We start from the raw sequence: 57,671 nt of genomic DNA, 5'->3' as shown, positions 1-57,671 counted from the left end.
ACCGAATGGTTCGCCCCGTATATAACACATCATCCACTAAAATAACTAATTTCCCCGTTGTATCTATTGTAAACGGCGGTCCTTCTTTCCCTTTAGTCGAACGATCATCACGATACATAGCTACATTAATGGTGGCTACTTCAATATGCACGCCTTCAATGGCTTCAATTTGAGCCTGCAACCGCTGAGCTAAATAAATCCCACGCCGCTCAATACCCAAAATCAACGCATTCTCTAACCCTTTATTTCGTTCTAATATTTCATGACTAATGCGACGAATGGCACGCATCATAGCTTGCTCATCCATAAGAATCCGTTTTTCTTCCATAGCTAGCTCCTTATACATTATGAGTTTTGGCATACTCAAGACAAGCTAAAAAGTCTTCTGGCAAAGGTGCCTCAAAATGTAAAGCCTTACCCGTAATAGGATGTTTTACATCTAAACTATAAGAATGCAAAGCTTGTCCTTCAATAGGAAACTCCATTTTACGATACCCATAAAATGGATCATTTACCACAGGATGACCAATATGAGCAAAATGAACACGAATTTGATGCGTTCGCCCTGTTTCAAGCACACATTCTACTAAAGTATGTTTGCCATACCGTTCTAGCACTTTGAAATGAGTGACCGCTTCTTTACTATTTTCAAATACAACGGCCATCTTCATCCGGTCTTTCGGATGACGCCCAATAGGTGCTTTAATCGTGCCCCGTTCTTCTACGATATTCCCCTGTACTAACGCATAATATGTACGTGTAGCCGAATGCACTTTTACTTGTTCAGCAAGACCAATATGAGCCAAATCATTCTTAGCAGCCATCATAACACCCGACGTATCCTTATCTAAGCGGTGTACAATGCCTGGTCGGATTTCACCATTAATTCCCGATAAATCCTTACAGTGAAATAATAAAGCATTAACCAAAGTGCCCGTATAATTTCCTACCGCAGGGTGTACCACCATGCCACGAGGTTTGTTAACAATAATAATATCATGATCTTCAAATAAAATATCCAAAGGAATATCTTCTGGCTTTACTTCCACAGCCTGTGGTTTAGGCACAGCAACCGTAATATTAGCGCCACCGGTTAATTTTAAATTGCTTTTCCCTACTTTATGATTAACAGTAACAGCACCACTTTTAATTAATTGCTGTACATAGCTACGAGAACCTTCCATAAGGGCAGTTAAAAATATATCTAACCGTTCTCCTTCTTTTTCTGCCGGTACCACCACGGTAATGGTCTTACCTGGTTCAAAATGAACATTTGTCATTGTTTCATTATCCATTGTGCTTCCCTCCCTGTGGTGAACGCCATACATGTATTGCTAATAAAGCAACACCTACACAAATACCAATATCTGCCACATTAAAAATAGGCCAAATTCTAAAATCAAAGAAATCAACTACCGCCCCTATGTGATAGCGGTCCCACGCATTGCCTAAGGCTCCACTAACAAGTAAGGTAGTGCCTAACTTAGTAAACACATCTCCAGTGCGAATGTATTGTCTAAAATACCACAGTACAGCCAATAATACCATGACTATACATAAAAAAAATAGCCGTTGATTAGCCAATATGCCAAAAGCAGCGCCCTTATTCAATATATACGTCAAATGAAATACATTAGGAATCAAAGGAATCGATTGACCTAAGGTCATCCCTTCCTGCACCCAAAGTTTGGTCACTTGATCAATTACTAGCCATATAATTCCAATCACTACATATACAATTGCCATCTATTATTCTCATCCTTTTTTATAGTTTATTATTTTATTATAAGGCTAAACAGGGAAACAAGGCAAATAAAAAAAGCCCTCTACTAGAGGGCTTTGGCATCCGTTGATTATTCAGCTGGATGAATAGTACCTACTGGGCATACGGATTCGCAAGAACCGCAGTCGATGCAAGTTTCGTTAATTTCGTATTTAAGTTCGCCTTCGCTAATAGCGCCTACTGGGCATACAGAAGCACAAGAACCACATTTAATACATTCGTCACCGATAATTCTCATTATTGGACACCTCCGCAAAAATATACTAGATAATTTCTTGATTATCAATTCCTTAAGGAACTTACCTTAACTTTATATTCTCATTATGGCACGATTTTTCCGTCTTGTCAAACTTATGGATAATGATTTCTTATTATTTTTCTGCAAGTTTAAATGATTAATTTACATAGTAACTACGCCATTCTTCAGGTATTTGATATATATTTTCAATATACTTTTAGCAGTAAAATGTATAAGCCTTTATAAAACTTGCATTCTCATTTAACCGCAAAAAGAGGTAAAATAACAAATGACTTTTATTCTCAATAAATCCTATAGTATTTTGCTTTTACTTTTTGTCTTTACTTCTTCTTTTACCGTTTGTTTTACCTTTTATTTTTGCTTCTTGTTTTATCACTCGTTTTTAATTCTTACTATTATTTCTTCTCTTTACTTTTTACTATTATGTCTTACCTTTACTTCTTACCTTTACGTGCTTTAGGTAATTTAATCTTAGGAAATGGAAGTCCTAGCTCTTGTGATACTTCCTTTAATTCCTCATTGATCTCCCCTACTAATTCCTGTAATTTATTGATTTTCTTGCGTCGATTGTCAATTGTTACTTTACTATTAAAAAATACACCAACCCCAACCAACATTAAAATAACAGCAATTAAAAATTGTGGATCATAAATAGAAGGTGTTTCTGTTAAAAACGACAGTACTGTTGCCGCCCCAATCAATACAAAGGCGCTTAACATGGACGTAGTAGACGGATTGTCTGGCAATTTAGCTAGTGCTTGCCATTCATTTACACAGACGGCTCGCTGTTCAATGAGTTCACTACGTTTCTGCGTCAATTCTTTTCTATCCATTTACACATCACGCTCCTTTTGTGTATGTTCACTTTCTTCTTCTGGATCACCAGCAAAGGACTTAAAATACTCTTCTACGGTTTCCCCATGCATAATCGCGTCACGGCGCGCATACGCATAGAGAACTACATCGCCTTGAGGGGCGCAAATACGATTAGGTATAAAGCGTTCTAATGCTTCAAAGAATGGTTTATCAGCCTTAATTAAAACGCGAGCATTTTTAACTTTTTTGCCATTCACAATCGAATAAATCAAAGCCCAGGTTGGCCGATTATCCGTAGTCGAACTCTTCCGATATTTATAGCGTAATTTAAATTTACTAATAAACTCGGTTTTATGTGCATATACACCATCAATCATGGCATATGGGATTTCCATTTTATTCGTGTAAAATAAAATCTTTTCTACGATAACCAATTTATCATCGGTCACAATATAAGTATATTGAGCAATAGCAGACTTCAATATCACTAAAATAGCAACGATTTCAACAAAATATTCATCTAAAATAATAGCCCCTTTGTCGATACTACGTAATGTAGTCCATACAACAGCAACTAACAAGAGGATTACAAAAATAGCAATAATAATACTTGCACCAGTACTTCGTTTAGAACGTTCTTTATAAATTACATTCATTATAAACTCCCAGTAAAAGAACTATAGCGTATATAAAAGTCGCTAAAAAAATAAATGTTGAAGCAGTACCTTCAGTACCACCTCAACATTTATTATAAAATATCAACTGATATTAACTCAACCAGATTTTATTTACCTGGGAAGAAAGGCCATACCATTGGAATGATTAAGATACTTACGATGAAGCAAACAACAATCAATGGTACCCCAGCTTTTACATAGTCCATAAATTTGTATTGGCCAGGACCAAGTACTAATGTATTTGGAGGTGTACCTACAGGTGTACCGAATGCACAAGATGCAGCAACACCGATAGCCATCAATACAGCATGAGGGTCAGCGCCCATACCTTTTGCAATGGCAATACCAATTGGTGCTAACAATGCACAAGATGCTGTGTTAGACATAAATTGAGTCATTACGCAAGATAATAAGAATAATACGCCTGTTGCAAAGTAAGGGCTAGGGTCAGAACCCATAACGCCAAGCACAGCATCAGCGATTAATTGACCAGCACCGGATTTGTCCATAGCACCAGCTACAGGCATCATACCAGCAAATAAGAAAATTGTTACCCAGTCAATGGAAGTGTACGCTTGTTTTTCTTTTAAGCAACCAGTTAATACGCAAGCAATAGCACCCATAACAGCTACTAAGCTCAATGGTAAATTAATACCAAAGTATGTTTTTAAAGGATCGCCTAAAATCATTAACAAGATAACCGCACCAAGAATTAAACCAGAGTACATCTGTTTCTTAGGATCGTTAGAAACATCTTCAGCAGATACTTCTTGTTCTACTTCGCCTGCATCTGTAATTTCATGTTTAGGTAAGAAATATTTACCAACAAACATCATGAAAGCGATAGTAGCAATTGTCAAAGGAATACCAATCCAAGCAAATTCAAAGAAACCAAATGGTTCAATACCAGCTTTAGATAAAGCACCATTAACGATGATGTTTGGAGGTGTACCAACCATTGTAATGATACCACCGATACCAGCAGCAAATGCTAATGGCATTAACTGACGGCTTGCAGGAATCTTAGCAACGGCACAAATACCAACAACTACTGGTAATAAAGCAGCTGCTGTACCAGTGTTAGATAAGAACGCAGACATACTAGCTGTAACAGCCATGATAGCGAACATTAAGCCATTTTCACTAGTACCAGCTTTAGATACTACTGTTTCCCCAATTTTTTGAGCTAAACCAGTGTAGAATAAAGCACCGCCTACTACGAACATGCCAGCAAATAATACTACAGTACTGTCGGATAAACCAGAGAAAGCTTCTTTAGTACTAATAATTCCCATCAATGCTAAAGCAATAGCACCACCTAAGGAGGTAATTGCGAGAGGAATAATTTCAGTTACAAAGAAAACCGCCATAATAGCGAGTACGATTAACGTTTGTACTGCTACATCCATATTTGTCATCTCCTTTTAATACACAATATTCACATTTTGTATTATTGAATTCTTATTTTATAGACTATTATCTACGATCTATAATAGCCTCCAAGCATAGCTCGAACCTATCTTATACTAAGGATTATAAGAGATATAAAATATAGGCAACTACAGCAATTGCGAGTGCCATACCTGTCGTTAAAAAAATACCTTCCTTAGTATTAGGATAGCCATAAAACAATAATTCACTAATGACGCCACGTCGATTAAAGAAGGAATACTTATCACGACGTTTGAACCATAACGCTTTTCGTTCTGGCCCAATAATTAATGCTACAATAAAAAAAACAACAAGAGCCCACACGAAACAAATCAAAATTTTCAATTCTAAGGAGAACAAACCAAAATCACCTCTACATTACGAAAATATAAATGTAATACGATTTATCGATACAAGTTTTGCAATATCCCCAAAGAATACTTCGAGCAGAACCTTATTGTCAAAGTATCTCTTCACATTACTGTAAATCGACAAGAAATAAACTATAGGGGGAGGGAGTCCCCTCCCCACCGTAGTTTTATAAAATTTTATTTGCCGCCACCTAACATAGCAAGCATAGTACCAGCTGCTACAGCTGTACCGATAACGCCGGCTACGTTTGGACCCATAGCATGCATCAATAAGAAGTTACCAGGGTTAGCTTTAGCCCCTACTACCTGAGATACACGGGCTGCCATTGGAACAGCGGATACACCAGCGGAACCAATGAGTGGGTTTGTTTTACCGCCATCAAGGATGTACATAACTTTACCAAACAATACACCACAAGCAGTACCGAAGATGAATGCGATTAAACCTAAGATGATAATCTTAATAGTTTCCAATGTTAAGAAATGTTCAGCATTCATTGTAAGACCAGTACCAGTTGCTAAGAAGATAGTAACTGTATTGATTAACGCATTCTGAGATGTATCGGATAAACGATCAGTTACACCAGATTCACGGAACAAGTTACCTAACATCAACATACCTAACAAGGAAGTAATGGATGGTAACAATAAGGAAATGAAAATTGTGGAAAGAATTGGGAACGCGATTTTTTCAAAACGTGTTACTTCGCGAAGCTGTTCCATAACTACTTCACGTTCTTTCTGCGTTGTACACAATTTCATAATTGGTGGTTGAATCAATGGTACCAAGGACATATAGGAATAGGCCGCTACGGCGATGGCACCCAATAATTCAGGTGCTAATTTAGTAGCAAGGTAAATCGATGTAGGACCATCGGCACCACCAATAATACCAATTGCAGCTGCTTGAGGAGCGGTAAAACCGATCATCATAGCGCCAGCAAGAGCAACGAATACACCAATCTGTGCTGCTGCCCCTAAGAATAAGGTTTTAGGGTTCGCAATTAACGGACCGAAGTCAGTCATCGCACCTACACCTAAGAAAATAAGTGGAGGGAAGATTTCATTAGCAACCCCGGCACTAATAAGAGCCATAACCCCTTCTTCAAAACCGTTGCGAGGGATGTTGGCGAGAATACAACCAAAAGCGATTGGAGAGAGTAATAATGGTTCAAATTCTTTTGCGAATGCCATATACAATAGTAGTAAACCTACTAAAATCATAATAGCATTACCCCAGTTAAAGTTTACGAACCCACTGTCTGTCCAAACTGAAGTGACCGCCACGATAAATGCATCCATGTGTGATCCCCTTTCATATCGAGAACAAAAATAATGATTCAATCAACATTTCACTACAAATTAGCTATTAGCCAAATACAACCATGTCTTCGCCAGTGGATACTGTTTGGTTAGCTGCTACGCGTACTTCAGCGATAGTACCATCTTGTGGAGCAGCGATTTCGTTCTGCATTTTCATAGCTTCAAGAACTAACAAAGTATCGCCTTTTTTAACGGCCTGACCAGCAGATACGTTAACGGATAAAATTTTACCTGGCATTGGAGCTTTAACAGTAAGCGCGCCAGCTGCTACTGGAGCTGCTGCTGCTTTAGGTGCTGGAGCTGCTGCAGGTGCTGGAGCTGCTTTAGGAGCAGGAGCTGCTGCAGGTGCTGGAGCTGCCGCTGCACCAGTTGCTTTTACTTCATTAACTTCAACATCATATACAGTACCATTTACAGTAACGTTAAATTTTTTCATTTTATAATCCTCCAAACTTAAAATTTAATGTAATATGTTCCTTCTTCTTACCATATTACAATTAACGACTCATGCGCAAACGACCGTCCAATTTCCAATTGTGGTTATTAATACTTGGACGAATACTAGCGATCTGATCAACCGAGTAGCCCATAGCGCTAATGGCACTGGCAATGACAGCAACTAACTCATCATTTAATTTGCTGTTACCGGCGTTCTTCTCTGCCTTGCTCATGTTTACACCTCCTAGATTTGACTAAATTCTACCACTTAGTCTGCCATCTAGTCTCCAATTGCGACTTGTTTCGCTTGGACGAATGGATGCAATTTGATCTGATGAGTAACCCATAGCTACGATGGCTCCTGTAATAGCTGCTACTACAGGTTCATCATTGGCTACCACTGGCGCTGCTGCAGTCACAGGAGCAGCGGCTGGTGCTACGTTCACTGGCTCTTTAGATTTTTTTTTTGTAGGGTCTAATTTATGAGTAATGACCATAATTAAACCTAAGATAGCCAACACGGCAAATACGACAACCATGTTAATTGTCATAAATAGCCACGGGTTCATAGTACCTTCGTTTCCTCCCATAATAAATTCCTCTTTCTAATTAATACAAAGAATAAGAATTGTGATACTCCAAATCAAAACTAAGTTTTACTTACTAAAAATTATAATGGAATATTACCGTGTTTTTTAGGTGCCCGAGCTTCACGTTTGCTTGCAAGCATAGCGAGTGCATTAATAACTGCTGGGCGAGTAGCTTTTGGTTCGATTACAGCATCAACGAAGCCACGTTCTGCTGCTTTGTATGGTGTAGCAAATTCTTCTACATATTTTGCAGTTTTTTCTTCTTTATCTTCGTCTTTTCTGAAGATAATGTTAGCAGCCCCTGCTGGGCCCATTACTGCGATTTCAGAAGTAGGCCATGCATATACTTGGTCAGCACCGAGGTCTTGAGAACACATAGCGAGATAAGAACCACCGTATGCTTTACGAGTAATAACCGTAATCTTAGGCACAGTTGCTTCAGAGTACGCATATAGCATTTTAGCACCATGACGAATGATGCCGCCCCATTCTTGGTTAGTACCAGGCAAGAAGCCAGGAACGTCTACAAAGTTAACGATTGGGATATTGAATGCATCACAGAAACGGATAAAACGAGAAGATTTATCGGATGCATTAATATCAAGACAACCAGCCATAACTTTTGGTTGGTTAGCGATAATACCAACGCTTTGGCCATCAAAACGTGCGAAGCAAGTGATGATGTTAGTTGCGTAGAATGGTTGTACTTCATAGTATTCACCATTATCTACAACAGCGGAGATAACATCTAACATATCATAAGGCATGTTACTGTTATCTGGTAACAAGGTATTAAGTTCTTCAGATTCACGAGCTGGATCATCACCAGTGTCAACAAGAGGAACATCTTCCATATTGTTGCTTGGTAAGAAGCTTAACAAGTAACGAATTTGTTGCAAGCAATCATCTTCGTCTTCAGCAGCAAAATGAGCTACACCAGATACGCTGTTGTGAGCCATTGCACCACCAAGAGCTTCAGCTGTAACATCTTCTGCTGTTACAGATTTGATTACTGCAGGACCAGTAATGAACATCTGGGAAGTATTTTTTACCATGTAGATAAAGTCTGTTAATGCAGGGGAATATACTGCACCACCAGCACAAGGTCCCATGATAACGGAAATCTGAGGAATTACACCAGAAGCATTGGTATTTTCAAAGAAGATTTTACCATAACCTGCTAATGCATCAACAGCTTCCTGAATACGAGCCCCGCCCGAATCATTGATACCAATGATAGGCGCACCCATTTTCATTGCTAGGCGTTGTACTTTTACGATTTTAGCAGCGTGCATTTCACCAAGGGAACCACCTTCTACAGTGAAGTCCTGAGCGAATGCATACACTAAGCGACCATCGATAGTACCGAAACCAGTTACTACACCTTCACCAGGAAGTTCTTTTTTCTCCTGGCCGAAGTTTACACAACGATGTTTTACAAATTGATCTAATTCAACGAAACTGTTTTCGTCAAACAACTTAGCGATACGTTCGCGAGCCGTCATTTTGCCTTTGCTATGTTGCGAAGCAATACGTTTTTCGCCACCGCCGAGTTTCACAACTTCTAACTTCTTGTGTAACAACTCAATCTTTTCTTGGACTGTTGCCATTACTACACCTCCATAAAATTTTTATATAAATAAATTATATATATTTTATATTACTTCATTCTCTGACAAAGTTCAAGAAGAACACCGCCAGTTGCTTTAGGATGAATGAAAGCAATAGCAGATCCACCTGCACCATAACGAGGTTTTTCATCGATCATACGAATGCCTTTAGCCATTAAGTCAGCAATTGCATTTTCAATGTTGTCTACACGAAGAGCAACGTGTTGAATACCATTACGGCCGCCATTTTTTTCAATGAATTTGCCGATAGGGCCATCTGGAGTTGTAGATTCTAAGAATTCTAATTCAGCGTCACCACATGGGAAGAAGCTTACTTTTACTTTTTGTTCTTCAACTACTTCATCTTCTGGAAGATGTTCAATACCTAATGCATTTTTGTAAAATTCTTTTGTTGATGCTAAATCAGTAACACCGATACCGATATGATCTACGTTTAATACTTTAAATGCCATAATAAAATCTCCTTTTTTTCAACTGATACACCACATAGGTTTGTAATCAATTAAATTTTTAACACATCTGCCAATACTTTATTCACCACTGTGTATGGATCATTTTCACGCTGGTTAACAGCGTTAACTTGGCTTGTAAAATCGTCGCTCTTAACGACTACATCTGCAACACGTCGACCAATTTGTTCATTAATCATTGCAATGATTTCATCACGAGTTCTATCTTTACGACGAACAGCTAATTCTTCGCTGTCTTCTAAGAACTCAAAATGTTCATCAAGTGCTTCTACTAACTCATCTACGCCAACGTCTTTACTTGCAATTGTACGTTTAATTGGCGGACGCCATTTTAACTCACGAGAGTCTAAGTCTAACATCATTTCAATTTCAACATTTAGTTTGTCACAGCCATCACGGTCGGCTTTATTAATGGCGAATACATCACCAATTTCTAAAATACCAGCTTTGATAGCTTGAATGTCATCACCTAAACCTGGTACTAGTACAACAAGCGTACTGTCGGCATTTTTAACAATGTCAACTTCCGATTGCCCTACCCCTACGGTTTCAATGATAACAAGGTCCATGCCAAATGCATCCATCAATTTAACAACATCAGACGTTTTTTTGGACAAACCGCCTAAGCTGCCACGAGTACCCATACTACGAATAAATACATTTTCATTTAAGGTCAAATCATTCATTCGAATACGGTCACCCAAGATGGCACCACCGGAAAACGGACTGGTCGGATCCACCGCTACGATACCGATTTTTTTACCTTGCTGTAAGTATTGTTTTACAACCTTATCAGTCAACGTACTCTTACCAGCACCAGGAGCACCAGTAATCCCTAAGATACGAGCACGGCCCGTTTTAGGATAAATCGCTTTCATAATGTCGATTGCGTCATCATATTCGCTTTCAACTGCAGTGATGGCTCTCGCCAAGGCCAGTCGGGAACCATTTAACAGTTCTTTGACTAAATCCATTGGTTACACCGCCTTCTTTAGTATAGTACAGGCTCAGACCAAATGAATCCGAGCCTGTCTTTTAATACATCTTATTTAACGTTAGCTTTAATAAATTCAACTACGTCGCCAGTTGGGGTGCCTGGTGTAAATACAGCTGCTACGCCAGCTTCTTTAAGACCTGGGATATCAGCATCAGGAATTACGCCGCCGCCAACTACAAGAACGTCGCCCATACCTTTTTCTCTTAACATGTTAACAATTTTAGGGAACAATGTGTTGTGAGCGCCAGAGAGAAGGCTTAATGCAACTACATTAACGTCTTCAGACAAAGCAGCTTCAACAATCTGTTCTGGAGTCTGACGAAGACCAGTATAAATTACTTCAAAACCTGCATCGCGAAGTGCGCGAGCTACAACTTTGGCACCACGGTCATGACCATCAAGACCTGGTTTTGCTACTAATACACGAATACGTTTTTCTGCCATGATATATTACCTCCGAACTAATCGTTACGCTATCTTTACCTAGAAATTATAACGTGGAATGAGCTTGGTATTCACCAAATACGTCACGTAATACGTTACAAATTTCACCCAATGTTGCATATGTACGAACTGCATCAAGAATTAATGGCATAAGGTTAACATTTTCATCTTTTGCCCCTTCTTTAAGTGCTGCCAATGCTTTTTCTACTGCAGCGTTATCGCGTTCTTCACGAACTTTCTGAGTTTTCTTAGCTTGGTTAACACCTACGGAAGCATCTACACGAAGAAGACCTTCAACTGGTTTTTCTTCAACCTGGAATTTGTTAACCCCTACGATTGTACGGAGACCAGATTCAACTTCCATCTGCCATTTGTATGCAGATTCTTGAATTTCTTTCTGGATGTAACCTTTTTCAATAGCTACTACAGCGCCGCCCATTTCGTCGATTTTGCGAATGTATTCAGCAGCTTCATCATAGATTGCATTAGTCATAGCTTCTACATAGTAGGAACCGCCCAATGGGTCGATTACGTCAGCTAAACCAGATTCGTAAGCAACGATTTGTTGTGTACGAAGAGCTACCTGTACGGAAGCTTCTGTAGGAAGTGCTAACGCTTCGTCACGGGAGTTTGTATGTAAGGATTGAGTACCACCCATTACAGCAGCAGCAGTCTGCAATGCTACACGAACGATGTTGTTATCAACTTGTTGTGCAGTAAGCATGGAACCAGCTGTTTGAGTATGTACACGAAGCATCATGGATTTAGCTTTTTTAGCACCAAAGCGTTCTTTCATGATAGTAGCCCATAAACGACGGGATGCACGGAATTTAGCAACTTCTTCAAGTACGTTGTTGTGAGCGTTCCAGAAGAAGGATAAACGACCAGCGAAAGCATCAACGTCTAAGCCAGCTTTTAAAGCAGCTTCTACGTAAGCAATACCATCAGCAATAGTAAATGCGATTTCCTGAGCAGCTGTAGAACCAGCTTCACGGATATGGTAACCGGAAATGGAGATTGTGTTCCATTTTGGTACGTTCTGAGAGCAATATTCGAAGATGTTAGTGATCAAACGCATGGATGGTTTTGGAGGGAAAATGTAAGTCCCACGAGCAGCATATTCTTTAAGAATATCGTTCTGAATAGTACCCATCAATGCGGATGCAGGTACACCTTGTTTTTCAGCTACTGCAATGTACATAGCAAGAAGTACAGATGCAGGAGCATTGATAGTCATAGAAGTGGAAACTTTACCAAGGTCAATACCGTCGAAAAGAATTTCCATATCTTTTAAGGAGTCAATTGCTACCCCTACTTTACCAACTTCGCCTTCTGCCATAGCATCATCGGAGTCATAACCAATCTGAGTTGGTAAGTCGAATGCACAGCTAAGACCAGTTGCACCAGATTCGATAAGGTAACGATAACGTTTGTTGGATTCTTCAGCAGTAGCGAAACCAGCATACATACGCATTGTCCAGAAACGACCACGGTACATTGTAGGTTGTACACCACGAGTGTAAGGGAATTCACCAGGGAACCCTAAATCTTTTTCATAGTCAAAACCTTCAATATCAAGTGGAGTATATAAACGGTTATACTTTAAATTTTTGCGTTCTGGGAATTTCGCAATTTTTTCATTAACTTCTGCCTCATATTTGGCAAGATTAGCTTTTAGAGCTTCGTTAGCCATAGTTTTCATCATCCTCCTAAAAATACCTTACTTCTTCATGCTTCCTGTTTCTAGGAAACGTTTATGCCAAGAAAGAGCTTCATCAAGCAAAATTGGTGTATGGGCGTGTTTCGTTGCCACCAAAGCTCTTTCGAGGTAGTCTTCTAACATTGGTTTATATTCTGGATTAGCGCAGTTTTTAATAATTAAACGAGCGCGTTCTTCCGGAGCTAAACCACGGCAGTCAGCAATACCTTGTTCAGTACAGAATACCATTACATCATGTTCTGTATGGTCAATGTGAGAACACATTGGAACGATAGAGCTAATTGCACCATCTTTGGCTACAGAGTTTGTACAGAAGATGGAGATATATGCGTTTCTAGCGAAGTCGCCAGAACCACCAATACCGTTCATCATCTTGCTACCCATGATATGAGTAGAGTTTACATTACCAAAGATATCAAATTCAATCGCTGTATTCATAGCAATAACGCCAAGGCGTCGAGCTAATTCAGGACTGTTCGAAAGTTCTTGCGGACGAAGAATAATTTTCTTCGAGTACAAATCAACGTTGTCATAAAAACGTTTTAAACCATCTGGGGATGGTGAAAGGGCGGTACCAGAACATACTTCTACTTTACCAGCATCAATAAGGTCAAACATGCCGTCTTGAATTACTTCAGTAAAGATAGATAAGTTTGTAAATGGACCTTGAGCCAAGCCAGTAATTACAGCATTTGCTACAGAACCTACACCAGATTGTAATGGTAATAAATTCTTAGGCAAACGACCATGTTTAATTTCATTTTCGAAGAATTCGATTAAATGTTGGCTCATTTTCTTAGCATCATCATCGATTGGTGCTAATGGACGAGTCTTATCAGTAATATCACATGGTACAATTGCTACAATTTTTTCTGGATCACATGGGATGTATGGAGTCCCTACGCGATTGCCAGCTGCTGTAATTGGTAGCGGTTGACGATATGGTGGATCCAATGGTTCATAAATATCATGCATACCTACTAAACTCATTGGTTGACTTACGTTAACTTCAACAATAACTTTCTTTGCTTGGCTAACATAAGTTGGTGTGTTACCTACTGAAGTAGAAGGAACAATCCCACCATCTTCACGAATGCACACAGCTTCTACAATAGCGATGTCGCAATCACCATAGAAACCATAGCGCACGTTTTGAGCTGTTTGACTAAGATGCATATCGCTGTAACGAACTTTACCTGCATTAAGCGCTTTACGCATATCGCCATTCGTCTGATATGGGAATCGACGAGCAATACCGTCAACACGAGTTAATGCACCATCAGCTTCATCACCAACGGAGGCACCAGTCCACAAGTCAATTTTGAATGGATCGCTTTCCATTCGTTTTGCCAATGCCAAAGGAACTGCTTTTGGATAACCAGATGGGGTAAAACCACTAATCCCAACATGGTCACCAGGGTTGATCAACAAAGCGGCTTCTTCTGCTGTTGTAATTTTTGCTTGAAGAGCTTCACCTTGTACGCGATCGAGGATGTTAATCATCACTACCATCTCCTTTTAAAAGTTTGAATGACATTAAATTGTACTTCCGCATTCCAACACTTATATATATTCGACAAAAGTTTAAAATATCCTCTTTTTTTGTGAATATTTTTTTATTTTTACCAACATTTTACTGTATCGAAAAACTTCCCTTTTATCGACATATTTAGATATTGATAAGAAAGTTATACTTCAAACTATGGCTAATATTAGAAGAATTAAATGCCTTTGTCAACCAATATGCATAAACGGCATTTCATACGCAAAGAAAATAGGTATCATGACATTAATTCATGATACCTACTAAATTTCATATTCATTTGTTAACTTTTATACTTAATAAAAGGTTTTCAAATCCCCATTTTATCACGTTTTACGAAGTCGTTTAGTTGTTTTTCTTATAGGTATATAACACCGCCGAAGCCCAACCTAATAGTTGCCAAAATATAACCGATACTTGGTGACTGAATAAATCATGATCAAAAAGACCACTTATTGTGACACCTACGACTACAGCACCCATACCATATTTTACAATATTACTAATCGTTGCCTTCGGCAAGCGCAACGCATACACAGCATGACCGTAAATAGCACTAAAGTAAAACAAGGCGCCAGGAATCCCAATTTCGGCAAGCACATTTAAAAACATATTATGAGCATGATAAATGATGACATCTGGTGCTTGAATAAAGTAATTATAATGAGGATATACAAACCAAAATGCATCCCAACCAATACCTAATACAGGATGTTCCACAATCATATAAGTCGTACTATCCCACAACGCCCAGCGCAACACAGCAGAGGTATCATTGCCATCAAACAATGACCAAAGGCGCGAGGCCACTTCTCCATGATAGAAGAATAAAATAGCAGGAATCGCTAATAGACTCAACAACAAACGTCGATCAACTACTATCCCCCAGTACACGACGATACAGGCAAAGCTAATCCAAATCGCCCGCGAATAGGTTAATGTCATGCACACTAAGAAAAATAGAGCTGACGGCACCATCCAGGCCAATAAACGCCACCGTTTTTCCTTTAAGCCTTGGAAAATTCCAGTTCCCGCCATGGCTAATACAATCAATAAATACTCGCCAAATAGATTCGGATTTTGTAAAGTTGCAAACATCCGTCGCTTTAGCAATGGAAAATGCTTAGCATCTACCCATTGTTGCAAATGATCCATAGACATGCTCATATATTGGTATACCCCAACTAAGCACACCAATAAAGCAGAACATACAAACATGCGTAAAAAGATGCGCCATTGCTCAGGTTCCCTTAAATAGCGATACGTAAGGAAATAAATGGCTCCATACATGCCTACATTATATAACCAACTATAAAAGGTAAAAAGTGGCCTAGTAGAGCTCAAAGCAGAGAGCAAACTCCACCCCATGAAGCCCAATACACACCATTGTAACCAAGACGCCGGTCTTGATAAAGGACTATATTTTACGGTATCCCACACGCTTAAAATAAGCGCTAGCACTACTAAAATATCCCCTAGCAATTGGTGTAAGGGCATGACTAAGACAATCGCATATAGGAGTCTAGTAATATATTGTTTCAAATCTTGGCCCCTATCGAGGCAAATTGTGCCCGGCATATTACAATACCTTTACTGAGCAGCTAACCACTGCTCAGCTTCCCCTAAAATATACAATGAACCAGCAACTGCAATGATATCCCCCGGTTTGGTAGTTGCTAAAGCTCTCTCTAGACCCTCAGTTACAGACGTAGCGGTTGTCACTTGACTACCAATGTGACTGGCTAATTCTTCTGGCGTACAAGACCGTGGTGTTGGTGCTGGTACAGTAATTACTGTATCCTTAAGGCCCACTAATTGATCCACAACGGCTTGCACTTCTTTATCGGCTAATACGGCCAATACCATCGTTTTAGGCTTATCTTTAAATAATTCTTCATAAGTCAAATGAAACGCTTCTGCCCCATTTGCATTATGAGCACCATCAAAGATAAAAATGCGGTCCAATCGTTTCATAATTTCAAAACGACCCGCCCATTTTGCGCGCGCTAACCCTTCGCGTAATGTTTCTTCACTAATAGCCGTATCCGCTTTCATAAGCACTCTAAGAGCTTCAGCAGCACATGCTAAATTAACCGCTTGATGCACTCCAGCTAGCGTAGTAAAGAGCATATCCTTGTGTCCCGCTTTATCCTCTAACGTAATCATTTGCCCTTCAGGCATAGCACTGCGACTCTTAATGGAAAAATCTTCATTAAAAACAAAAATAGGTGCTTTTAACTCTTTCGCTTGCTGCTTAATCACTTCAAGTGCACCACGTTGGGCCGCCGTTACTACGGGCACTTTCGGCTTAATAATCCCTGCTTTATGGGTAGCAATTTCCTCAACGGTATTACCACAATAAGCTTGATGATCAATGGTAACATTAGTAATCACAGATACTTCAGGCGTTATTACATTAGTGGAGTCCAGTAAACCCCCTAGGCCCACCTCAATAACTGCATAATCGACCGCTTGTTCACGGAAAAATAGGAAAGCCGCCGCCGTTAATACTTCAAATTGAGTGGGTGGTTCTAAACCAGCCGCTACTAATTTAGCTACTACCTCCGCCACCTTAGCAATCAATTCGCCAAAAGCTTCTTCCGTAATTGAACGACCATTCACACAAATGCGTTCTGTATAACTAATCAAATGAGGCGAGGTAAAACGACCTACTCGCCGGCCACTATGAGTGAGTACAGAATCTACCAACGCAGTAACTGATCCTTTACCATTAGTCCCTGTAATATGAATTGTTTTATATGCGGTTTCTGGATTATCCATGGCCTGTAAGAGCGCTTTAATGCGCTCTAAACCAGGCTTAATTCCAAAGGCTACACAACTATCTAAATAGGCCACTGCCTCTGCATATGTCATGCTTTCCTCCTATAAGGTTTTAAGAAATTCTTCGCGTTCGATAACGGCTTGCTGTTTTTGTTTATATTCAGCCAATTTAGCTTCTTCTTTAGCCACTACCTCAGCTGGAGCTTTCGCTACGAAGCCAGGATTACCTAACTTACCTTCCAAGCGAGCGATTTCTTTTTTCAATGTTTCTTTTTCTTTAGTCAAACGTTCCCGTTCTTTCGTTACGTCGATTAAATCTTTAAGCAATAAGTAAACTTCAAGACCATTAACTACCGTAACGGTAGCATTTTCAGGTTTTGCCTCAGCAGCGCCTAAGACAGTAACAGTTTCTGCCCAACCAAGAGTTTTGAAATAATCTTGATGTTCGTTAACTACATCCCGTAGACTTTCATCGGTAAGTGCTAAAATAACAGCACTTCGTTTGCCCATTGGTACATTCATTTCAGCACGCATATTACGAATGCCTTTAATAGCATCCATCATAATACTCATCTGCCCTGCACTAGCACTTTGATCCCCAAATGGCAACGCCGTAGGCCATGGAGCCACTACAATGCTATCCCCTTCATGAGGTAAATGCTGCCAAATATGTTCAGTAACAAACGGCATAAATGGATGTAATAATTCAAGCATATGACGCAAAATCGTAACTAATAAATATTGTACCACAGCACGGTCACGGCCACCGTCTTTATTGTAAAGACGAGGTTTCGCTAATTCGATGAACCAGTCACAATAGCTGTTCCAAATAAAGTCATACACAGCCGATGCCGCTTCACCTAATTCAAATTTATCTAAGTTAGCGGTAATCGTTTCAACGGCTTTATTGTAAGTATCAATAATCCAACGATCCGCCAAAGTGAAATCATCATCAGTAGGCACAAAGTTTGGATCATAATTATCTAAATTCATAAGTACGAATTTAGCGGCATTCCAAATCTTATTGGCAAAGTTACGGTTAGCTTCTACTCGTTCCATATAGAAACGCATATCATTACCTGGGGTATTACCGGTTACTAAGGTAAAACGCAACGCATCAGCGCCATATTCATTGATTACGTCTAATGGATTAATGCCATTACCCAAGGATTTACTCATTTTACGACCTTGGCTGTCCCGTACTAAACCATGAATAAATACATGTTTGAATGGAATTTCCTTTTCAAATTCAAGGCCCATAAAAATCATACGCGCTACCCAGAAGAAGATAATATCATAGCCAGTTACTAATACGCTAGTTGGATACCAATGTTCCAATTCTTTAGTTTCTTCTGGCCAACCCATAGTAGCAAATGGCCACATAGCAGAACTAAACCAAGTATCCAATACGTCTTCGTCTTGATGTACATGGCCACCGCATTTTGGACATACTTCAATATCTTCACGAGATACGGTAATTTCACCACAATCATCGCAATACCAAGCAGGAATGCGATGCCCCCACCACAATTGGCGGGAAATACACCAGTCGCGAATGCCTTCTAACCAGTTTGTATAAGTCTTAGTAAAGCGTTCTGGCACAAATTCAATCTCTTTATCTTGTACGACTTTAAGCGCTGGTTCCGCAATAGGTCCCATTTTTACAAACCACTGTTTAGATACTAATGGTTCTACAATAGTATTACAACGGGAACAATGGCCTACACTATGATCATGTTCTTCAATCTTAGTCAACAAACCTTGTTCTTTTAATTCAGCCACTACTTGTTTACGAGCCGCTTCACGAGTTAGCCCTTCAAAATGACCAGCTTCGCTATTCATCGTACCATCAAGGTTCATTACGATAATGGTCTGTAAGTTATGGCGTTGGCCCATTTCAAAGTCATTAGGGTCATGAGCTGGTGTAATTTTTACACAGCCAGTACCGAAGCTAGGATCAACATAATCATCAGCAATAACTGGAATTTCACGGTTAACAAATGGCAATAATAAAGTTTTGCCAATAATATCTTTATAACGATCATCCTCAGGATTAACCGCTACAGCCACGTCACCAAACATCGTTTCAGGACGAGTGGTTGCTACGGTTACATAACGATCAGCTTCACCGACTACGGGATACTTAACAAACCATAAATGGCCTGCTTCGTCACTATGTTCTACTTCAATATCACTGAGGGCTGTATGACAGCTTGGACACCAATTGGTAATGCGTTCCCCTTGATAAATTAAGCCTTTTTCATATAAGCTTACAAATACTTCACGGACTGCTCGATAATAACCATCATCTAAGGTAAAACGTTCACGCGTCCAATCACAGGAAGCCCCTAAGCTACGAATCTGTTTAACAATGGTGCTACCATATTCTTTTTTCCAATCCCATACGCGTTTTACAAATTCTTCACGGCCTAAATCATAACGACTTTTGCCTTCTTCTTTCATGAGGTTTTGTTCTACTTTAACCTGAGTAGCAATCCCTGCATGGTCAGTTCCAGGCATCCAAAGTACATTATAGCCTTGCATGCGTTTAAAACGAATTAAAATGTCCTGTAATGTATTATCAAGGGCATGCCCCATATGTAATTGCCCTGTAACATTTGGTGGTGGCAATACAATGCTATACGGCTTTTTGCTTTTGTCTACTTCTTCATGGAAATAACCTTGTTTTTCCCAGAATTCATACCAATTTTGTTCAATCTCGCCAGGGTTGTAAGTTGTCAAATTTTTAAACTCACTCATCTCAAATTCCTCCTACATCGTATATAAAAAAAGCCCTCTCGTCCATTAGGACGAAAGGGCTTAACTTCCGCGGTACCACCTAGATTATTGCCGTAGCAATCACTCATTACCGTTAACGGGGTTAACCGGATAAAACTACGCATTACAATACCACCTCGGCTTACTACCGATGTAGTAATACCGACAGACTCCATTGTAAGTTCATCTCATCAGCTCCAAGGCTACCCTCTTCTATTCACGTACGTTGCTCCCACCTTATCAACGCTCTCTGCCACGCTAGGAGAAGATTTTTCCTCTTCAACGCCTGCTCTCTTTATAAGAGTATTTCTACTACTCATGATAACTAAAAAATGAAAGTCTGTCAATTTACTTTTCACAAGCAAGCTAACAGACTTTCATAAGGTGTGTATATATTATTTTTTCATAACCTTCGCCACTAACCATAGACTTACTTCATAAAGAATAATCATAGGCATCGCTATCATTGTTTGCGAAAACATATCTGGCGTAGGTGAAATCAAACCACCTATTACGAAGGCTAAAAATAAAAAGATTTTTCGTTTAGACCGCAAAAAGGCGGACGTAATTAGATTTAATTTTGCCATAATAATCATCACAATAGGCAATTCGAAAATTAACCCAAAAGGCAATACAAAGGCAATTACAAAATCTATGTATTGACCAATCGAGAACAAAGGCTGCAGTTCATCAGTAGCAAAGCCAATAAAAAATTGAATAGCTACTGGCAACACCAAAGCATACGAGAACAGGATACCCATGATAAATAGTATAATAGCAAATGGCAAAAACCAATTCGTTAACTGCTTCTCCTGTTTAGTTAGGGCCGGAATGACAAAGGCCCACACCTCGTATAACCATATAGGTGAAGCTGCAATAATGCCTGCTACAAGCGCCACCTTCATATAGGTAAAAAACGCTTCCGTAGGACGCATATAATATAGCTTCCCTGCTGGTGCAATAATAATGGCCAATAAATCATCTACATAATAATAGGCTACACAAAAGCCCACCAAAATAGCGATAGCAGAAATTATAATTCGTTTACGAAGTTCGCCTAAATGGCCTACCAAAGACATGGCCTTATTTTCAGCCATAATTTGTTCTTCCAAAGGGGTATATTGAGGTTCCACCGCTTCTAAGTCTACATTGGCTAACGCATTAGTCTCCGCAGTATCTTTAGTTTCCCCACGACGAATCCGCTCTGCTGCTTTTAGGCGTTCTTTTTGCGCCAACACACTATTCAAGGAAGGCTTTCGTTTCGGGTCATTAAATTCTCGTACCTGAAACGATTCCATAACTTACACCTTTCTATGAGCCAACGAATCTAATACTTCATATAACACTGATTTGCCTGCAAATTCTGGGAGCGCCGTCAATGCATTGTGTGCCTGTTCCCGATAAGTGGCTTCAAGCTCCTCAGCTTTAGTTACGCCACCTTGAGCCGTCACATACTCGATGAGCTCATCCGCACTTTGCCCTTTCGCAATAGCATGCACTGTATCAGTAATATATTGTTCATTCTCTTTCGTTACGATTGACAATAAAGGATAGGTAATCAGACCTTCCCGTAAATCTTTACCTACTGGCTTGCCCGTCGTTTCAGACGTAGCACAGTAGTCCATAATATCATCCGTAATTTGGAACGCCATACCAAGGCCATGACCATATTGTTTCAACAAGGTCGTCTGCGCTTCGGTCCAGTCGCCCAAAATACCACCTAATTCTAAACAAGCTTCAATAAAATCAGCCGTTTTTTTCTGCGTCTTTGTTAAATAACGCTCTGTCCCTTGGTTGATGCAGAACACATCTTCCATTTGCATAAATTCCCCTTCCACGAGGGCCGAAATTATAAAGGAAAATACGCGGAGACATTCCACAGACTTAATCTGCGCAACCACATCAAAGGCTTTCGCAAATAAATAGTCACCACTTAAAATAGCAACTTTATTGCCTTTACTGCAATGAATGGCCGGTGCGCCACGACGTACAGCGGCTTGATCCAATACATCATCGTGAATTAAGGTCGCTAAATGCAACATTTCTACCGCCGCTGCAATAGGAATACGCGTAGCTTCAGGCGCATTGCCAGCACCAGCAATTAACAAGCAAAGGCGGGCGCGTAAACGCTTACCACCAGCTGCTGATATGGGGCGAATTAATTGGTTGAAATCTTCTGAGCCTGTATGTAAGGAGTCCGCTAAATAGGCTTCCACCTTAATGAGGTCAGCTTTTACTTGTTCAATTAACGCCATCTCTTTCATCAAACTCATTCTTCCCCCCCCACAATTACTTGATTAATACGGCTCAACAACAATTCACGGCCCGTATGTTTTAAGGAACTATACGGAATAGCCGGCGTTTCACAAGGGAAATTCTCCTTGATAAACCGTAGATTTTGCTGTCGTTCTTTACTGTTTAATTTATCAATTTTAGTCACTACAATCTGCAAAGGCACACCGGCTTGCTGTAACCAATTAAAAGCCTCTTGGTCAATAGGTAGCTCTGGATGGCGGCCATCTACAAGCAGACATAATAACATTAATCGCTCTGAATTCAAAATATAGTCAGCAATAAAAGATGACCAAATATTGCGATTACTTTTATCCGTCTTAGCATAACCATAGCCAGGTAAATCCACTAAAAACCATTCATAGCGACGTTCTTCTGTTTCACTAATATCTTCTTTTGAAGTAATGGTAAAGAAGTTAATCGTCTTAGTTTTACCAGGTTGACCACTGACTAAGGCTAATCCTCGATGATTACACAAGGAATTAATCAAGGACGATTTTCCCACATTGGAGCGCCCTAAAAAAGCGACTTCCACCGTATCCCCTTCTGGATATTGATCAGGTCGCACCGCGGACGCCACGTAATTAGATGCAATAATACGTGGCCCCTTTGGTTCCTTGCGCGTATATACAGGTTGCGGTTTTCTAATTGATTGTTTCTTCTGTTTCATCATTTCACAAATGCTCTAGCTAATACTTCATCCATTGTTTTAACTGGTGTAATCGTTAACCCTTCAATCACCGAAGCAGGCATTTCTTCTAAATCCTTAATATTGCCATGAGGAATTAATACTTCTTTAATGCCATAGCGCAAAGCAGCTAACAATTTTTCTTTTAAACCACCAATTGGTAACACACGGCCACGCAAGGTGATTTCACCAGTCATAGCCAAATCAGAACGTACCTTACGACCGGTTAACGCCGATACAATGGCCAAGGTCATGGTAATGCCCGCTGATGGACCATCTTTAGGCGTAGCACCTTCTGGCAAATGCACATGTAAATCCATCGTTTTATGGAAATCTTCTGGAATTTTTAAAGTCTTCGCATTATGGCGAATGTACGATAAAGCCGCTTGACCAGATTCTTGCATAACTTTGCCTAAACTACCTGTTAAAGATAATTTGCCAGTCCCTGCCATAGTAGTCGCTTCACAAGGCAATACTACACCACCTACAGAAGTCCAGGCTAAACCGCACACAAGACCAACTTGCGCTGTTTTTTCCCGCTCTTGTTCCAAATAAATAGGCGCACCTAAATAATTAGATAAGTTTTTAACCGTTACTTTAGGAGCTACCCCTGAACCATTAATAATCTCAAAAGCTAATTTACGGAATACTTTAGCAATCGTCTTCTCTAAACGACGAACACCAGCTTCACGCGTATACTCGCTAATGATTTTGCGTAAAACAGCATCCGATAATTTAACGGAATGACCAGACAGACCATTTTTCTTAATCTGTTTTGGCACCAAATAACGCTTAGCAATTTCTAATTTTTCATCTTCCATGTAACTAGTCAATTCAATTACTTCCATGCGATCCATAAGTGGGGCTGGAATATTACCAGGTACATTGGCCGTTGTAATCCAGAATACATCAGAAAAATCGAAAGGAATTTCAATAAAATGATCGCTAAACGTCGAGTTTTGCTCTGGATCAAGCACTTCTAATAAAGCAGACGATGGATCGCCTTTATAATCAGAAGCCAATTTATCAATTTCGTCTAACAAGAACACAGGATTACGAGTCCCTGCATTTTTAAGGCCTTGGATCATACGACCTGGCAAAGCCCCAATATAGGTACGGCGATGACCACGAATTTCAGCTTCATCGCGAACGCCCCCTAAAGAAGCACGGATAAACTTACGATTCATCGCTTTCGCAATAGACGTAGCTAAGGATGTCTTACCTACCCCTGGCGGGCCTACTAAGCAAAGGATAGAGCCACTTTGTGCATCAGATAATTTGCGAACAGCCAAGAATTCTAAAATGCGTTCTTTTACTTTTTTAAGACCATAATGATCTTCATCAAGAATCTTAGCCGCTTCGCTAATATCAAGACGGTCTTCACTTTCTTTATCCCATGGCAAGGACAATACCCAATCTAAATAATTACGTAAAATATTAGCTTCAGGCATCATAGCAGGCATACGGCTATAACGGCTAATTTCTTTTTCAATGCGCTCACGCACTTCATCAGATACTTTTAATTTCTTAAGCTGTTCCCGTAATTCTTCAGCTTCTTCATCAGGATCCGATTTGTCGCCTAATTCATTATGAATGACACGGATTTTTTCACGTAAGAAATATTCTTTTTGTGCCTTTTCCATTTGTTGGCGAACCTGACTATTAATGGAATTCTCTAAGTCAGAGATTTGCAATTCCATATTTAAAGCCCCTACAACCATATTTAAACGGCGTAAGACGTTTAATTCACTCAAGAAACTCTGACGGGTTACTAATTCAGTCTGAAGAAACTGAACGATTTGGTCCGCTGTTTCAGAAGGCTCACTGCGCTCCATAACGCGACGAATCTCGTCTTCCGTAACTAATTTCGTTTCTTCCGCCCATTTCATAAAATTAGACTGTGCTAAACGACGATAGGCTTCAATTTCTACCTGATCATCATACTGTGAAACCAAGGTTTCCATAGTAGCACGATAATAGGTACCGGTTTCATCAACAGATACAACTTTAGCACGGGTAATCCCTTCCACTAAAATGCGAACTAAACCGCCTGGTAAGCGAAGCATTTGTTTAATTTTAACAATAGTCCCTACTTCAGCAATATCTTGCTGAGTTGGATTTTCCACTTCATCATCTAATTGCGCCGATACAGCCAATAAGCGTTCATTGGCCATAGCTTCTTCAACAGCGCGAATGGATTTATCACGACCAATATCGAGTCGTACTTCAACTTTAGGAAATACTACCATGCCCCGTAGTGGCACTAAGGGCAACGAAAAATTCGTTTCACTCATATAGGCTCCTTTTCAAGTTTATATTTATAAAAAGAAACTCATTCCAAAGGAAATGAGTTTCTTAGACTTACAATTAATTCTTACCTGTAACGGTAGACTCATTCTTGAGTATAGGTTCTGCTGTGCCTTTCACAGCATCACTTGTAATAGTGCAGTCTGTAACCCCTTCCTGTGACGGAATATCATACATAACTTGCTTCATTACCTTTTCAATGATGGATCGTAATCCACGAGCTCCCGTATTTCGTTTCATAGCTTCAGATGCTATTTCCTCTAACGCTTCTTTCTCAAATGTTAATGTTACATCTTCTAAAGATAACATCTTTTCATATTGTTTTGTCAAAGCATTGCGAGGTTCTGTTAAGATGCGAATTAACCCTTCCTTGTCCAATGGATCTAAGGTTACCATAACTGGCAAACGACCAATAAACTCAGGAATGAGGCCAAATTTTTGTAAATCTTCAGGCACAACTTCCTTCAAAATAGCAGACACATCTTTTTCTTCTTGCTTTTGAATATCCGCCCCGAAGCCCAATGTTTTCTTTGCTGTACGCTTGGAAATCACTTTTTCTAGGCCATCAAAGGCACCGCCACAAATAAACAAAATATTGGTTGTATCAATTTGAATTAATTCTTGATGTGGGTGTTTACGTCCCCCTTGTGGAGGCACGGAGGCCACAGTGCCTTCTAATATTTTAAGCAAAGCCTGCTGTACCCCTTCACCAGATACATCACGAGTAATAGACGGATTTTCCGATTTACGGGCAATCTTGTCAATTTCGTCAATGTATACAATACCACGTTCTGCTTTAGTTACATCATAATCGGCAGCTTGAATTAATTTGAGCAAAATGTTTTCCACATCTTCCCCTACATAACCAGCTTCCGTTAAACTTGTAGCATCAGCAATCGCAAATGGCACTTCTAGCATTTTCGCCAAGGTTTGCGCTAATAAGGTCTTACCACTACCAGTAGGACCAATAAATAACACATTCGCTTTCTGTAATTCTACATCATCCACGGTGTTATTCACTTGCAAACGCTTATAGTGATTATATACCGCAACGGCCAAGGAGACTTTCGCCTCCTCTTGACCAATTACGTATTCATCTAAATATTCCTTAATTTCGTGAGGTGTAGGTACATGCTTTAAGGCAAAACCTACTTCATTACTTTGACCAAGTTCCTCATCAATAATATTCTGACAAACTTCTACACATTCATCACAAATATATACATTAGGACCTGCCACTAGCTTGCGGACTTCCTCACCGGTGCGTCCACAAAAACTACAACGCAACGTTTCTTTCTCGTCTTTCTTCAAGCTTAGTCCTCCTAATTATTTACTAGTTACTACAGGTCGAGTCAATACCTCATCAATTAAGCCATAAGTAACAGCATCCTGTGCACTCATGAAATTGTCACGATCAGTATCGCGAGCGATAACATCAATCGGTTGACCACTATGAGAAGCCAGTAAGCCATTTAATTCTTCACGCATGCGTAAGATTTCACGAGCATGAATTTCAATTTCAGAAGCCTGACCTTGTACACCACCTAATGGTTGGTGAATCATAACCCGAGCATGTGGTAACGCATAGCGTTTCCCTTTCGCCCCAGCTGTAAGGAGCACAGCCCCCATACTAGCTGCCGAACCTACACAAATGGTAGACACATCAGGTTTGATATATTGCATCGTATCATAAATCGCCATACCAGCGGTTACTACCCCACCAGGGCTATTAATATACAAATGAATATCTTTATCAGGGTCCTCTGCTTCTAAGAATAATAATTGTGCAATAACAAGATTTGCCACATCATCATTGATAGGGCCACCTAAAAAGACAATTCTATCCTTTAACAAACGAGAGTAAATATCATACGAACGCTCACCGCGTCCACTTTGCTCTACTACTACCGGTACATACATAAACTACACCTCATGTCCATGTACCTATATAGCCCGTGGATTATTTTTCCTGGGATTCTGCGCCTTTAGCCTGCTCAATAACAAAACGAGCTGCTTTTTTACGAGCTACAGAATTTCTCAACATAGCTACACGGCCTTCTTTAACAATAATATTCATAACTTCTTTTGGATCGGCACCAAATTGCTGAGCCATCGTGTAAATTTCGATGTTCATATCTTCTGGAGTTACTTCGATGTTTTCAGCTTTAGCAATCGCTTCTAATACCAAGTCAGCGCGTACATTTTCAGCCGCATTCGCATGGTGTTCTTCTTTTAAACCGTCCATTGTTTTGTTGGAGAATTTCAAGTAATCTTCTAATTTCAAGCCACGGCTTTCTAAGTTCATAGCCATTTCTTGAATCATCTGTTCTACACGATCTTCTACCATAACTTCAGGAATATCTACCGTTGCATTTTTAACGGCTGTTTCAATAAGTGCCGCATTGTATGCATCAATAGCACGACGCGTAGCATCTTCTTCCATTTGTTTACGAAGATCTGCTTTTAATTCTTCAATTGTTTCATAAGAGCTAGCTTCTTTAGCGAATTCATCATTCAATTCAGGCAATTCTTTACGTTTAATGTCATGAATATGAGTTTTGAAAACAGCTTCTTTATTAGCTAATTCTTTTACAAAGTAATCTTCAGGGAAAGTTACTTTAACTTCTACATCATCACCAGCGGCATGACCAATTAATTGATCTTCAAAGCCAGGGATGAAGCTACCGGAACCAATTTGAAGTGGATAGGATTTACCTTCGCCACCATCAAATGGCTTACCATCGATAGAACCAGCGAAATCGATAACAGCAAAGTCATCTTTTTGTAATTTCGCATCTTTGTCAGCTACTACCATTTTAGCTTGCTGATTACGAATATTGTCTAACTGTTCCTGAATCTGTTCATCAGTTACCTTAGCTTCTTGTTTTTCAGCTTCTAAGCCTTTATAGTCGCCAAGCGTTACTTCTGGGCGTTTTGTAAGGGTTGCTTTGAACACTAAATCTTTACCTTCTTCGAAAGTTACACGTTCGATTTCTGGTTCACTTACAGGTACGATTTCATTAGCTACTAATGCTTCTTGATACGCACGGCCAGCGATAGTGTCAAACGCTTCTTCTAAAATAGCTTCCTTGCCGAAGTTCATTTCTAAAATACGGCGAGGTGCTTTACCTTTACGGAAACCAGGAATGTTAACCTGACCAGCAATGCGTTTTACAGCTTGCTGAATACCTTTCGTTACGTCTTTAGCTGGAACTTCAATAGTTAAGGTTACCTTATGTTGATCAACAGGGGTTACAGTTGCATTCATGAAAATATGTCCTCCTTGAGGGCTAAATGCCCAAAATTTCTGTTTTTTAATATTGCATTCCTTATCTTATCATAAAATTTGAATGTATGCAATTTTATGTGATAAAGTAAGTCATTTTATTCTAGATTTTTTTGATAAATTATGTTATTAGCTTTCTTTAGCAATTAATTCCACTACATCACGGCGGCTAAAGACACCGATTACAACGCCATTTTCATCTAAGACAGGCATAGTTTTTAAATGTTTTTCTAACATCGTCGCCACTACTGGTTCTACTTCTTCTTTAGGGCCACAAGTAATGACTTCGCGAGTCATTAGCTCTTCTACATGAACGGCTAACAACTTCTTAAATTGCGCATTATACTCGCCAATGCCACTATAGTAAATACTAGCCCCTAATACATTCACATAGTGAGGCGCATGAGGGCGTACTTTCTTATACAATAAATCGCCTTCCGTAATTATCCCCACTAATTTGTTATCCTCATCGACTACAATAAGAGCGGCCACTTTGTATTTTACAAGCAATTTTGCAGCTTCATTAATCGACGTATCTTTCGTAACAGTTACAGGATATTTGTTCATAGCTTCAGCAATTAACATAGGATTACCTCCTTTGAAACGTCACTTACATTAACGTTCCTACTACACTTCTTACTTCATCCTTGACAGTTATAGCTAGCCACTGCTAACAGCGTAACAGTGCACTTATAAAAACGACTAAATAGCTAGCCATACTAATCATAAAATCTACTGTGTTATATAGTATATGTTAGACAAAGGTTTCTAAAACTCCTGCTTAATTTGCAGTTTTTCTTACCCTTTCATTACAAAATAAGTGATAATAGCAATCACAATAATCGCACTTACAATGACGACTTGCCAACCGCGACGATTGCCGCCTTGGCCTCCTTCCTCAATGCCGATTAAATTACCCGCTTCATCATAACGATGGCGATATTGTCCTTCCAAATCATCATAATCGGTTACGTCTTCTACCTTCGCTTTATAACGACGCGCGGCCACTTGGCGCGCTCTTTCTTGCACATCTTGTTCCATTTTATGAACCTGTAACGTCGTTAAATCTTTGCGCAAGGACTCTAATAAACCACTGATGAAAACTAAACGAGCTTCCAATAATTTATTGACCGCAAAGCTTCGTTCTAACCACGATTGATACAAAGCCATCAATACACCATGATTCACATCGGCTACAGTTTCTTTAGCAGCTAATCGCTGTGCTGTCTTCGTTTCATTATTCAGTGCATCCAACAGGGTTTGCGCATAACGACTAAACTCTATTAACAACGTATTTACCTCTTTATTTTGTGTGCCCAGTTCTTCTTTGCGATGTACTATATACTCTTGTGTAAAGCCACCTTTTTCTAACGTTTGTACCATCTTAGCGGCATCACCATAAGCACCTAAAGTCGAATTAACAATGCGAGTAGTATTACTAATTTCATCCAATGTTTTTTGTAAAAACTCTCGGCGCTCTTGCCATTGTGTCACTTGATCGGTTTCTTCAGACAAAGCTTCACTACCAGCCTGTAACTGACTAAATTGGGCCTTCAATAAATCCAAATTGCCTTGAATAATAGTCTGTGCTGTATCAGTGGCTTCCCCATATACAGCATAAAAACCATCACTGCCTTGCTGTTGTTGCACCTGCCACAATGCCTCAAGGCTCGGCAAACCAGTAAAATTGGCTGCATTTGTTGTCACGCTATTACCTCCATCTACTCCTCATACACTATAAAATAAATGCATTAACATTACCTATATAGTCAAAACTCCCTATTACCAATGGTAGGGTTCATGACGATTAATTTTACAAGCTCGATAAATTTGCTCCACTAATAATAGCCGTACCATTTGATGGGTAAATGTCATAGGGCTAAAAGATAATCTTACATCAGCACGCCGTCGAAGTTCTTCAGAAACACCAAAAGCACCACCAATGATAAACGTCATTTCACTAATGCCTTGTACCTCTAAATCAGCAATTTTTGCTGCTAGTTCTTCTGAGGCTAATAGTTTACCCTTTACGTCTAAAAGCACAACATAGCTTTTAGGATTCACTTGTTTCAATAAGCGCTCCCCTTCTTCTACCACGATAGCTTGACGCTTACTATCATCAGCGCTGGGCAGTTTACTTTCATTGAGCTCAGTAATTGTCACGCCCCCATATACGGTAAGACGTTTCACAAATTCTGCCACCCCCTCACGGAGATAGGTGGTCTTTAATTTGCCAATGGCAAGAATCGTAAATTTCATACTAGGCTACATCTACCTCCTAATCATTGTAAATATTCATCGCTTAATTAGTCGCCTCTGGCATTGTGCCAAGCACAATCGTTACAGTCCGTTCAGCCCCATTACTTAATACTGTCAGTTCTAACGATTCACCAGGTTTATGACTATCTAAAATTTGTTTTAATTCCATTAAGTTAGTCATTGATTTTTCACCAACGGCTACGATTAAATCGCCTTCACTAATATCACTATTAGCCGCTGGGCCATCACTATATACACGGGCTACTAACAACCCATCTTTCTTAAGTTGTAAACCATATTTAGCAGCCGTTGATTTATCTAATAAACCAAGACCTAAGTATGGGCGAACCACTTTGCCTTTTTCAATTAATTCTTTCACAATAGGCTTTACTTCATTAATCGGAATGGAGAAACCCATGCCTTCTACGCCAGTATGAGCAATTTTTTCACTATTAATACCGACTACATCACCATCAGCATTCACTAGTGCACCACCAGAGTTACCAGGATTAATCGCTGCATCGGTTTGAATTAAAGGAAACCGTTGCGATTCCATATCTACCGTACGATGAAGGGCGCTAATAACACCAGCTGTAACGGAGCCTTGGAATTCTAAACCCAAAGGATTCCCAATGGCAATAGCTGGTTCGCCAACTTGTAATTGATCAGAATCGCCAAGAGTTGCTACAGGCATATTATCCGGTGGCGCAATTTTAACAACCGCCAAATCAGTTAATGGGTCAACCCCTACTATGGCCCCTTCTTGAGAGGAACCATCACTTAAGGACACCGTTACTTTTTTATTATTAGCCTGTGCCACTACGTGATAATTTGTCACTATATAGCCCGCTTTATCAATAATAACCCCTGACCCTACGCCTTCACCAACCAATACTTGTTGGTCAAATACATTACGGTCATATACTTTAGTAGTAATCCCTACCACAGCAGGGCCTGCCTTTTTAACAGCTTCTACGATAGGTGTGTTACGATTATCTGATAAAGGCACATTTTTCTTAGGACCATCACCAGTAAGCGCCGTTGTTTCTGTAATCGTTCGTTTCGTGTTACTGTAAAAGTCATTCGTTAAATAACCACCTACAGCCCCTACGATAATCAAGACAATAGCTAATATAATAAATAAACCACGTTTTTTACTATCCATGTTAAAACCTCCTAACTTCCGAATAGTTTATGCGTGAATGGACACTTTTTCCTTAGGCTGTCCATGATATAAACGAACATCTTTATTCACTTCCAAGCCCTCTGCTTGTAACGCAGTCATCACCGTGTCAGCCACTACGGGCTGGGCATTATTTTTTTCAGATCGATGCGCCAAAATAACCTGTAAATCGGCAGGGCGTTTCATCATCAACAAAGCTTGCGCGGCATGTTCATTACTCAAATGACCATAAGGACTCGCTACGCGACGTTTCAAATCATAGGGATAAGGCCCATATTTTAACATTTGTGGATCATAATTGGCCTCTAATACCAACAAATCACTATCATCCATGTGCTTAAGCATGGTATCATCCACAAGGCCCGTATCCGTCATGAAAGTAATCTTATGAGCACCACCATAACAACAAAGCCCCATAGGATCCGCCGCATCATGGCTGGTGCGAAATGTATCCACTTGCAAATCACCAAGGGTAAAGCTACTTTTAGTAATCACTGAAAAGGCCTTACTAGTAAGACCTTTACGATTTACAATCTCCCGCATAGTTCCTTCGCGAGTATAAACAGGCACATCACATTGTTTCAGCAATTGAGGAAGGCCTGCCATGTGATCCGTATGCTCATGCGTAATACAGATACCGGCTAATTGATTTAAACTTAAGCCAAGCTCTTTTAAACCTTGTGTAATCCGTCGTGCACTAATACCAGCATCCACTAAAATGCAAGTATCTTTATAGGTAATCAACGTCGCATTGCCTTGACTGCCACTGGCAAGTACATGAGCGGCTAAAGACGACCCCTCTTCGCTCCCAGGCAATGCTTCCTTCAGTGCCATCGACGTAGTATTCATTTGTAATTTATTCACAGCTTCTTCTATGGCACGTTGTCTCAACAAAAACTCCTTCTATTTCACTTCTCGGTTCAAATTACCGCTTTTAAAACTCTGTAAATCAACACTTACATAGGTAAAACCAAATTCTTCAAACGCTTTACAAATCATGGCTCGACGTTTTGCTTCAGCAAAGATTTGAAAATCAGCTTCACTCACCTCAATGCGAGCCATACCTTCATGGTAACGCACGCGCAAAGGGCCGTCAATGAATTGGTGTAAATATTTCTCACCTTTTTCAATCATCGCCAACGCTTCACCGGTAATCACATGATTATACGGTACACGCGTAGCTAAACATGGCGAACTTGGTTTATCCCATACTTCAAGCCCCCACGCTTTAGCCACCGTCCGAATATCATCTTTGGTAAACCCATTTTCTAATAAGGGACTCTGCACTGTACCTAGCTCTTCTAAGGCACGCATACCGGGGCGATAATCCTTTTTGTCATCTAAATTACCTCCATCAAGTACGCCATTAATCCCCTTGACGGCGGCCCAATCAATTAATTTTTGAAAGCGATTTTTCTTACAATAATAACAACGGTCTGGGTCATTACGTGTAAAATCTTCCATTTCTAATTCATTAATTTCTACAATCGTATGCGTAATACCAATCGCCTTGGCAAAGCGTTTGGCATCTTCAATTTCTTCCGCTGGCAAAGTTGGTGAACTGACTGTAAAAGCTTGTGCCTTATTGCCCAGTACTTTATGAGCCACAGCGGCTAAAAAGGTACTGTCAACTCCACCAGAAAAAGCTACAACAGCACTCCCCATTTGCTGCAAAGTAGCTTCCAAATTTGTTAATTTTGTTTGTAATTCAGTATTTAACATACAATCCGTCTCTTTTCTCTATTATTAATTATTCATTTATAGTATCCCTATTAGCCATGTTGCTTCGCAATATCGACAAATACTTTCATATTAGCGGCTAAATCAGGACCACGGCGAAACATATCACCACCAACCAAAAACATGGTATCTTTGCCATATAAATCAAGCAATTCTGGCAAACGAAGCTCCGTCACGCCACCACCTGGTGAAGGACAGGTCTCCTTAATCCCTGCTACCGGCTTTGTACAATAGTGATGAATGCGCTTGCATTGATCGGCCGTAAAGGTAAAACGACCACCATAAGATACAAAAATAGGCATATCCGCCCCAAATAGACGAGGCAAGAAGCCCATCCATAAATAATCTGCAATCCCAGATACCCCAGGCAACGCAAAGCCACCCATCATGGCTGGATGAGATATAATTGGCAAACCTAAATCAGCCTCTTTAGCCAACCGATTAAGCCAACCATAACCCACTAAAGCAGGGGCCACCATAAGAGCAGTAGCACCCGCTTCTTTAGCTAAATAGGCTCGTTCTAATAAGGCTTCCCCATCAGCCGATACATTAGCGGCATACAGCGTATGATGACCAGATTGTGCATTCGCTTCTGCCACCGCTTCGGCACAGCGTTTTACCCGTTCGACAAAGGGTGAAAATGCTTGGTTCGTTATACCATGGTCATCTTTAATAACATCAGCCCCACCTAACACATAGGCACGGCACATATGAGCCAACGTAGTTACAGGCGTCCCCATTGGTTTAATGACAGCTTGAATAAACGCTCGATTGGCGGTTCCCGTAAGCTGGCGTAAACCGTCTAAGCCAAAGCGAGGCCCTTTAAAGGCCTTCACTAAGGCTGGAGCTAATTCAATATCCACAACCCAAATATGTGGCTGAAGAGATGAATTTCCAAACACAACATTTAAAAATTGAGTCGCCTCTAACGCCGTACATTCCACGCCATAAGAAATACGTGCTAGAAAATGCGCGCCATCACCAACTGGTTCTAAGGATTCTAAACGACCTACTACATCTCGTTTAATATCTTCATCTTGCAAAAAATCATAAGGAAATTCAATGGTCTGTTCCACTTGAACCCCCCATGCAATAGCTTTCGCCTCTTCATACGTAGGCGCTTCTATTTGATAGGTCACTACGAACCGTTCACTACATAAGTTCTTCATCAGTGCCTCCTTTTAAATATATCTCTAATTCTTTATTTTACTATAAATCGAATATTAATTGTATACACTTAATACGTTTTCCCCAAAAATTATTAAGATTTACCTAAAAGTTAGTAATTTACTCCTAACCCTTATTAAGTTACGCCAAAAAGTTATTACGTTATACCAGAAACTTATTAAGTTTCTAAATGCACTACTAGTGTTCTCTAATTTGTGATACACTAATAGCTAGGATAAAGAGAGAGCCAAGAATGCCTTAAGAAGCACTACTTGGTATGAAGGAGGATTCAACATGAACTGGAACAATTACATTTCAAAAACATCACAAGAGCTCCCTGCTTCAGGGATTCGTAAAATTTGGGAAATGGCCTTAGCCATGGATAATGTCTTATCCCTCGGCGTAGGTGAGCCTGATTATGCGCCCCCTGAAAAAGTATTGCAAGCAGCCATTAAGAGCCTTGAAAACAAAGAAACAAACTACACAAGTAACGCCGGTTTATTACCTTTGCGTACAGCCATTCGCCAATGGTATAACAAACGTTATGGCGTAGACTATACAGAAGATCAAATGATGCTCACCGTCGGTGCCAGCGAAGCTATTGACCTAGCTATGCGCGTGCTCCTTAATGAAGGGGATGAAGTCCTCATTCCAGACCCTTCCTATGTAGCCTATGCAGCTGAAGTCAAACTAAATCGCGGTACTCCTATTATGGTCCCTACCCAACTAGAAGAAGGTTTTAAAATTACCCCGGCGGAACTTGAAAAAGCGGTTACCCCTAAGACCAAAGTATTACTTATGGGCTATCCTAGCAATCCAACCGGTGCTATTTTAAACCAAGAGGATTTAAAGGACATTGCTGAATTTGCTATTAAACATGATCTCATTGTAGTGAGTGATGAAATTTATTCAGAATTAACTTATGGGCAAACGCATACAAGTATTGCTTCTTTACCGGGTATGAAAGAACGGACCCTTATCTTAAACGGCTTCTCCAAAGCCTATGCTATGACGGGCCTTCGTATTGGTTTCCTCTTAGCGCCAGAAGAAGTCATTGCGCAAGCCATTAAAATTCATCAATACAGCATTGTAGCCCCAGCTACCCCTATTCAACATGCCGCTATTGTCGCCCTTAATGAATGTGATGAAAGCGTTATTAATATGCGTGAGGAATACCAAGCCCGTCGTGACCTTATCGTTGCGGGTTTCCAAAAAATGGGATTACCAATTGCTGTACCAGAAGGGGCCTTCTATGTATTCCCTGATATTTCCAGCTGTGGCTTAAATGACTTTGACTTTGCTGTACAATTATTACAACAAGAGCATGTAGCCGTCGTACCCGGTTCTGCCTTTGGTGAATGTGGCAAAGGTCGTATCCGTTGCTCCTACGCCTCTTCTCGTGAAACAATCCAAGAAGCCTTAGTGCGCATTGAACGGTTTATTAATGGATTGAAAAAATAACCCTTATCTTATTACAACTAACCAATTCTATACTATAACAAAAAGGGACGGAAGCCCACACACTTCACCATGTGGGCTTCCGTCCCTTTATTATTTGTTATGTATTATTATCGTATGTATTAAGCTTCAGCCAATGCTTTGCCGCGCGCTTCACAATCAGCCAAAGCTGCATCATCAGGCGCACCAAATACAGGAAGGTTATCAGCCACGATGTTAGCACCAGCGCCTTTTACGCGTTCTGCCCAATCATCAAGCCAAGTACCGCCCCAACCATAAGAGCCGAAAAGAATTACTTGTTTACCAGATAATTTGCCTTCTAAAGCAGTATAAAATGGTTCAAATTCCATTTCTTCTAACTGTTCTGCACCCATGTCAGCACAGCCTAATGCTAATTTATCAAAAGCAGCTGCTTCATCAGCGGAAATTTCAGAAACGGATTTTACTACTACTTCTTGACCAGCATCAGCGATGCCTTTACCGATAGCTTCTGCCATTGCTGCTGTATTACCTGTACCAGACCAATAAATTACACCAATCATGTGATTACCTCCTACTAGCATGCCGTTACGGCTACTAAAGACTCTAATTGTTTACCATTTAAAAGCTGGGTATGACAGTAATTTCTGCATGCCCGAAAACAGTGAAACGAATGCATGGCGGACATAGGATTGCCATAAACTTTCCATTCACCACATAGTTTATACCCGCTTCCTTTCAACCGAATGAAAGAGCATACATCGTGGAGTGGATAGCCTAAAAACAGACCTATTTCATGAGGAAAATCCTGTCGTTCTTCTAAACGACGTTTCAAGCGTTCAAACCATACCTCTAAGGATTCTGTTGGCAAATAGCCATACATTTTTAAAAATCCTAGGTGCTCTGGTCGCCGTAAATATTCCTCTAACATCCGTTTGCGAAACACTAACAACAATCTTCGTTGGTCGCAGTGACATAGTTCATAAAAGAACAAGCCACGTTCATTAAACATTTCATTATACGCCGACAAAGCCGTTGTCAAATGTATATCCTTATCTCGTGGAATTGCCACAAGATTCGCCACCTTGATGCCCCGTATTGCCGGCGCACAATGATAACCGATAATAGAATCTATCTCGCTTACCATAGTTCACCCTGCCTCTCAATGTTTTCAGGAGAACACTTGCTCTCAAGGCTGTCATACTAGTAAATCCGGATTTAATAAATAGTAGCTTCCTACCAAGCTACTATCTACTTGGCGAAAAATAATTAAGCTAACTATCTTCTTCATTCATCATACAATCAAAGTAGTTATCTGTCAATATAAATGACATTTATTTTCATTTATGATATTTTTACAAATTCTATATACCACCTACTTAAACGATACTTTTCGATATCCTTGATACATCAATATTCTCATATAATACAAAGAGGATGGGGTATATTTATTGTATACCTCATCCTCTAAAAAAATGGTAGCCTCAGATACAAATAGCTCCATTCGGATAAATATTTTTGAGAAAATTACTCATTTAATAATTTGTATCTATTTACGCACTTATCTATTTACTTACTTTTACTTCAACTTACTCATAAATTTTTCGTTATTAATTACAAAGCGCTCATGTGTTCCCTGACCAATACAAACTTCTCCTTCATAGGCGGCTACACGATACGAAATTTTACGACCTTCCACAGCCGTTACATCCGCCTCAGCTCGAATTGTAGCACCTACAGGCGATGGTTTATCATGGGTAATATGCAAGGAAATCCCTACCGTACCTTCACCGTCTGCCAAGTAATTACTCAAAGCAGCAACCGCCGCTTCTTCCATTAACGCACACATAGCAGGTGTAGCAAATACGGGCAAAGCACCACTTTTCATAGTTTTAGCTATATTTGCCTCTGTTACTTTTACAACGGCTTCGCCTCGCAAGCCAACTTGAATACTCATATACGCCTCCTAGGGTAAATACGACTTATAAAATGACTTTCTTATAATTAGTATACTATATTCAAGTTAACCTTAAAACAAAAAACATCACCTATCTTATTTAATAAAGCTTACATGTTTATAAATTTCTTCCAAGGCCTTTTCTTTATTTTCGTTATATTCTACTTTTTTCTGTTCAAACCAGTTGTTACCATAGGTATCAATAGACACAATTAAAGGGCCAAATTCTTTAACACGACAAGTCCATAATGTTTCAGGCATACCTAGTTCTTTCCAGTTAGCCTGTTCAATTTCTTCTACTTCAGTGGCTGCTAACACGGCATTGCCCGCAGGAAATACTAAATGTAACGCTTTAAATTCTTGACAAGCCTTTTGTGTACCAGGCCCCATGCCACCTTTACCAACAATAAGGCGTACCCCTGTATGTTTTACAAAATCGTATTCGAATTTTTCCATACGCATACTTGTTGTTGGGCCTACAGAAATCATTTCATATTTGTCATTCGCTTCATCAACCGCTTTGACAATTGGGCCAGCATGTAAAATAGCCCCATCTCGTACATCAACAGGAAGTTCACGACCATATTCAATCAAACGGCGATGTGCCACATCACGACAAGTCGTAATATGACCTGTTAAGTAAATAATATCGCCTGCTTTAATGCCTTCAAGATCTTTAGCTGAAATTGGTGTTGTTAAAATTTTCTTTTCCATTAGTATGCCACCCCACTATGAGATAATACAGTACATTTACCATCTTTAGTAAATACTAAATGACCACGACGATGATTCCAACAGCCTACGTTAACGGCTACGCTCAATACAGACGGATGGCGGGTACCATTTTCAATGTTTACCCCCATAACAGATTTGTCGCCACCCATACCTTGTGGTCCTAAGTGAAGCGAGTTAATACCATCCTCTAATAATTGTTCCATATAAGCTGCTTTTTCATTTGGATTTTTTGAACTTACAGGGCGCATAAGAGCTTTTTTAGAATAGAGTGCCGCTGTATCAATGGACGTAGCAATACCAACACCAACCAACAATGGTGGGCATGCATTTAAACCATAGGAAGTCATCAAATCAAGGACAAATTTAGCAACCCCTTCATACCCTTCACCAGGCATTAAGGTTTTACCACTACCAGGCAAGGAGCAACCGCCACCAGCCATGTATGGGAAAATCTCTACATCATCACGATTGGGAACAATATCCCAAAATACATACGGTGCTGTTAAACCAATATTCTTTTTTGTATTAAATTCGTCAAATGTTTCAACACTATTGTGACGTAATGGAGTTTCTTGTGTTGCTGTCAAGGTCGCTTCTCGTAAAATGCTTTCCAATTCACCAATCAATGGGAAGTTAGCCCCACATTTTACCCAATATTGTAATACCCCTGTATCTTGGCAAGAAGGACGACTCAATTCTTTAGCCAGCTCCATATTTGTGTGCATAGTATCATAAATAGTTTTAGCTAATGGGTTCTTTTCATCAGCAGCTAATTCCTTAATTTTAGCATCCACATCATCTGGCAATACTTTAGACATATAGCCTACAAAATCTGCAATAATGCGAGTCATTTCCTGACTCTGAGTAACCTTTTCCATAATGGCCTCCTTAAAAATAAACTGTACTTACGGATAAAATGGGAAGAAAATTGGTAATAAAATCAATGAAGTAATAGCAGCGAGAATTAAATACGGGCCGCCTACTTTTACATAATCCATAAAGCTGTAACCAGCCACATTATAAACCATTGTATTTGGTGGACAGCCAATCGGCGTAGCAAACGCTACAGAACCCCCAATTACGGTCGCCATAAGCACCGCCTTCGGATCTGCCCCAACTTGCTGTGCCAAAGCTAGCCCAATAGGTACTAATAAAGCGGTTGTAGCTGTATTTGACATAAACTGTGTTAACACGGCCGCAATGATAAATACTACAGCGAGCAATACAAACGGTGATGGATTATCGCCTAAACTCTTAATAATGGTATCTGCAATCATCACCCCAGCCCCTGTTTTTACAAGCGCTTGTGCCAATGCCAAGGAACCGACAAACAATAGAATTGTTTTCATATCAATAGCATTAACAGCTACTTTTTCTGAAATCGTACGCGTCGCTACTAGAATAAGTGCACCAATCCAAGCAATAACATGTAACTTAATACCTAATTGAGATTCAAATATCATGCCTAGTACCGTGCCTACCAAGGTGGCAGCGGCAATCACTTTACGCCATTTAGCAACCTTACTATAATCAGCTTCTGTATTATATTCCGTATCTACTTGATGTGTTGGCTCTTCGGGTAGTAATTTGTGGCCAATTAAAGCAAAATAGGCAATCCCTACTAAGAGCACCGGCAAACCAACTAAGGCATAATCGAAGAAAGCAAAGGCTAAATTCTGTTGCGCCAAGCCAGACTGAGCAATCATATTCCCTGGGGACCCAATTAAACTTACATTACCACCAGCGGAAGCAGCAATGGCTAAGGGCATTAATAACTTAGTCGCTTTAATCCCTGTCCGTTGAACTAAGCCCATGGCTACGGGAATTAGTACCGCCGTTGTACCTGTATTGGATAAAAAGGTCGACATGGTGCCAGTAATTACCATGACAGCAATAATTACATGCCGTTCTGTCTTAGCAAAGCGATTCACTAAGCCCCCTACGGCATGCGCTACACCAGTTTCAAAAAAGGCGGCCCCTACAATGAACATAGCCATAAATAATAACACATTAGAATCGACAAAACCTAAAAAGGCTTCTTTTGGGGTTAATACCCCCGTCAAGGTTAAACACACCGCTACGGTCATAGCCGTAATCGATAAGGGAATTTTTTCCCATACAAACATAATAATGGCAAAAACTAATAAAACTAACGTTACAATAACACCATCCATAAAGAACTCCTCTCGTTAACTTATACACGTTGGTGATACTGTGAATGCATTCGATAATTTCATTATACGCATATATCCAAAATCAGCTATCCAATTTATGCTATGAAAATAATTTTCATTTAGCTTCTTTTTTAGTACTTTTAATGAAACTTCGTATAAATGTATATAAAAAAACGACTAGCCTTATAGTCTCTAAAGCTAGCCATTTTATGGATATTCTTATATTCAAGGTATAGTATGGGCGCTCTTTTCATCTACAAAAACGCCCTATTCTCTTTTTATTAGATAGTATCAAAAATCTACATTTTATCCAGTGGACATACCTTTGCTAAGGTTGTCAGTGCATCTTCTAATTGGCTTTTAATCTGTTGCACTGTTGCAAGAGATAAAGACTGTTCATGCACCTGGTCACCTTTCAAGGTCGCCACATCTGCCACATAGGCCTTCAAACGTTGACCAATAGTCTCATCATCAACAGCAATATACTCCTTCCAATTATCCATCATCGTTTGACGCTCTACTTGCGTAGCAATTCGTCGATACTCTGAGGGCGTAGTATGAAAATGCTTTCGAAAAGCCGTATTAAAGGCCTTCACATCGGAAAAACCGCACTGATTAGCTATATCCACCACTTGTTGCTTCGTATTCACTAATTGCACGGCCGCTTCACGAAGTCGCATCCGCAATACATACGTTTTAAAGGATATACCCAATTGTCGTTTAAAAAATTGGGAAGCATAGCTCTCAGTATAGCCTCCAATAGTGGCTATATCCCCTAAGGCAATAGCTTCTTTATAATGTTTATCTATATAGGTAATCATCTTTTCAAATGTCGCCTCCTGCTGCAAAGCCACTGGATTGCCTTGTGGTTCATGAGTATGAGGCAGTAAAATTGTGGTCAAAGTTTCTAATACTTGTAAAAATAAATGCTCAATTCTTAAATTAGGCCTATCAATCCATGCATTACTAGGATTGCAACGAGCTTGCCCCTTCCCCAAATTATCACGGCTAGACTTATCTCTTTCCATCGTCGCTAAGGCTAAAATCAAACAACCTAATTGTTCACGTAAAGCTACATATATAGGTAAATCCCGTGTAGCTGTATCGGTAGCCAGAAAGAATGTGGACTGGCGAAACACCGCTTCATATTGGGCCAACATAGTAGGATGTAGATGCAAAACCATGGCTATCGTATCGGGCTCTAAAGCCAAGGTAGCATGACCACATTGCGGTGGCAACATAATAATATCATTCACCCCTAAATTCGTATATTCACTGTCGTGACATACTTCAACAGCCCCTTGTAAGACAACAAGAATTTCAATTTCAGGATGCCAATTATAATGATATGTGCCAATACGATAGATATACTGACTAAACTGAATATGTCCATGGTCATAAGCATAATTAAAATACTCCATACTACCTCCTAACCTTTGAAATAACTCTCTCTAACGGCTTACGCCAAGCCTTTACCAAACCTTTACCAACCTATATATTAGCTTCCGTATTAGCTACTAAGCACTTATAAACAGGGCAAGTTACGATATGATCATTAACTATACCAATAGCCTGTAAAAATGAATATATAATAGTAGGCCCTACAAAAGTAAAACCTCGCTTTTTCAAATCCTTACTAATTGTTTCCGCTAACGGTATACTAGCTGGTACCTCTGCTTGATTTTGCCAATGACCGATTATAGTCTTCCCCTCTGTAAAATGCCAAATATACGCGTCGAAAGAACCAAACTCAGCTTGTACACGCTGAAAAGCCACTGCATTTTTACGTAACGCTGCTACTTTTAAACGATGGCGAATAATATTCGGATTTTGCAACAATGCCGCTTCCTTTTCAGGTGTATATTGTGCTAACGTAGCCACATCAAACCCATCAAAGGCTTCACGCATAGCTTCACGGCGCTTAATTACAATAGTCCAACTCAAACCAGCTTGCATGCCCTCTAAAATTAGCATTTCAAATAATTTATCATCCTCATGAACCGGTACACCCCACTCGGTATCATGATATAGTTGCTCTAATTCACTGCGTCCAGCCCAGGTGCACTGTCCCTCCATAGTGCTCATAATTCGCTCCTTTTTATAAAAAAATCATATAGTATGTGAAATTGATATAATTAAAATTATAATTTTACATAATTTCATAGTATTTTTTCTGATTTTCATCTATATTAGTATTATACCATGTTATATAGTAAGCGGTTTTTATTTTCAAGGAGGTATTTACCTATGATGCAACTATTAGGCGGAGTCATCGTTATCGTCGCCTTTGCCGCCATCATTCGGAAGTATGAAACACGTACAGTTTTACTCATCGCAGGTGCTTTGATGTGCTTGATTGGTGGTGTGATGGGCCAATTTATGGATGCTTTTGTGAAAACCATGGTTCATGGCACATTAGTTCCTACCATTTGTGCTGTTATGGGCTTTGCCTTCGTTATGAAACACACGGAATGTGATCAGCATTTAGTTCATGCGCTCTCCGGACTCATTTCCAAAAGCCATGCTGTTATTATTCCGTTAGCCATGCTCATTACTTGGTGGCTTAACATTGCCGTAACAAGTGCAGCTGGGGCAGCCGCTGCTATTGGCAGCATTTTGATTCCTGCGTTAATTGCCGCTGGTGTACATCCAGCCATGGCTGGTGCCGCTGTATTAGCAGGTACCTGGGGGAGTACAATTAGCCCGGGTAACACCCATGTCGCTTTTATCTCTAAAATGGCTAGCGTCGATGTAATGTACGTTGTGCTAGAAACAGCGGTACCTGCTATTATTGCGTCCTTTGTAGTCGCTATTGCCCTTACCTTAGTGGCAGCCGTGAAAAAAGAAGGGCCTAATAAGGCTCGTCAACAAGCCTTAGCCGAACAAGGAGATGCGTCCTTAACAGCTAAACTTAAAATCAATCCATTAAAGGCCTTAGCCCCTATTATCCCATTGGTAATCTTAGTAGTAACAAACTTAAATCTACCAATGATTAAAGCTATGGGCATTCCTAAAGTAAGCGTACCAGCCGCTATGATTATCGGTTGCGTCCTTGCCTTACTCATTGCCCGTGCTAATCCACAAGAAGTAACTAAAGACTTCTTTAAGGGCATGGGCGAAGCCTATGGTAGCATTATCGGGCTTATCATTGCTGCGGCGGTCTTCACGCAAGGTATGCAAGCTATGGGCCTTACGGATGCTTTATTAACTTACATGAAAGATTCTGAATCGATTGCTAAAATCGCTGGTAGCTTTGGACCTTTCATCATCGCTATCCTCTGCGGGTCTGGTGATGCGGCGGCCCTTGCCTTCAACGGAGCGATTACACCACATGCTGCTAGCTTTGGTATGAATATGGTAGACCTTGGTTCCTTGGCCCAAATCTCAGGCGCCATTGGCCGCTCTACCTCGCCGGTAGCCGGTGCCGCTATTATCTGCGCCACCTTAGCTAAAGTAAGCCCTATGGAATTAGCCAAACGCAATATTATTCCTATGCTAGCTGGGGTTATTACATTCTTAATCTTATTCTAATATTCTACATATTCCAACCGCTACTACGTAGTATTAGGCGCTTACCTACTACGTAACAGTTAACTACTATATAAATTAGGTACTAAGTTGTTCTCTTTATCTATTTCTATATATTTTCTCTTAAGGAGGTTCTCATGATTCAAGAAAAACGTGTCCTTGATGAATTCTTTGAGCTTGTTCAAATTCCTTGCTCCACTTTAAATGAACGAGTGGTAGCCGATTTACTTACCAAGCGTTTAGAAGATCTTGGTTTCACCGTAGTAGAAGATAATGCCGGTGAAAAGCTAGGTGGCAATACGGGCAACTTAGTAGCCACACGGAAAGGCACTGTCCCTGAAGCCCCTATGATTATGCTAACAGCTCACATGGACTGCGTAGAACCTTGTGCCAATATCAAACCTCAACTAAAAGATGGTCTCATTACCTCTGATGGTACTACTATCTTAGGTGGTGACGACAAAGCTGGCGTAGTGGCTATTTTAGAAGCCCTTCGCGTCATTAAAGAAAAAGACCTTCCTTATGGCGATATTCAAGTCGTATTTACGATTGCTGAAGAAGGTGGTGTAAATGGCTCTAAAAACATGGATTCTTCCTTGTTAAAAGCTAAATTAGGCTTTACATTTGATACGTCTGGCGCCCCTGGTCGTATTGTACACAAAGCACCAGGCCAAAATAAAGTGCGTGCCGTTATTACTGGCAAAGCAGCTCATGCCGGTAACGCCCCTGAAAAAGGGATAAATGCCATCGTAGCGGCCGGTCATATGCTTACTAAATTGCCACAAGGTCGACTTGATGAAGAAACAACCTGCAATATCGGTACCATTAGTGGCGGCCGTGCTACCAATATCGTAGCTGACGAAGCAACTATTTTATTAGAAACCCGTAGCCGTAATAAAGCTAAACTAGACAAATTGACTGCTGATGTAGTGGCTATTTTTGAAGCTGGCGCTAAAGAAACTAATACAACCGTAGATGTAAAAGTTCTACCAGCTTACGATCCATTTGATTTAGCTGTTGATTCTGAAACGATTAAACTAGCTAGTAAAGCGGCCGAAACATTAGGCTTCCCTGTAAATGTTGTTGAATCTGGCGGTGGTAGTGATGCTAGTTTCTTCAATGCTTATGGCGTACCAACGGCGGTACTTGGCGTTGGCATGACTAATGTGCATACGAAAGATGAATGCTTACTCGAACAAGATTTATATAATTCAGCGCGCTTAGCTACCCAAATTATTATTGAAGCAACTAAATAATAAATATAAGTAACTCAAGTATGAATACAATTAACATACTACGTATTCGCTAGGACAACTTATATAACTAAAACGACCTATCAAAGATAGGTCGTTTTTTAGGTTATCCCAGTAAGTGAATTAAACACTGTCTTTTCAAATTTATCATATGCCCTATAGGCATACCATATAGACTTTTCTTATATTCTATGTTACAGTAAAAATAGAGTAATTATTAATCGAATTATTAATTGAATCACTAACAAAGCCATACCTAAGTCACCGGATATAGGTATGTAGCATCAAAGAATCTATCGTAGGTCATAGAAGATAGATAATTTGATGCTTTTTTTGAGGTAACATATATGACTACAATACAGCAACTAAACACATTTAATAAAATTAAACATTTTATCGCCTTAACCATTCCTATTATATTAACACAATTTGCCATTACTGGGGGCTCCTTCGTGTCCGTTGTATTAACAGGTCAATACAGTACGGTAGATTTAGCGGGCATCTCCGTCGGCTTTAATTTATGGACAGCCTGCTACTATGGCATCATTGGCATCCATCTTGGCATTTCACCTATTATTGCCCAACTACTGGGAGCCAAAGAAAAAGATAACATTCCTACTATCATCTATCATGGGCTCATCTTATCGGTCTGTTTCTTTCTCTTAATGATACTATTAGGCCTTACCGTGTTAGATCCTATTTTAACACAACTACAACTAGAGCCCACCGCCTATGAAGTATGTTGGCAATATTTAAAAGCTATTGCCGTCGGCCTTTTCCCCCTTATTTTAACTTGTGTCCTAAGAAATACCTTAGATTGCCACGGCTATACACACTATACTATGTATATCATACTCTGTGGCTTAGGCCTTCATATTTTCTTAGATTATGCCCTTATTCTAGGCCACTTTGGCTTTCCCGCCCTTGGTGGTTTAGGCGCTGGTATTGCTACGGCTATTGCCTATTGGTTCAATTTTTTAGCCTTTTTATGCGTATTAATTCTAGGCAAGCCCTTCAAGGAGTACCGTCTGTTCCTTCACCCCTTCACCTTTGACTTAACATATATTCAAGAGCAATTACGACTGGGTATACCCATTGGTCTAGCCATTTTTGCCGAAAGCAGTATTTTTAGTTTAGCCGGCATTGCCGCCACCGCCTATGGCACTAGTATTATTGCTGCTCATCAAGCGGCCCTAAGTTTCACCTCCCTCTTCTATGGCGTCCCTTTAAGTATTGGCATTGCTGCTACTATTACCGTAGGCTATGCTGTAGGTGCTAAGCAACTGCAAGATGCTAAAGTCTATTCCTATATCGCTCGTGGTTTAGCTGTAGTCTTAGCCATGACGATTTGCCTATATACCTTTACCCATCTACCTACCATTGCTGGCTACTACACGAATGATCCTAATATGGTAGATTTAATTGGTAGTTTCTTAAGCTATGCTGTTTTCTTCACCGTTATTGATGCCCTAGGAACTCCTATCCAAGGAATTCTCCGCGGTTATAAAGATGTGCGTATTATTTCTATCATCGCTTTATCAAGCTTCTGTGGAACCAGTATTCCCATTGCAGCTATCTTTACCTTTATTTTTAATTATGGCCCTTATGCCATTTGGATTGGTCTCTTAGGCAGTACTCTAATTGCCGCCATGCTTTTCACCTGGCGCGTATGGTTCATTCAAAACAAAAAAAACAAGCAACTTGACATTAGCTATGTATAATGTTAGACTACATAACAGTTTTATATGTATTGCCTATTAAACTCATACGGTATATATCGTTTAAATAGTTTGTATAATTTTAATAATTTAAATAGTTCAAATAGGTTATACAATTTATTACAAATTCATACCTTGATGACTTTTGTCGCCGGATAAAAGAAATAACATCAAATGCTCTATCGTAGGCCATTGAAGATAGAGTGTTTGATGTTTTTTTATTAATCTTATTGATATACGAAAGGAGTACCCCATGAATACTAAAGTATCTATGTATCATAAAATAATAAGCTTTATTCAACTAACGGTTCCCATTATTATTACCCAATTTGCCTTAACTGGCGGCTCCTTTTTTTCGGTCGTCATGACCGGTCAATATAGCACAACCGATGTGGCCGGTATTTCCGTAGGTTTTAATATTTGGATTGCCTGTTACTACGGTATCCTGGGTATTCTACTCGGTATTGCCCCCATTATAGCGCAATTATTAGGCGCTCACAAAGAAGAAAATATACCTACGGTTATTATTCATGGTATATGGTTAGCGCTCTTTTTTAGTGCCCTCTTAATTATAAGTGGCATTTTATTTCTGAAACCACTCCTGCAATATCTTGCCTTAGAGCCAGCCGCCTATGAAATTTGTTTACAATATATGAAAGCCATTGCCTTTGCCCTGCCACCACTCATCCTAACCTGTACCCTTCGCAATACTGTAGACTGCCATGGATATACACGTTATTCTATGATAATTATGAGCATAGGCCTAATCATTCATATTTCCCTAAACTACGCTTTAATCTTAGGCCACTTCGGCCTACCTGCCTTAGGTGGTTTAGGTGCCGGTATTGCTACAGCCATTGCGTATTGGTTTAATTGTCTTGCCTATTTAGGCCTTTTGCTATATAAACAACCGTTCACCCAATACAAACTTCTAAAACAACGATGGTCCTTACAGTGGCTCCCTCTTCGTGAACAATTACGAATTGGTCTCCCTATTGGGGTCGCTGTCTTTTGTGAAAGTAGTATTTTTAGTTTAGCTGGTTTAGCTATTACGTATTACGGTACACAAGTAATAGCGGCCCATCAGGCGGCTATTAGCTTTGTTAATCTATTCTATGGAATTCCCCTCAGTATCAGCATGGCTAGTACTATTGTAGTAGGCTACCAAGTAGGTGCTAAGGCCTATAAAGAAGCTAAAATCATGTCATACATCGCAAGGGGTACTGCTCTAACTATAGCGGCCCTTATGAGCCTAGTAATTTTTACTCATTTACCACTCTTCGCAAGTTTTTACACCAATGACCCTGCCATGGTAGATATTATTGCATCCTTTATGAGCTATGCAGCGTTCTTTATTATTATTGATGCCTTTGGAACTCCTGTCCAAGGAATTCTACGGGCTTATAAAGATGTGGCGATTATCTCTAAAATAGCTATAGCCACTTACTGGGGTGCTTGTATCCCTATTGCCTTAAGTTTCATATATCTTACTGATTTAGGCCCCTATAGCGTATGGCTTGGCTTATTAGGTGGCGTAGGCTTAGCTGGTATATTATATATTTGGCGAGTTATGTATTTACAAACAAAGCGATTCATATAAACTACAAACAGTTTATATAAAAGACTACTCTAATCCAATACAACAAAAATGCTCCACAATTAGCTGTATACCTTAATTGTGGAGCTTCTTTATTTTAAACTCATCTTATTATTTAGTATTAGTTAAATATTTTTCAACTAATGCCCCTGCAAAAGCAATGCCATTAATCATATCCGTTTCATCAATATCAAACCGAGGATTATGATGTGGCGCTTTTATATCAGACCCTAAAATCATATAGGTGCCTTTACCACCTTTTTCAATGACCCGTTCTAAGAAATAAGCACAATCTTCACTACCACCACCAGTATTGCTAAGTGGTACCTCACGGAATAAGCCCATATCAGTAGCTAAGACTTGCACTTCTTTAGCTAACTCTTCAGAGTTTACACAAGCTGGCGCACTGCCCATCTCTTTAATAACCACTTCATTATCATACATAGCAGCTGCGCCCTGTAACACTTCATACGCACGCTTACAAATATATTCGTTAATTTCCCCTGTTTCACCACGAGTTTCAATCTGTAAATATGCTCTATCTGGAATTACATTACGGCCCGTGCCTGCATTTAACACCCCTACGTTAATGCAAGAGTTCCCTTTGGAGTGACGAGAAATTGCCTGTAAATTTAATGCAGCTGTACAAGCAGCTAACAAAGCATTCTTCCCTAACTCTGGGGAAGCGCCTGCATGAGAAGAATAACCTTTAAACTCTACATCCAATTTAGTGGTAGCTAAAAAACCATAGTTCATACAAGCTAAACAATTCGCAATAGCTTTGTTAATACCAATATGCATACCAAAGAAAATATCCACATCATCTACAACACCAGCATCACGCATGGCTTTCGCACCTCGAACGCCTTCCTCAGCAGGTTGTAAAATTAACTTAAACGTACCATGTAACTTATCTTTATGGCTCATAATATACTCTGCTAGGCCTAATGCCATTGTTAAATGGGCGTCATGACCACACGCATGCATGGCTTTATCATGCTGAGACACAAATCCTTCTTTAGCTGGTAAATGGTCATCTGTCGTTGCTTCTACCACATCATTAGAGTCAATATCGGCTCGAAAAGCCACTACAGGCCCCTCTTCATCAATATGTAAAGTGGCTACTAGGCCGGTAAAGCCATAACCCATAGCTTCAACCCATTTAGGATTAGCCCCTTCAGCTATAGCTCGATCCATAGCGGCTTTCATAGTAGCTTCACTAGGAAGACCCATACGAGATTCGGGTTGAATAACCTCTTTACCTACTTTTAAATCATAACCAAGTTCTGTCAATCTATCAGCGGCTATAGCGGCCGTACGATATTCTAACCAACCTGGTTCTGGATGCTGATGTAAATCACGACGCAAGGTTACAAAACGCTTACGATTATCGTTAGCAAAAGCAATACTTTTATATGTACTCATACGGACATCTCCTCTCAATGGGTTCACAAAATTTCTACTTAGAAACTACTTTTGAAACCAATCCTTCTAAATTAATCATACTCAGTTTAAATTAATCATCTTTACCAGCAAAAGATAGTTTCAAAGTTTTAATAGTATATCTACTTTTTATCATACCATAAACTAAAGTCCCTTGATAAGAGTACTATAAAAAGCGTGCCCAAAGGCACGCTTTTTGAGTCTGTAATTGCTAAATTAGCATTACAAAGTATGTAATTAATAATGCAAGTCATCAGGACCGATACGATGACGGAACGTCCAGTATGTCCAACCTTGGTAAATCAATACGATTGGCACAAAGATAAGTGCTACAATCGTCATCAAAGTTAAGGTGTATTCAGAAGATGCTGCATTTTTAACAGTTAAGCTCCAAGCTGGATTCAAGCTGGAAACCATGATACGTGGGAATAAACCAGCAAAGTAAGCAGCTGTTACAGAGATGATGCTTAAGCAGCTAAATGTAAAACCAACACCTGGACGACGCACACGTGTGAAGCCCCAGGAAAGAAGGAAGAACACAATGCAAAGTGCAAAGGCTACTGTAGCAATCATGCTGTTGAATAAATCAGTGTAGTAGTAAGTAGCACCTACCAATACAAGAGCGCCTACAGCAGTGATAACACCTTCTACTAATGCAGTAGCACGAGCGCGTTCTGCAATAGGTCCCACTGTTTTAATAGCGGTATACAAAGCACCATGGTAAACGAATACCAAGATAAATGCTAAACCACAAAAAATTGTGTAAGGGCTAAGTAAATCGAAGAAGCCACCTACGAAATTCATTTGACCATCAATTGGTGTACCTTGAATTAAGTTACCAACAGTAACGCCCCAAAGAAGAGCTGGGATTAAGGAACCAAAGAAAATGCAATAGTCAAATGTTTTACGCCATGCTAAGGATTTATCTTTACTGCGGAATTCAAAAGCAACGCCACGAGCAATTAAAGCCGCTAGCATTAAGAATAACGCTAAATAGAAACCACTAAATAAAGTAGCATATACATGTGGGAAGGATGCGAACGTTGCACCACCAGCAGTAATCATCCAAACTTGGTTACCGTCCCATACAGGACCTACTGTGTTGATCATCTGACGACGTTCAACATCGTTTTTACCTAAGAATGGAAGCAAAATCCCAACGCCATAATCAAACCCTTCAAGTGTGAAGAATCCTGCAAATAATACACATACGAGGATGAACCACACTACGTCTAAATTCTGTAAAATTACTTCCATAATGCTGCCTCCTCTCTAATATCCTGAGATGGATTGCCTTCTGGACCTTTTTTAATGTGTTTCACAGCTAAGTATAAAGCAGCGATAGCAGCTAAGATATATACAGCGGAGAAACCAATAATGGTTGTCCAAACTTCACCAGCCGTTACTGTGCTAGATACGCCATCAGCTGTTTTCTGCAAGCCGTAAACAATCCATGGTTGACGACCCATTTCAGCCACATACCAACCAGTTGCATTAGCAATGTAAGCAAATGGTAACATCCAGAATACAGTTTTAAGCATACCGCTCGAAGTTTCTAACTTGCCAGCACGATTCATAGCAAAAGCTACGATAGCTACTAAGAACATTAAAATGCCAGAGAATACCATGGCACGGAAAGACCAGTACATGGAAGTTACATGTGGTACATAGTCGCCAGGGCCATATTTTTCTTCATCAGCTTTTTGAAGGTCTTTCATACCTTTCATTTCACCATTGAAATCATCAGTAGCTACAAAGCTCAATAAACCTGGGATTTCAATAGCGCTATTTGTAGTTTGATTTTTTTCATCAATGGAAGCAAATAAGCTAAATGGAGCTCCCTTAGTTGTTTCCCAAAGGCCTTCTACAGACGCAATTTTCATTGGCTGTACTTTAGTAACATATTGGCCATGTAAATGACCAGCACCCATTACTAAAACACCACCAATGAGGGTGAATACTAACCCCCATTTAATGGAACGTTTGTAGAAATCTACAGCATTATTACGAAGTAAATGCCAAGCACTAACAGCTGCAATAATAACACCAGCCGTCATCAAACCATCAAAGAAAATGTGAGCATATTGACCTGGTACGTACCCATTAGATAAGATAACTCCAAAATTTTCCATTTCGGCACGACCATTGCGAATTACATAGCCCACTGGATGTTGCATAAAGGAGCTTGCTACTAAGATCCAGAAAGCGGATAAGTTAGTACCAATTGCTACTAATACAGCAACTACAGCATGCGCTTTAGCAGATAATTTGTCCCAACCAAAAATCCAAGCACCCATAAAGGTGGATTCAAGGAAGAATGCGGTCAACGCTTCAAGTGCTAAAGGAGCACCAAAGATATCCCCCATGAAACGGGAATATTCAGCCCAGTTCATACCGAAGTGGAACTCCTGTACGATACCAGTTACGACACCCATGGCAAAATTGATTAAAAATAATTTCCCCCAGAACTTTGCCATTTTTTTGTACACTTCATTGTTAGTGCTTACGTAGGTAATTTCAAGAATTGCTACGACTACTGTCATCCCTAGTGTCACAGGAACAAACAGCCAGTGATAGATCGATGTCAAGGCAAATTGCCATCGAGCTAACAGTAATGCTTCCATCATACTTAAAACCTCCTCACTTATTAATCGCGCGCTTGCGCCTTAGATGGACAGACTCTCTGTAAATGAATTTCTCGTTCACGCTTAGCCAACGATTCAAAGTCTACCGCCTGCAAGTCTTTAATCAAATTGTGTTGAATTTGACAAAAGCGCTCTTGGACGGAACAATTACCGTGACAACCACGGGAACAGGTTTCATTATCGTATAAGCAACGTTGTAAATACGTTGCCCCTTCTACAGCTTCAATAACATCTAGCAAAGTAATATCTTTTGGCTTACGTGCTAAAGCAAAGCCTCCATCCACCCCACGGAAGGACTGCATGATGTTGCCTGAAATCAGATTTCTCATAATCTTCAACAAGAATCGATCAGGAATTTTCTGTGCTTTTGCCAACTCTCCGCCAGTAATTTTTGTCCCATTTGGCAAGAGTGACATATGCAATACCATACGGAATGCATAATCAGTTGCTTGGTTAAGTTTCATAACTGCCCCCTAATACCTAATACAAACCATTTCGAAATAATTCGATTTTATAATTATTCTAATGAACATTACAATCTTAGTATACTTTGCAGTCATAAAAAAATGCTCGTATTCTGAGCATTTTTCTGTTCATCTACATTATAGTCAATAGTTGCAGGAAATGCAACAACATATTGCCAATTTTGCTAAAGAGAACTATACAAAATTCACACCATAATTCCTAGTATTACAGTAGTTTTTAGTCAATGTCATCAGTAATGTAGATAATATATAACTCATTTAAGAGTGTTTTTGTAAAATATGTAGTTAATTATAAACTTTTACATAGATTAGATATATAAACACTACAATTCCGCTAATTATTATATAATTGAACGAACTGCATCAATAATCAAAAACGCAATGCCCGACATAATAGCACTCAACGGAATCGTTACGAACCAAGCTAATACCATGGAGCGAGCTACACCCCAGTTAACTGCTTTTACACGTTTAGCTGTGCCTACACCCATAATAGAACCACTCACTACATGTGTCGTAGATACTGGTAAATGTAAGAATGTAGCAGTAAAAATGGTAATAGCTGAATTTAAGTCAGCTGCGAAACCATTGATAGTTTCTAATTTAAAAATTTTAGTCCCCATAGTACTAATAATACGCCAGCCACCGGCAGCCGTACCTAAAGCCATAGCGGATGCACAAGCAATTTTTACCCAAGTAGGTACATCTAAGGTATCAATGTAACCACCACTCAGTAAAGTTAAGGTAATAATCCCCATCGCTTTTTGCGCATCATTGGAGCCATGGGAGAATGCCATTAACGTAGCAGATAATAATTGCATATTGCGGAATCGGTCATTCAAGGTAATTGGTGAAAAACGGCCGAATAACAAAAGCAAAATGTGCATAATTATATAGCCTAACACCATAGCAATAATAGGCGATAATACTAGAGATAAGAAAATACGACCTATACCGCTAAAATTCAATGCTTCATAGCCTACGGACACCATAACGGCACCGATTACCCCACCAATTAAGGCATGGGATGAAGAACTAGGAATCCCATACCACCAGGTCACAAGATTCCAAATAATCGCCCCTAACAAAGCAGCACTAATAACTTCAGCATTAATTAGGCTCGCAGAGGTAACCAAATCACCACCAATTGTCTTAGCAACCCCTGTACTAACAAGGGCCCCAATAAAATTGAGCACCGCCGTCATCATAACCGCTTTTTTAGGATCTATAGCGCGTGTTGAAACGGATGTAGCAATAGCATTAGCCGTATCATGGAAACCATTAATATAGTCAAACGCTAGGGCTAAAAACACCACTAGCCACACAAACCAATGATCAAGCATACTTCAAGACTACCCGGCGGAATGTACCAACCAAATCCTCACAACCATCAATTACGTCTTCCATGGAGTTAAGGATTTCCTTCCACTTGATTATTTCAATAGGATCTTTACAATCTCTAAATAATACAGCCATTTCTTCATGGTACACAGCATCAGCTTCTTCTTCTAAGCGAAGTACTTCTAATACACGCCCTTCTACTTTTACATGATTTTTTTTCAAACTGTTCATGTAGGAAATTGACTTAGTAATATGTTTCAAGCATTTTTGTACAATTTCAATCAAACGAATAGCCCCTTTTGTTGGCTGACCTACATTGTACATGCACATTTTATCCATAATATCTTTCATACTATCGATGGTCGTATCCAATTGTTCAATTAATAATTGAATATCTTCACGGTCCATAGGAGTAATGAAGGTAGAACGCAAACGTTCAATTGTTTGATTCACTAATTCATCTGCTTCTTTTTCTTTTTGATCGATTAATCGTAGTGCTTCCTCTTTTTCTAGCTCACCTTTAAACGCCTGTTCCATAAGAATGGATGCGTCATGGCACAGTTCAACATGATTGTTCAAGATATTGAAAAATTTTTCTTCTTTGCTTTTTAAATGAAAAGCCATAATATCCTCCATAACTCGTGATGGATTCGTTAATATTTAACGAATTACAATAAACGCACGTTCTAATTATAGCACATCAAATACCTATTTTCTATTGTTCCTTGTATGCAAAAACCATATTCTTATACGAGTACATTATATATATTATGTGAAATTAATATATATATTTTAATAATATTTTTAAACGCTACTATTTATTGATTTCATACACTAAATGACGTATTTCAGGTAATATTAATCGATTAATACCTAAAGTAACAGCGCCCACAGATCCAGGCAAAGAGAAGAGTAATACATTATCGCAAACACCTGCCATAGCACGAGAAGCAATGGCACGAGTCCCAATATCCTCAGTATAACTAAAATACCTAAATAGCTCACCAAAACCTGGAATTTCTTTCTGGCATAAAGATGCTACTACTTCAATAGAGACATCTCGTTTGGCTATCCCTGTACCACCTGTTAAAATTATGCCATCTAAACTTTCTATGGCAATCCATCGCTGCAATACTTCCGTAATCTTTATAAAATCATCAGGAACGATGGTTCTAACTTTGACTATGTGGCCTCCTTCCTCTACCAATGAAACAACTGTATCGCCACCTTTATCAGTATCTGGAGTACGTGTATCTGATACAGTCAGAACGCCTAAAACTAAAGGCCGTTCTAATACTTCCTGCAATGACATTCTTCTTACCTCCCATAAGAATATATTTTACAAATCTTTGATAATTTACAAAGTCTTTACTATCAGTATACCACGAATGTGAGAAGATAGTTAAGCGTATTAGAATTATGAATTGTAAAATTTTTGTAAGGTATAAAGAAGATAGAGCGTTATAAACAAAAAAGACACCAACCTAAGTTGATGTCAACTATATAAATATTTTAAATACATCTGTTCGGATGCTGTGGTCGGATAGGTAGAAGCGAATAAACTAAAATACTGCATTCTTTCCTATCTGTTCGTCAGCTGTGAATTCTTCTTCGAAGAATTTTACGCTGCGAACTAAAAGATTCACTCCCATTTGTGCGTCGCACTTAGTACGTTTTAAATACGTCTGTTCGGATGCTGGGGATTTCTCTCCGAGAAATCTTACGCCCCGAACTAAGAGATTCACACGACTTTGCGCGTCCCTTTGGTCCTTCAAAGTCGGTTCACTACTTATTCCCAGCTTCTGGTCGGATAGGTAGAAGCGAATAAACTAAAATACTGTATCCTCTCCTATCTGTTCGTCAGCTGTGAATTCTTCTCCGAAGAATTTTACGCTGCGAACTAAAAGATTCACACCCATTTGCGCGTCGCTAGCGCTCCTTCAAATGGGGTTCACTATTTATTCCACGCCGCTTCTATTGTACCTCTACCTATTGAGATACTCTTACTAATAGCTCCTCTTGGAAGCGCCTGAACAGATTGTTACTCGTTAGAGTAACAAAAATAAAAGGCCGTGTCTTTCGACACGACCTTTTATTTTCATTAATCAGCGACTACCTATCCTCCCAGGCCACTTCCAGCCAAGTACTTTCGGCGTTTACGAGCTTAACTACTGTGTTCGAGATGGGAACAGGTGGACCCTCGTAGCTATCGCCACTGAATCTGTCAGAGCTTGTACTCTGAAAACCACATAGAAGTGTAGATATTGTATATTACACATTAGATAATTCATTGATTGAAGTTTGTTGCTACCGTCTAGTGACTACCATTTTAATTTGGTTCACTATTTATAAGTAAAGCCCTCAATCTATTAGTACCAGTCAGC

Annotated in this window: 55 protein-coding genes, 1 rRNA gene and 1 other annotated feature (1 of these 57 running past the window's edge); of the genes, 5 read left to right on the top strand and 51 right to left on the bottom strand. The window is 39.7% G+C overall.

What is annotated here, in order from left to right:
* The 35 genes from pyrR to VER_RS06380 all read right to left on the bottom strand — a co-directional run.
* Positions 1 to 328, bottom strand: partial view of a bifunctional pyr operon transcriptional regulator/uracil phosphoribosyltransferase PyrR gene (gene pyrR, locus VER_RS06545; protein ID WP_162100062.1) — the 5' portion only. The gene continues 194 nt to the left of window position 1, outside the view; only the first 328 of its 522 coding nucleotides appear in the window; the start codon lies at positions 326 to 328; its stop codon lies off the left edge, out of view.
* 10 nt (positions 329 to 338) lie between these two features.
* Positions 339 to 1,280 carry an RluA family pseudouridine synthase gene (locus VER_RS06540; protein ID WP_162100108.1) on the bottom strand — a complete coding sequence of 314 codons (942 nt, stop codon included), beginning with the start codon at positions 1,278 to 1,280 and terminating at the stop codon, positions 339 to 341.
* Between the two features lie 7 nt (positions 1,281 to 1,287).
* Positions 1,288 to 1,746 carry a signal peptidase II gene (lspA, locus tag VER_RS06535; protein WP_162100061.1) on the bottom strand — a complete coding sequence of 153 codons (459 nt, stop codon included), beginning with the start codon at positions 1,744 to 1,746 and terminating at the stop codon, positions 1,288 to 1,290.
* A gap of 107 nt (positions 1,747 to 1,853) precedes the next feature.
* Positions 1,854 to 2,021 carry a DUF362 domain-containing protein gene (locus VER_RS06530; RefSeq protein WP_162100060.1) on the bottom strand — a complete coding sequence of 56 codons (168 nt, stop codon included), beginning with the start codon at positions 2,019 to 2,021 and terminating at the stop codon, positions 1,854 to 1,856.
* Positions 2,022 to 2,476: 455 nt separating this feature from the next.
* A complete protein-coding gene (locus VER_RS06525) occupies positions 2,477 to 2,875 on the bottom strand; it encodes a hypothetical protein (RefSeq protein ID WP_162100059.1) in 399 nt (132 codons plus the stop codon).
* Positions 2,876 to 3,514, bottom strand: coding sequence for a PH domain-containing protein (locus VER_RS06520; RefSeq protein WP_162100058.1), 639 nt, complete (start codon positions 3,512 to 3,514; stop codon positions 2,876 to 2,878).
* A 128-nt stretch (positions 3,515 to 3,642) separates the two neighbouring features.
* Positions 3,643 to 4,944, bottom strand: coding sequence for an SLC13 family permease (locus tag VER_RS06515; protein WP_162100057.1), 1,302 nt, complete (start codon positions 4,942 to 4,944; stop codon positions 3,643 to 3,645).
* Between the two features lie 124 nt (positions 4,945 to 5,068).
* Positions 5,069 to 5,326, bottom strand: a complete 258-nt coding sequence (locus VER_RS06510; protein ID WP_162100056.1) for a hypothetical protein — start codon at positions 5,324 to 5,326, stop codon at positions 5,069 to 5,071.
* A gap of 188 nt (positions 5,327 to 5,514) precedes the next feature.
* Complete coding sequence (locus VER_RS06505) at positions 5,515 to 6,639, bottom strand: sodium ion-translocating decarboxylase subunit beta (RefSeq protein WP_162100055.1); 1,125 nt, start codon at positions 6,637 to 6,639, stop codon at positions 5,515 to 5,517.
* A 67-nt stretch (positions 6,640 to 6,706) separates the two neighbouring features.
* Positions 6,707 to 7,096, bottom strand: coding sequence for a biotin/lipoyl-containing protein (locus VER_RS06500; protein WP_162100054.1), 390 nt, complete (start codon positions 7,094 to 7,096; stop codon positions 6,707 to 6,709).
* 61 nt (positions 7,097 to 7,157) lie between these two features.
* Positions 7,158 to 7,331 carry a hypothetical protein gene (locus tag VER_RS10330; protein WP_202922143.1) on the bottom strand — a complete coding sequence of 58 codons (174 nt, stop codon included), beginning with the start codon at positions 7,329 to 7,331 and terminating at the stop codon, positions 7,158 to 7,160.
* Between the two features lie 21 nt (positions 7,332 to 7,352).
* Complete coding sequence (locus tag VER_RS06495; protein ID WP_162100053.1) at positions 7,353 to 7,688, bottom strand: OadG family protein; 336 nt, start codon at positions 7,686 to 7,688, stop codon at positions 7,353 to 7,355.
* Positions 7,689 to 7,768: 80 nt separating this feature from the next.
* Positions 7,769 to 9,298 carry a carboxyl transferase domain-containing protein gene (locus VER_RS06490; RefSeq protein WP_162100052.1) on the bottom strand — a complete coding sequence of 510 codons (1,530 nt, stop codon included), beginning with the start codon at positions 9,296 to 9,298 and terminating at the stop codon, positions 7,769 to 7,771.
* A gap of 50 nt (positions 9,299 to 9,348) precedes the next feature.
* Positions 9,349 to 9,771, bottom strand: a complete 423-nt coding sequence (gene mce, locus VER_RS06485) for a methylmalonyl-CoA epimerase (protein ID WP_115310993.1) — start codon at positions 9,769 to 9,771, stop codon at positions 9,349 to 9,351.
* A 50-nt stretch (positions 9,772 to 9,821) separates the two neighbouring features.
* On the bottom strand, positions 9,822 to 10,763 hold the full coding sequence (gene meaB / locus VER_RS06480; protein WP_162100051.1) for a methylmalonyl Co-A mutase-associated GTPase MeaB: 942 nt from the start codon (positions 10,761 to 10,763) through the stop codon (positions 9,822 to 9,824).
* A gap of 71 nt (positions 10,764 to 10,834) precedes the next feature.
* Positions 10,835 to 11,230: a cobalamin B12-binding domain-containing protein gene (locus tag VER_RS06475; protein WP_162100050.1), complete on the bottom strand. Its 396-nt coding sequence runs from the start codon at positions 11,228 to 11,230 to the stop codon at positions 10,835 to 10,837.
* 46 nt (positions 11,231 to 11,276) lie between these two features.
* Positions 11,277 to 12,923, bottom strand: coding sequence for a methylmalonyl-CoA mutase (locus tag VER_RS06470; RefSeq protein WP_162100049.1), 1,647 nt, complete (start codon positions 12,921 to 12,923; stop codon positions 11,277 to 11,279).
* Between the two features lie 27 nt (positions 12,924 to 12,950).
* Entirely contained in the window at positions 12,951 to 14,453 is a 1,503-nt protein-coding gene (locus VER_RS06465) for an acetyl-CoA hydrolase/transferase family protein (protein ID WP_162100048.1), read from the bottom strand.
* 385 nt (positions 14,454 to 14,838) lie between these two features.
* Positions 14,839 to 16,035 carry an O-antigen ligase gene (locus tag VER_RS06460; protein WP_238390167.1) on the bottom strand — a complete coding sequence of 399 codons (1,197 nt, stop codon included), beginning with the start codon at positions 16,033 to 16,035 and terminating at the stop codon, positions 14,839 to 14,841.
* Positions 16,036 to 16,083: 48 nt separating this feature from the next.
* Complete coding sequence (locus tag VER_RS06455) at positions 16,084 to 17,367, bottom strand: folylpolyglutamate synthase/dihydrofolate synthase family protein (RefSeq protein WP_162100046.1); 1,284 nt, start codon at positions 17,365 to 17,367, stop codon at positions 16,084 to 16,086.
* Between the two features lie 9 nt (positions 17,368 to 17,376).
* Positions 17,377 to 20,034, bottom strand: coding sequence for a valine--tRNA ligase (locus tag VER_RS06450; protein ID WP_162100045.1), 2,658 nt, complete (start codon positions 20,032 to 20,034; stop codon positions 17,377 to 17,379).
* A gap of 43 nt (positions 20,035 to 20,077) precedes the next feature.
* Positions 20,078 to 20,344, bottom strand: a binding site (T-box leader).
* Positions 20,345 to 20,447: 103 nt separating this feature from the next.
* The gene (gene tatC, locus VER_RS06445) at positions 20,448 to 21,350 is read right to left on the bottom strand and encodes a twin-arginine translocase subunit TatC (protein ID WP_162100044.1); all 903 of its coding nucleotides are present in this window, start codon (positions 21,348 to 21,350) and stop codon (positions 20,448 to 20,450) included.
* 3 nt (positions 21,351 to 21,353) lie between these two features.
* Entirely contained in the window at positions 21,354 to 22,325 is a 972-nt protein-coding gene (locus tag VER_RS06440) for a polyprenyl synthetase family protein (protein WP_162100043.1), read from the bottom strand.
* The gene (gene yihA, locus VER_RS06435) at positions 22,322 to 23,014 is read right to left on the bottom strand and encodes a ribosome biogenesis GTP-binding protein YihA/YsxC (RefSeq protein WP_162100107.1); all 693 of its coding nucleotides are present in this window, start codon (positions 23,012 to 23,014) and stop codon (positions 22,322 to 22,324) included. The genes VER_RS06440 and yihA overlap by 4 nt, the downstream gene beginning before the upstream one ends.
* Entirely contained in the window at positions 23,014 to 25,326 is a 2,313-nt protein-coding gene (gene lon / locus VER_RS06430) for an endopeptidase La (RefSeq protein WP_162100042.1), read from the bottom strand. Before lon ends, yihA begins: the two co-directional genes overlap by 1 nt.
* 73 nt (positions 25,327 to 25,399) lie before the next feature.
* Complete coding sequence (gene clpX / locus VER_RS06425; protein WP_162100041.1) at positions 25,400 to 26,650, bottom strand: ATP-dependent Clp protease ATP-binding subunit ClpX; 1,251 nt, start codon at positions 26,648 to 26,650, stop codon at positions 25,400 to 25,402.
* A gap of 15 nt (positions 26,651 to 26,665) precedes the next feature.
* Positions 26,666 to 27,259, bottom strand: a complete 594-nt coding sequence (clpP, locus tag VER_RS06420; protein WP_115310982.1) for an ATP-dependent Clp endopeptidase proteolytic subunit ClpP — start codon at positions 27,257 to 27,259, stop codon at positions 26,666 to 26,668.
* Positions 27,260 to 27,299: 40 nt separating this feature from the next.
* Positions 27,300 to 28,607, bottom strand: coding sequence for a trigger factor (tig, locus tag VER_RS06415; RefSeq protein ID WP_162100040.1), 1,308 nt, complete (start codon positions 28,605 to 28,607; stop codon positions 27,300 to 27,302).
* A 147-nt stretch (positions 28,608 to 28,754) separates the two neighbouring features.
* Positions 28,755 to 29,210, bottom strand: a complete 456-nt coding sequence (locus VER_RS06410) for a CBS domain-containing protein (RefSeq protein WP_162100039.1) — start codon at positions 29,208 to 29,210, stop codon at positions 28,755 to 28,757.
* Positions 29,211 to 29,423: 213 nt separating this feature from the next.
* Positions 29,424 to 30,332, bottom strand: coding sequence for a hypothetical protein (locus VER_RS06405; protein WP_162100038.1), 909 nt, complete (start codon positions 30,330 to 30,332; stop codon positions 29,424 to 29,426).
* 75 nt (positions 30,333 to 30,407) lie between these two features.
* Entirely contained in the window at positions 30,408 to 30,884 is a 477-nt protein-coding gene (gene rlmH / locus VER_RS06400) for a 23S rRNA (pseudouridine(1915)-N(3))-methyltransferase RlmH (RefSeq protein WP_162100037.1), read from the bottom strand.
* Between the two features lie 43 nt (positions 30,885 to 30,927).
* Positions 30,928 to 32,049, bottom strand: a complete 1,122-nt coding sequence (locus VER_RS06395) for a S1C family serine protease (protein WP_162100036.1) — start codon at positions 32,047 to 32,049, stop codon at positions 30,928 to 30,930.
* A gap of 27 nt (positions 32,050 to 32,076) precedes the next feature.
* Positions 32,077 to 32,961, bottom strand: a complete 885-nt coding sequence (locus tag VER_RS06390; RefSeq protein ID WP_238390166.1) for an MBL fold metallo-hydrolase — start codon at positions 32,959 to 32,961, stop codon at positions 32,077 to 32,079.
* 9 nt (positions 32,962 to 32,970) lie between these two features.
* Positions 32,971 to 33,789 carry an ATP-dependent sacrificial sulfur transferase LarE gene (gene larE / locus VER_RS06385; RefSeq protein WP_162100035.1) on the bottom strand — a complete coding sequence of 273 codons (819 nt, stop codon included), beginning with the start codon at positions 33,787 to 33,789 and terminating at the stop codon, positions 32,971 to 32,973.
* Between the two features lie 50 nt (positions 33,790 to 33,839).
* A complete protein-coding gene (locus VER_RS06380) occupies positions 33,840 to 34,976 on the bottom strand; it encodes a RuBisCO large subunit C-terminal-like domain-containing protein (protein ID WP_162100034.1) in 1,137 nt (378 codons plus the stop codon).
* A gap of 292 nt (positions 34,977 to 35,268) precedes the next feature.
* Here VER_RS06380 and VER_RS06375 point away from each other — a divergent pair, with 292 nt between their 5' ends.
* Positions 35,269 to 36,435 carry a pyridoxal phosphate-dependent aminotransferase gene (locus VER_RS06375; protein ID WP_162100033.1) on the top strand — a complete coding sequence of 389 codons (1,167 nt, stop codon included), beginning with the start codon at positions 35,269 to 35,271 and terminating at the stop codon, positions 36,433 to 36,435.
* Positions 36,436 to 36,554: 119 nt separating this feature from the next.
* Here VER_RS06375 and VER_RS06370 read toward each other — a convergent pair whose 3' ends face one another.
* The 8 genes from VER_RS06370 to VER_RS06335 form a co-directional block, all read right to left on the bottom strand.
* Complete coding sequence (locus VER_RS06370; protein WP_162100032.1) at positions 36,555 to 36,974, bottom strand: flavodoxin; 420 nt, start codon at positions 36,972 to 36,974, stop codon at positions 36,555 to 36,557.
* Between the two features lie 14 nt (positions 36,975 to 36,988).
* Positions 36,989 to 37,558, bottom strand: a complete 570-nt coding sequence (locus VER_RS06365) for a DUF3793 family protein (RefSeq protein WP_162100031.1) — start codon at positions 37,556 to 37,558, stop codon at positions 36,989 to 36,991.
* Between the two features lie 432 nt (positions 37,559 to 37,990).
* Entirely contained in the window at positions 37,991 to 38,368 is a 378-nt protein-coding gene (locus tag VER_RS06360; RefSeq protein WP_162100030.1) for a thioesterase family protein, read from the bottom strand.
* A gap of 96 nt (positions 38,369 to 38,464) precedes the next feature.
* Entirely contained in the window at positions 38,465 to 39,082 is a 618-nt protein-coding gene (ttdB, locus tag VER_RS06355; RefSeq protein WP_162100029.1) for a L(+)-tartrate dehydratase subunit beta, read from the bottom strand.
* Entirely contained in the window at positions 39,082 to 39,981 is a 900-nt protein-coding gene (ttdA, locus tag VER_RS06350) for a L(+)-tartrate dehydratase subunit alpha (protein WP_162100028.1), read from the bottom strand. The genes ttdB and ttdA overlap by 1 nt, the downstream gene beginning before the upstream one ends.
* A 27-nt stretch (positions 39,982 to 40,008) precedes the next feature.
* Entirely contained in the window at positions 40,009 to 41,277 is a 1,269-nt protein-coding gene (locus VER_RS06345) for an SLC13 family permease (protein ID WP_162100027.1), read from the bottom strand.
* A 299-nt stretch (positions 41,278 to 41,576) separates the two neighbouring features.
* Positions 41,577 to 42,698 carry an AraC family transcriptional regulator gene (locus tag VER_RS06340; protein ID WP_162100026.1) on the bottom strand — a complete coding sequence of 374 codons (1,122 nt, stop codon included), beginning with the start codon at positions 42,696 to 42,698 and terminating at the stop codon, positions 41,577 to 41,579.
* Between the two features lie 70 nt (positions 42,699 to 42,768).
* Complete coding sequence (locus VER_RS06335; RefSeq protein ID WP_370456472.1) at positions 42,769 to 43,362, bottom strand: DNA-3-methyladenine glycosylase I; 594 nt, start codon at positions 43,360 to 43,362, stop codon at positions 42,769 to 42,771.
* Between the two features lie 162 nt (positions 43,363 to 43,524).
* Here VER_RS06335 and dcuC point away from each other — a divergent pair, with 162 nt between their 5' ends.
* The 4 genes from dcuC to VER_RS06315 all read left to right on the top strand — a co-directional run bounded on the left by dcuC (position 43,525) and on the right by VER_RS06315 (position 49,376).
* The gene (gene dcuC, locus VER_RS06330; protein WP_238390164.1) at positions 43,525 to 44,808 is read left to right on the top strand and encodes a C4-dicarboxylate transporter DcuC; all 1,284 of its coding nucleotides are present in this window, start codon (positions 43,525 to 43,527) and stop codon (positions 44,806 to 44,808) included.
* Between the two features lie 134 nt (positions 44,809 to 44,942).
* Entirely contained in the window at positions 44,943 to 46,061 is a 1,119-nt protein-coding gene (locus VER_RS06325) for a M20/M25/M40 family metallo-hydrolase (RefSeq protein ID WP_162100025.1), read from the top strand.
* Between the two features lie 344 nt (positions 46,062 to 46,405).
* On the top strand, positions 46,406 to 47,779 hold the full coding sequence (locus tag VER_RS06320) for an MATE family efflux transporter (RefSeq protein ID WP_162100024.1): 1,374 nt from the start codon (positions 46,406 to 46,408) through the stop codon (positions 47,777 to 47,779).
* Positions 47,780 to 48,029: 250 nt separating this feature from the next.
* Positions 48,030 to 49,376 carry an MATE family efflux transporter gene (locus tag VER_RS06315; RefSeq protein WP_162100023.1) on the top strand — a complete coding sequence of 449 codons (1,347 nt, stop codon included), beginning with the start codon at positions 48,030 to 48,032 and terminating at the stop codon, positions 49,374 to 49,376.
* Positions 49,377 to 49,484: 108 nt separating this feature from the next.
* Here VER_RS06315 and VER_RS06310 read toward each other — a convergent pair whose 3' ends face one another.
* The 8 genes from VER_RS06310 to rrf form a co-directional block, all read right to left on the bottom strand.
* A complete protein-coding gene (locus VER_RS06310; RefSeq protein WP_162100022.1) occupies positions 49,485 to 50,798 on the bottom strand; it encodes an amidohydrolase in 1,314 nt (437 codons plus the stop codon).
* Between the two features lie 255 nt (positions 50,799 to 51,053).
* Positions 51,054 to 52,073 (bottom strand): cytochrome d ubiquinol oxidase subunit II, encoded by a 1,020-nt coding sequence (cydB, locus tag VER_RS06305; protein WP_162100021.1) that lies wholly within the window; start codon positions 52,071 to 52,073, stop codon positions 51,054 to 51,056.
* Positions 52,064 to 53,443, bottom strand: coding sequence for a cytochrome ubiquinol oxidase subunit I (locus VER_RS06300; protein ID WP_162100020.1), 1,380 nt, complete (start codon positions 53,441 to 53,443; stop codon positions 52,064 to 52,066). Before VER_RS06300 ends, cydB begins: the two co-directional genes overlap by 10 nt.
* Before the next feature lie 20 nt (positions 53,444 to 53,463).
* On the bottom strand, positions 53,464 to 53,925 hold the full coding sequence (locus VER_RS06295) for an Rrf2 family transcriptional regulator (protein WP_162100019.1): 462 nt from the start codon (positions 53,923 to 53,925) through the stop codon (positions 53,464 to 53,466).
* Positions 53,926 to 54,287: 362 nt separating this feature from the next.
* Positions 54,288 to 55,289, bottom strand: coding sequence for an inorganic phosphate transporter (locus tag VER_RS06290; protein ID WP_162100018.1), 1,002 nt, complete (start codon positions 55,287 to 55,289; stop codon positions 54,288 to 54,290).
* The gene (locus VER_RS06285) at positions 55,282 to 55,911 is read right to left on the bottom strand and encodes a DUF47 domain-containing protein (RefSeq protein ID WP_162100017.1); all 630 of its coding nucleotides are present in this window, start codon (positions 55,909 to 55,911) and stop codon (positions 55,282 to 55,284) included. The genes VER_RS06290 and VER_RS06285 overlap by 8 nt, the downstream gene beginning before the upstream one ends.
* 190 nt (positions 55,912 to 56,101) lie before the next feature.
* Complete coding sequence (locus VER_RS06280) at positions 56,102 to 56,599, bottom strand: molybdenum cofactor biosynthesis protein B (protein ID WP_162100016.1); 498 nt, start codon at positions 56,597 to 56,599, stop codon at positions 56,102 to 56,104.
* A 791-nt stretch (positions 56,600 to 57,390) separates the two neighbouring features.
* A 5S ribosomal RNA gene (rrf, locus tag VER_RS06275) occupies positions 57,391 to 57,507 on the bottom strand.
* Between the last annotated feature and the right edge of the window lie 164 nt (positions 57,508 to 57,671).

The organism is Veillonella sp. R32, assembly GCF_010093125.1.
Lineage (GTDB): Bacteria > Bacillota > Negativicutes > Veillonellales > Veillonellaceae > Veillonella_A.
This window is presented reverse-complemented; position numbering and strand designations above follow the sequence as displayed.

Bases quoted from the DNA above. Each gene is read 5' to 3' on its own strand.
- VER_RS06455 (WP_162100046.1), bottom strand. From the start codon at position 17,367: ATGACATATGCAGAGGCAGTGGCCTATTTAGATAGTTGTGTAGCCTTT.
- VER_RS06285 (WP_162100017.1), bottom strand. From the start codon at position 55,911: ATGGCTTTTCATTTAAAAAGCAAAGAAGAAAAATTTTTCAATATCTTG.
- VER_RS06360 (WP_162100030.1), bottom strand. From the start codon at position 38,368: ATGAGTATTCAAGTTGGCTTGCGAGGCGAAGCCGTTGTAAAAGTAACA.
- VER_RS06495 (WP_162100053.1), bottom strand. From the start codon at position 7,688: ATGGGAGGAAACGAAGGTACTATGAACCCGTGGCTATTTATGACAATT.
- VER_RS06475 (WP_162100050.1), bottom strand. From the start codon at position 11,230: ATGGCAGAAAAACGTATTCGTGTATTAGTAGCAAAACCAGGTCTTGAT.
- VER_RS06320 (WP_162100024.1), top strand. From the start codon at position 46,406: ATGACTACAATACAGCAACTAAACACATTTAATAAAATTAAACATTTT.
- VER_RS06440 (WP_162100043.1), bottom strand. From the start codon at position 22,325: ATGAGTTTGATGAAAGAGATGGCGTTAATTGAACAAGTAAAAGCTGAC.
- larE (WP_162100035.1), bottom strand. From the start codon at position 33,789: ATGTTAAATACTGAATTACAAACAAAATTAACAAATTTGGAAGCTACT.
- VER_RS06280 (WP_162100016.1), bottom strand. From the start codon at position 56,599: ATGTCATTGCAGGAAGTATTAGAACGGCCTTTAGTTTTAGGCGTTCTG.
- VER_RS06410 (WP_162100039.1), bottom strand. From the start codon at position 29,210: ATGTTAATTGCTGAAGCTATGAACAAATATCCTGTAACTGTTACGAAA.
- VER_RS06300 (WP_162100020.1), bottom strand. From the start codon at position 53,443: ATGATGGAAGCATTACTGTTAGCTCGATGGCAATTTGCCTTGACATCG.
- VER_RS06395 (WP_162100036.1), bottom strand. From the start codon at position 32,049: ATGGATAGTAAAAAACGTGGTTTATTTATTATATTAGCTATTGTCTTG.
- clpP (WP_115310982.1), bottom strand. From the start codon at position 27,259: ATGTATGTACCGGTAGTAGTAGAGCAAAGTGGACGCGGTGAGCGTTCG.
- VER_RS06470 (WP_162100049.1), bottom strand. From the start codon at position 12,923: ATGGCTAACGAAGCTCTAAAAGCTAATCTTGCCAAATATGAGGCAGAA.
- VER_RS06515 (WP_162100057.1), bottom strand. From the start codon at position 4,944: ATGGATGTAGCAGTACAAACGTTAATCGTACTCGCTATTATGGCGGTT.
- dcuC (WP_238390164.1), top strand. From the start codon at position 43,525: ATGATGCAACTATTAGGCGGAGTCATCGTTATCGTCGCCTTTGCCGCC.
- lon (WP_162100042.1), bottom strand. From the start codon at position 25,326: ATGAGTGAAACGAATTTTTCGTTGCCCTTAGTGCCACTACGGGGCATG.
- VER_RS06465 (WP_162100048.1), bottom strand. From the start codon at position 14,453: ATGATTAACATCCTCGATCGCGTACAAGGTGAAGCTCTTCAAGCAAAA.
- VER_RS06295 (WP_162100019.1), bottom strand. From the start codon at position 53,925: ATGAAACTTAACCAAGCAACTGATTATGCATTCCGTATGGTATTGCAT.
- VER_RS06315 (WP_162100023.1), top strand. From the start codon at position 48,030: ATGAATACTAAAGTATCTATGTATCATAAAATAATAAGCTTTATTCAA.
- VER_RS06490 (WP_162100052.1), bottom strand. From the start codon at position 9,298: ATGGCAACAGTCCAAGAAAAGATTGAGTTGTTACACAAGAAGTTAGAA.
- VER_RS10330 (WP_202922143.1), bottom strand. From the start codon at position 7,331: ATGAGCAAGGCAGAGAAGAACGCCGGTAACAGCAAATTAAATGATGAG.
- VER_RS06345 (WP_162100027.1), bottom strand. From the start codon at position 41,277: ATGGATGGTGTTATTGTAACGTTAGTTTTATTAGTTTTTGCCATTATT.
- cydB (WP_162100021.1), bottom strand. From the start codon at position 52,073: ATGGAAGTAATTTTACAGAATTTAGACGTAGTGTGGTTCATCCTCGTA.
- VER_RS06335 (WP_370456472.1), bottom strand. From the start codon at position 43,362: ATGAGCACTATGGAGGGACAGTGCACCTGGGCTGGACGCAGTGAATTA.
- VER_RS06375 (WP_162100033.1), top strand. From the start codon at position 35,269: ATGAACTGGAACAATTACATTTCAAAAACATCACAAGAGCTCCCTGCT.
- VER_RS06310 (WP_162100022.1), bottom strand. From the start codon at position 50,798: ATGAGTACATATAAAAGTATTGCTTTTGCTAACGATAATCGTAAGCGT.
- VER_RS06520 (WP_162100058.1), bottom strand. From the start codon at position 3,514: ATGAATGTAATTTATAAAGAACGTTCTAAACGAAGTACTGGTGCAAGT.
- VER_RS06505 (WP_162100055.1), bottom strand. From the start codon at position 6,639: ATGGATGCATTTATCGTGGCGGTCACTTCAGTTTGGACAGACAGTGGG.
- VER_RS06530 (WP_162100060.1), bottom strand. From the start codon at position 2,021: ATGAGAATTATCGGTGACGAATGTATTAAATGTGGTTCTTGTGCTTCT.
- yihA (WP_162100107.1), bottom strand. From the start codon at position 23,014: ATGAAACAGAAGAAACAATCAATTAGAAAACCGCAACCTGTATATACG.
- VER_RS06540 (WP_162100108.1), bottom strand. From the start codon at position 1,280: ATGACAAATGTTCATTTTGAACCAGGTAAGACCATTACCGTGGTGGTA.
- ttdB (WP_162100029.1), bottom strand. From the start codon at position 39,082: ATGGAAAAGAAAATTTTAACAACACCAATTTCAGCTAAAGATCTTGAA.
- tatC (WP_162100044.1), bottom strand. From the start codon at position 21,350: ATGGAATCGTTTCAGGTACGAGAATTTAATGACCCGAAACGAAAGCCT.
- meaB (WP_162100051.1), bottom strand. From the start codon at position 10,763: ATGGATTTAGTCAAAGAACTGTTAAATGGTTCCCGACTGGCCTTGGCG.
- VER_RS06325 (WP_162100025.1), top strand. From the start codon at position 44,943: ATGATTCAAGAAAAACGTGTCCTTGATGAATTCTTTGAGCTTGTTCAA.
- VER_RS06380 (WP_162100034.1), bottom strand. From the start codon at position 34,976: ATGAAGAACTTATGTAGTGAACGGTTCGTAGTGACCTATCAAATAGAA.
- VER_RS06290 (WP_162100018.1), bottom strand. From the start codon at position 55,289: ATGCTTGATCATTGGTTTGTGTGGCTAGTGGTGTTTTTAGCCCTAGCG.
- tig (WP_162100040.1), bottom strand. From the start codon at position 28,607: ATGAATGCAACTGTAACCCCTGTTGATCAACATAAGGTAACCTTAACT.
- rlmH (WP_162100037.1), bottom strand. From the start codon at position 30,884: ATGAAATTTACGATTCTTGCCATTGGCAAATTAAAGACCACCTATCTC.
- mce (WP_115310993.1), bottom strand. From the start codon at position 9,771: ATGGCATTTAAAGTATTAAACGTAGATCATATCGGTATCGGTGTTACT.
- ttdA (WP_162100028.1), bottom strand. From the start codon at position 39,981: ATGGAAAAGGTTACTCAGAGTCAGGAAATGACTCGCATTATTGCAGAT.
- lspA (WP_162100061.1), bottom strand. From the start codon at position 1,746: ATGGCAATTGTATATGTAGTGATTGGAATTATATGGCTAGTAATTGAT.
- VER_RS06525 (WP_162100059.1), bottom strand. From the start codon at position 2,875: ATGGATAGAAAAGAATTGACGCAGAAACGTAGTGAACTCATTGAACAG.
- VER_RS06370 (WP_162100032.1), bottom strand. From the start codon at position 36,974: ATGATTGGTGTAATTTATTGGTCTGGTACAGGTAATACAGCAGCAATG.
- VER_RS06500 (WP_162100054.1), bottom strand. From the start codon at position 7,096: ATGAAAAAATTTAACGTTACTGTAAATGGTACTGTATATGATGTTGAA.
- VER_RS06340 (WP_162100026.1), bottom strand. From the start codon at position 42,698: ATGGAGTATTTTAATTATGCTTATGACCATGGACATATTCAGTTTAGT.
- VER_RS06365 (WP_162100031.1), bottom strand. From the start codon at position 37,558: ATGGTAAGCGAGATAGATTCTATTATCGGTTATCATTGTGCGCCGGCA.
- VER_RS06450 (WP_162100045.1), bottom strand. From the start codon at position 20,034: ATGAGTGAGTTTAAAAATTTGACAACTTACAACCCTGGCGAGATTGAA.